Genomic DNA, 57671 nt, shown 5'->3' with positions numbered 1-57671 from the left:
AGCTGGTACCACGACTATGATGGCGGACGCGCTTTCTACACAGGTCTTGGTCATACCGAAGAATCCTATTCTGATAGCCTGTTCCTGAAACATATTGCCGGCGGTATTAAATATGCGATCGGTAAGAACCTGGTGCTGGATTACAGCAAAGCAACTACGCTGCGCGTTCCGGACGAAGACCGTTTCACCAAAACCCAGCTGGTATCGGGCGAGTTCTTCGAACCAACGGAAATGGCTATACTCCCGAACCTCGACATCCTCATTGCCCAGCGCCGTGGTGAACTGATGCTCTATAACAATGCAGAGAAAAAACTTTCACAGGTTGGATTCCTGAATGTTTATCATCATACCGATGTGCCGCATGTAAATGCTGAAGAAGGATTCCTGGGACTGGCCGCCGATCCTAAATTCAAGGATAATCACTACATCTACGCGATGTATTCGCCTAAAGACACTTCCGTTAACCGTTTGTCGCGTTTCAAATTCGAAAACAACAAACTGGACATGTCTTCCGAAAAAGTGATCCTGCAATTCTATTCACAACGTGATATCTGCTGCCATACAGGCGGTTCTATCGCTTTTGGTCCCGATGGCCTGTTATATCTTTCTACAGGTGATAATACCACGCCATTCGACGAACCGGGCCAGAAATATGTGAGCAAAGGTTACGGACCAACAGACGACCGTCCTGGTCACCTGCAATACGACGACCTGCGCGGATCTGCCAACACCAACGATCTGCGTGGTAAGATCCTTCGTATTAAAGTGAATGAAGATGGCTCCTACAGCATTCCTAAAGGTAACCTCTTCCCAGAGGGTACCGCCAAAACACGCCCTGAGATCTACGCTATGGGTACGCGTAACCCTTACCGTATGTCGGTAGACCAGAAAACCGGGTATGTGTATTGGGGAGAGGTAGGTCCGGATGCCAATAACGATGATTCCCTGCGCGGACCACGCGGATACGATGAGATCAACCAGGCCAAAAAACCTGGCTTCTTTGGTTATCCTATGTTCATCGCCAATAACAAACCTTACAGGGTGTATAATTACGAGACTGGCGAAAGCGGACCATATTACGATCCGTTAAAACCAATCAACCATTCCCGTAACAACACGGGGTTAAAAGAATTACCTCCAGCTACTCCTGCCTTCATCTGGTACCCTTATGCAAAATCAGAAGAGTTCCCGATCGTAGGTTCCGGAGGCCGTAATGCGGAAGCAGGCCCTGTATACTACAGCGAATTCTATCCAAAAGAAACCCGTTTCCCTGATTACTACAATGGTAAACTGTTCATCTACGACTGGATCCGCGGATGGATCATGGCTGTAACCATGGACAAAAACGGCAACTTCTCCAAAATGGAAAAGTTCATGCCTCATACCAAATTTGTAGCGCCTATCGATATGGAAATGGGTCCTGATGGCCGTTTGTATGTACTGGAATACGGAAACGGCTGGTTCAGCAAAAACCCGGATGCAGGTTTGGCCCGTATAGACTACAACGGCGGCAACCGCGCTCCGAAAGCTGAGATCTCTGTAAACCATCAGACCGGCGGCCTGCCATTTAAAGTGAAGATCAGTGCAGAAGGATCTAAAGATCCGGATGGCGATAAACTCACTTATATGTGGAACCTGGGCAACGGCACCAAGAAAGAAACGACAGAACCATTTGTTGAATATACCTACACTACAGCCGGTGAATACCAGGTATCAGTGGAAGTAGCAGACGACAAAGGCGCTAAAACTAAGAGCAAGAACATTGAACTCTATGCAGGTAACGAAACTCCTGAAGTGAAGATCGACATTACAGGCAACAAGATGTTCTACTTCCCTGGCAAACAGGTTCACTATGCTGTTAGCGTAAGTGATAAGGAAGATGGCAGCTCGGCAGATGGCAAACTGGATGTGAACAACATCTTTGTGAAGGCAGATTATATCGATGGTAAAGATAAAGCCGCATCTCCTCAGGGCCACCAGATCATCAGCGGCGCCATTGCCGGCAAGAATATCATGGAAGTTTCTGATTGTAAGACCTGTCATAAGGTTGATGAGAAATCAATTGGTCCAAGCTTTAAACAGGTAGCTGAAAAATACAAGAACGATCCTGAAGCTCCGGAAAAACTGGCGAAGAAGATCATCAACGGCGGTGGCGGCGTTTGGGGCGAAACAGCTATGTCGGCTCACCCTGGCCTGTCTATGGGCGAAGCAAAACAGCTGGTAGAATACATCTACTCTGTAGGCGGCAATACGCCTAAAGTTGCTTCCCTGCCGGTATCTGGCGCGATCAACCCAACTATGGGCGGCGAAGTAAAAGAAAACGGAACGCTGTACCTGTTCGCAAGCTATACAGATAAAGGCGGCGCAGGTATTAAACCAATCACCGGAACAGCATCCGTTGAATTACGCAACCCAACTATCCCGGCAGCGGATTACGACAAGAGCAACGGTATTTCTGCATTCTCTGTAGATAACCGCAAGTTCCTGATCCCTTCAAACGGCGGTTGGGCAAGCTACAAGCAACTCGACCTGACAGAAGTCAGCGGACTTGAATTCACTTACATGGTTCAGGAAACACCGCAACAGGGCTATGTTGTTGAAGCATTCCTGGACGACGAAAATGGCGCCCGCCTCGGCGAAGTGACCATCGGTCCCGGCGCTGCTGCAAAAGCTCCTAACAAAGCTGCCATCAGGTTCACCCCGATCACCGACGGTAAATTACATAACCTGTATATCCGTTTTAAATCGACAGATGCAACTCAGCAGGTGCAGTTAGGCGTTGTTTCAATTGCATTATTGCCATAAGAAAAATATACGCGCAAGCGTTATAAAAGGTCCGTCTCTACGCTGTGGAGACGGACCTTTTTGATTTGTGGCCCATACAGGAGCTTAAACAGCAGAGCCATAAAATAAACAGGGCCGTCTCCACAGCGTAGAGACAGCCCTTTTATACAATTGATAAACAAGCCTACTTTTTCGGTTTGGAACCCATTACAAAGGTAATAACTCCACCTTTCATAATTTCATCGTGCGTAATATACAAACGATTTAAAGGAGCGCCGTTTAACATCACTTTCTGTACATAAACATTCTTATCTCCCTGGTTCTTTACATCTACAACAAATGTTTTCCCGTTCTCCAGCTGCAGGGTAGCTTTATCGATAGCCGGGCTGCCCAGCGAGTATTGATCTGAGCCCGGGCAAACGGGGTAAAAACCAAGCGTGGTGAAAATATACCAGGCGCTCATCTGGCCGCAGTCGTCATTTCCGCCTAAGCCGTCAGGACCCGGATGGTACATCTTTTTCAGGATCATCCTCACCCTTTCCTGGGTTTTCCAGGGGTAGCCGGTCCAGTTATAAAGGTAGGCCACATGGTGAGAAGGTTCATTACCATGCACGTAGTTGCCAATGATACCATCGCGGGTAATATCTTCCGTTTCCGCAAAATATTTATCCGGCAGTTCCATTGTGAATAATGAATCCAGGTGTTGGGTAAACTGCTTTTTACCGCCCATCATGGCGATCATATCGTCGGGGTTATGCGGAACATACAGGCTGTAATTCCAGGCGTTACCTTCAATAAAGCCCTGGTCGTGCGTTTGCAGCGGATCAAAGCTGGTTTTGAAGGTACCGTTGTCCAGGCGCGGGCGCATAAAACCTGTCTGTGAATCGTAAACATTCCTGTAGTTGGCAGAACGTTTCATGAATTCATCATAAATATCCTGCTTGCCCAATTTCTTCGCTACCTGTGCAATACACCAGTCGTCGTATGCATATTCGAGGGTTTTGGAAACAGAGGAACCGTTCCTGTCTTCCGGCACATAGCCTTTGTCTATATAGTATTCCAGGCCATCGTAGGTGCGATGCCGCGCAGTAGTTACACAGGCCTCCAATGCCTTTTCCGCATCAAAAGGCGCATTGCCTTTCATGATAGCATCTGCAATTACAGAAACGCTGTGATAGCCTATCATGCACCAGTTTTCATTGGCGTAATGCGACCATACAGGCAGCATATGCTGTACACTTTGTTCATAGTGTTTCAGCATCGATTGTATCATATCAGCGTTCCGCTTAGGCTGAATAACGTTGAAAAGCGGGTGCAAAGCCCTGTATGTATCCCAGAGGGAGAAAGTAGTATAGTTGGTGAAGCCATCCGCCTGGTGAATATTCATATCCAGCCCCCTGTACGAACCGTCAATATCCATGTAGGTAGTTGGGTTAATGAAAGCATGGTACATGGCCGTATAAAAGTTTTCCTTTTCTTCCCGGCTCCCGGATTCGATATGGATCTTGTTCAGCTCTTTGGCCCACAATGCCTGGCCATCCTGTTTCACTTTATCAAAATCCCATCCCGGGATCTCTGAAAGATTTTTTACAGCGCCGGCAGTACTTACAGGAGAGAGCGCAAATTTGATCTTGATCTTTTCGCCTGCAGATGTTTTGAAATCAAAGTATGCGCGAAGCTGGCGGCCGGCCATTTCAGGAAAATTCTTTGTTTGATCGAATTTTCTCCAGAAACCGCGGTAAACGTCTTTGGAATAATTTTGCTGACCGTATTGTACAAATGGTTTGGAGAACACCATTGCAAAATATTCGATCCTTGTACGCGCCCAGCCGTTGGTTTGCCTGAAGCCCGTGATCAGTGTATCGTTTTCAACGCGGATAAAGGTCCAGACGTTTTTATTCTCGTGGTTGTAAATGCCCGACATCATATCCAGGATGATATGAGCCTGGTCGGTCTGCGGGAAGGTGTATTGGTGGAAACCTACGCGGTTGCTGGTTGTCAGCTCGGCGATGATATTATCATCATCCAGTTTTACTTTGTAGTAGTTTGGTTCCGCCACTTCATTGGCATGAGAGAACCTGCTACGGTAGCCGCTTTCAGGATTATCGGCGGTTCCGGGGTTTAATTGCAGTTTGCCAACTGTTGGCATGATGAGGAAATCGCCAAGGTCGGAGTGGCCGGTACCGCTGAAATGCGTATGACTGAATCCTACAATTGTTTTGTCTTCATATTGATATCCTGCACAATACTTATACACATCAGGATTGTATTTCCCGTTCATGTCGTAAGGAATCGTATCAGTTTCGGGGCTTAACTGCACCATACCGAAAGGTACAGTAGCGCCGGGGTAGGTATGTCCCATCCGTTGTGTGCCGGTGATCGGTTTCACGTACTGCAGCACGTTTTCCTGGGCGAAACCGTGCAGGGAGGATACCAGCAGAATAGATAATATTGTTTTTTTCATGAATTGATTTTGTGTTAGACCTTCTTTTAAAAAATACATCCCGAAGAATCGGGATGAATTAGTCAGTGAACAATGAAATTTGTCTAAAGAAAATATTTCGTTCTATTTCTTGCTGTTGGAATAAGAGTAAGGATAAGCTGATGGATCAGTGCCTCTTGTTTTCTCAGGATTTGCTCCCATTCTGAATTCCAGGGCGCCGCCTTTTTGCAGGTCCTGGTGGCTGATCCAGTTTTTAGCGTATGGTTGCCCGTTTAACGAAGCGCTCTGCACATAGAGATTTTGTTCACTGTTCCCTGGTGCATTTATAACCATTTTCTTACCATCTTCCAATGTCATAGTCAGTTTAGGGAACAATGGCGTTCCGAAAACATACTGGGGAGTACCCGGGCAAACAGGGTAGAAGCCCATTGCAGAGAACACGTACCAGGCGCTGGTTTGACCGTTGTCTTCATCGCCGCAATACCCGTCAGGTGTTGCGTGGTACAATTTGTTCATTACCTGGCGGATCCAGTATTGAGTTTTCCATGGCTGACCAGCATAGTTGTACAGGTAGATCATATGCTGGATAGGCTGGTTGCCGTGCGCATATTGTCCCATGTTCATGATCTGCATTTCGCGGATCTCGTGGATCACGGTACCATAGTAGCTTTCATCGAAGATCGGAGGCATGTTGAATACAGAGTCCAGCATTCCCACGAACGCCTCTCTTCCGCCCATCAGGTCAGACAAGCCTTGAATATCGTGGAATACAGACCAGGTATAGTGCCAGCTGTTACCTTCGGTAAACGCGTCTCCCCATTTAAACGGATTGAATGGAGCCTGGAACTTGCCATCTTTATTTTTACCGCGCATCAGTTTGGTCTCAGGATCAAACAGGTTGCGGTAGTTTTGAGAACGTTTCTCGAACAGCGCGATCTCTTTCTTCGGGCGGTTCAGGGCTTTTGCCAGCTGCAGGATGGTAAAGTCGTCGTATGCATATTCCAGCGTACGGGCGGCATTTTCATTCACATTCACATCGTAAGGCACATAACCCAAGGTATTATAGTATTTAACGCCTAAACGGCCAACAGAACTTAAAGGACCTTCATTTTCGGTGTTCTTTAAGATAGCCTGGTAAAGGGTGTTGATATCGTAACCGCGGATGCCTTTAAGATAAGCGTCGGCGATGAGAGAAGCGGAGTTGGAACCAACCATGCAATCGCGGTGGCCAGGGCTTGCCCATTCAGGCAACCAGCCGCTTTCTTTGTAAGTATTGGCTAACCCTTCCATGATCTTGGCGCTTAAAGAAGGGTACATCAGTGTAAAGAACGGATGTACGGCGCGGAAGGTATCCCAGAAACCGTTGTCGGTGAACATATAGCCAGGTAACACTTCGCCGTTGAAAGGGCTGTAGTGAACCACTTCATTCTTGTTGTTATACTCATAGAACTTCCTTGGGAAAAGGAGTACGCGGTATAAAGAAGAATAAAAAGTACGTACCTGGTCTACGGTTCCGCCTTCAACTGCGAGGCGGCCCAATTCTTTATTCCAGGTGTCTTTTGCTTTCTGGCAGGTAGCGTCGAAGGAGTCCTGACCAATTTCGCGCTGCAGGTTCAGTTCGGCCTGTTCAAAGCTGATAAAGGAAGAAGCAGTTTTGATCCCTACTTTTTCTCCTTTGCTGGTTTTGAAGCCAACAACGGCGCCTGTATGATTTGCCTGTAATTCCAGTTGTCCTTTTACCAGAACGGAATCGTGCCAGGTATCAGCAACGGTGAAAGGCTTATCGAAAGTGATTACAAAATAGTTTTTGAAGTTGGCAGGAACGCCTCCGCTGTTCTTGGTTGTATAACCGATGATCTTCTTCTCAGCAGGAATGATCTTGATATAAGATCCTTTGTCGAAAGCATCTACCACTATAAAAGCGCTGTCGGTTTGCGGGAAGGTGAAGCGAAGTTGGGCGGCCCTTTCCGTTGGCGTGATCTCGGTAGTTACATCCGGGTCGGCAAGATAAACGCTGTAATAGTAAGGTTTTGCAACCTCAGATTTATGAGAGAACCAGCTGGCGCGTTTGTTCTGATCGAACTTTACTGTGCCGGTTACCGGCATAATGGCAAACTGCCCGTAGTCGTTGATCCACGGTGAAGGCTGGTGTGTTTGCTTAAAGCCCCTGATCTTGTCGGCAGTGTATTGATATGCCCAGCCGTTACCCATTGTATTGGTTTGAGGCATCCAGAAATTCATACCCCAGGGAAGGGCGATAGCGGGATAAGTATTACCGTTAGACAGCGAAACTTTGGAATCGGTACCCATCAGGGTATTCACCCAATCTGCCGGCGAGGTTACCTTCTCCACTGTCTGGCTATAGGCGCCCTGCAGGCAAAATAAAGCTGCTGCTAGCAATCCAACTTTTTTCATGCGTTCTTTTTAAATAAAATGAAAATGGTGTTTGTTGACTCAAATACACAATAAACCCTTGAAAAATATACGATCCAGGTCGTTATTCCGGCTTTAAAGGTAATCTGAAAAATCGATTTAGCACAGGCCCCGAAAAAAAAGGGTCCTTATAGTCGATCCTTTTTTCCGTTTAATTGCAATAGCAGCTTTAAAAATAAAAATAATTTCCGAAATCTGCTCTTTTTCAGGTGGAACCTCTCAGGATCAACCGGCCAGGCAATTCTACCGCATACCTTTTCAGTGGCCCCTTGCTTTTATCCAGCTGCTGCATTAACATATCTATAGCCGTCCTGGCTATATTTTCGATCGGCTGTTCGATCACTGAAATACCAGGAGGGTACAGCCTGAAGATATCGTGATCGTCAAAGCACATAACGGCAATATCGTCCGGCATTTTCAGTTTTAGATCCGAAATTGCTTCTAATCCAAGGATTCCAAGGTAATTTGTAGCAAAAAATATAGCCTCCAGGTCGGGGTTCTCTTCCAGGAATGTGCGTATTTCTTTTAAGGAATCGCTATGTTGCCGGTGGTATTTTACTTGTAAGATGTATTTCTTTTTTACAGGGATCTTGTGCTCTTTCAGGGTAGTTACATACCCTCTCTGCCTTTCATCGAGCTGGATGAGGTCCAGGTCTACCGTCACAAAAGCTATTTTTGTCAATCCTTTCTTCACCAGCTGTTTAACGCCCTGGTGTACGCCTTCGAAGTTATTGATCAGCACATAAGGGGCTTTAATCCCCGGGAAATAGCTATCCATCAGCACCAGCGGCCGCTGTTGCTGTACCAGTTGCTGTATTCCTTTTTCCATTCCTGGCGCCGGGGTGATCAGGTAGCCGTCTACCATCTGCCGGCCCAGCATCTTGATCAGCTCTGCGCCTTTCTGCGCATTATTCTCAGTGCTGCAATACACCACGTTATAACCGTTGCGCTCCGCTTCGGTTTCAATGGTTTTTGCCAGGCAGGCAAAAAAACTTCCGGAAATACTTTCGACGATCAGGCCTAAAGTTTTCGACTGCCCTGTCCGCAGGTTTACCGCCATCCGGTGCGGTTCGTATCCTGCTTTCTCGGCAACCTGCATTATCTTTTGTGCCACCTCGTCCCGGATCCTCATTTGCTTTCCTTTTCCATTCAGTACGAAAGATACTGTGGAAGGTGCTACTCCGGCCAGTTTTGCTACGTCTTTAAGGGTCAATCTTTCCATCTATAGGACACTGATTTTGGCATACTCAAATTTTTTCATACCGGGAATTCAATCTTTTTTAATGGTCGTATAGTTACGCTTATGGTAATAACCTGGCGACGGAAATTACAAAAATACTGTTAAATGCAAGGCAGGAAGAAAAAAATGATTTATCTTCCAACAAGACAAGTCAATAATATATACTTATTGCGAACGTTATAACGTTATTGGCTCTATTTTCGAATGCCAACAACTACAACTGTAGACAATCTTCAATTTATTATGAAATATTTCTCTGATAATCTAACTGACCCTGTTTATATCAAGCCGGAAAAAGAAACAGCGCTCGACAGGCTGTTTAAAAGCTGGATAAAAGACGAGCGAGACCTTCCGTTTGTTTACCTTACAGTAAAGATCACGTTTACCTTATGGCCGCTGGCCATCCTGATGTACATCCCGGGTATGAATAACTGGGTATGGTGGGCTGCCGCCATTCTTTACCAATTCTTTAACAATGTTACTTTTAAAGGACCTTTCGGCCTGATGTTGCACTGCACCAGCCACAGGGCTTTCTTTAATAAGAAATACCAGTTTTGGAACAACTACCTCCCATGGGTAATAGGCCCGTTGTTCGGACAAACGCCCGAATCCTATTATTCACACCATATTGGTATGCATCACCCGGAGAATAATATGCCGGACGACGATAGCTGTACCATGTTCTACCAGCGGGATTCGTTCCGCGGTTTCCTGCTCTACCTGTGGAACTTCGTAACCTTCGGGGCTTACGATACAGCCAGGTATCATATCCGTAAGAAAAGGAATAAACTGATGATAAAACTGATCAGGGGCGAAGTATTGTTTGCTGCTGTTTGCGTCGGGTTGTCATTTGTGAACTTCCCTGCTACATTCGTGGTATTTATCCTGCCTTTTATTATTTCAAGGATAATCATGATGGTGGGCAACTGGGCGCAACATGCTTTCATCTGCCCTGCGGATCCTGACAATGCATATAAGAACAGTATCACCTGCATCAATACCAAATACAACCACAAATGCTGGAACGATGGCTACCATATCAGTCATCACCTGAAACCAAGCATGCATTGGACAGAACATCCTGTGTACTTCCGGAAAACGATAAAAGAGTATATCGACAACGATGCTATCGTTTTTGACGGCATACATTTCCTGCATGTCTGGGCATACCTGATGCTGAAACGGTATGATCTTCTTGCCAAAAACTTTGTAAACATAGGAGACCGTTTCCAGACGGATGCAGAAATTATCTCATTCCTTAAACAACGTACCCGGAAAATGGCTGTTCAACCTTATGTGGCCGCCGCAGCGGCTGCCTGAGTTATCCACATTTCGGCCGTTTTAAGTAAATACCCGGCTGTCTCTAACCAGTAGAGACAGCCGTTTTTATGTCGATAATGGTCCAAAAAACCGCTACAGTGGCCCATTTCAATATAAATTAATAAAAGTTATGTTAGATTATCTTAATGAAAATGATTAATCATAACAATAAGTAACTAAATTTGCGCTCTAACTTTTTTTATTAAAGTAAAAAATATGCGTACTGTTACACTGAAAAGGGTTGTGGTTACCGGTCTCGGAGCACTAACACCTATCGGGAATGATGTAAATACATTTTGGAACAATATGAAGGCTGGTGTAAGTGGCGCCGGTCCCATCACAAAATTTGACACCACAGAGTTCAAGACAAAATTTGCCTGTGAAGTCAAAGGTTTTGATGTAGAGAAATACATGGAAAAGAAGGAAGCCAGGAAAATGGACAACTTCACACAGTACGCTATGGCTGCTGCTCATGAAGCAGTATTGGATGCGGGCCTTACTAATGAAGGCGTGGATAAGACCAAAATTGGCGTTATCTGGGCTTCAGGTAACGGCGGTATGCTGACGTTCGAAGAACAGATCGTTGAATTTGCGGAAGCTAATTTCGTTCCTAAATTCAACCCTTTCTTCATTCCTAAATTGATTTCCGACATCGCAGCAGGCCAGATAGCCATGAAATATGGATTTATGGGAGTGAACTTCTGTACTGTTTCTGCCTGCGCATCTTCTTCCAGCGCACTGGTTGATGCATTTAACTATATCCGCCTGGGTAAAGCCAATGCTATCATCGCCGGCGGTTCGGAAGCACCTGTAACCCGTGCAGGCATTGCCGGCTTTAATGCTCTTAAAGCTTTGTCTACCAACAACGAAGACCCTACCCACGCCGCCCGTCCTTTCGATACAGACCGTGATGGTTTTGTAATGGGAGAAGGCGCCGGAGCTATTGTCTTGGAAGAATATGAACACGCGATCGCCAGGGGCGCTACCATCTATGGTGAAATGATCGGCGGCGCAATGACTTGCGACGCTTATCACCTGACCGCTACTCACCCCGAAGGCCTGGGTGCACGTATGGGTATGGAAGAAGCCATCCGCGATGCAGACCTGCAAATGACAGATATCGATTATATCAACGCTCACGCCACTTCCACACCGGTAGGCGACGTCAGCGAACTGAAAGCGATCGTTTCTGCATTCGGCGATCACGCAGAAAAACTGAACATCAGTGCCACCAAATCAATGACAGGTCACCTGCTCGGCGCTGCCGGCGCTATCGAAGCCATCGCTTGTATCAAAGCCACCCAGGAAGATATCGTTCCTCCAACCATCAACACTACCGTGCTGGGAGAAGGAATTCCAACTAACCTGAACCTGACTTTAGGTAAAGCGCAGCAACGTACCATCAACGTAGCCATGAGCAATACCTTCGGTTTCGGCGGCCACAATGCGATCTGCGTATTCAAAAAATACAAAGCGTAGGTTGCAAAGGAGCGAAGTTTCACGCAAAGGAGCAAAGAAGCAAAGAAGCAAAGTTTTTTTGATCGAAGCGAATATTAAGAAGCAAAGGAGTAAAGACTACTTTTCAGTATTCTTTACTCCTTTGCTTTCTTATTTAAAAACTTTGCGTCTTTGCTTCTTTGCTCCTTTGCGCGAAACTTCGCTCCTCTGCGTGAAATTCTCGTAATTATGGCGTAGTTTAGTAGTTTAATATTATGGCAAAGAAAAAAGAGAATGTACCCGCTCAATCCGCCGCGCAAGCCCCGGTAGATGAACAAATAGCCATATTTGGCGCAAGGGAGCATAATTTGAAGAACCTGGACCTCGAGTTGCCCAAAAATAAACTGGTAGTGATCACCGGAATCAGTGGCAGTGGAAAATCATCACTCGCCTTTGATACCGTTTACGCTGAAGGACAACGCAGATATATGGAAAGCTTTTCCGCCTATGCACGTCAGTTCATCGGCGATATGGAGCGCCCGCAGGTCGATAAAATAACAGGCCTTTCTCCCGTTATTTCTATTGAACAAAAAACTACTAACAAAAATCCCCGCTCTACTGTAGGAACCATCACAGAGATCTATGACTTTCTCCGCCTCCTCTATGCAAGAGCCGGAACTGCATACTCCTACATTACGAACAAACCAATGACCCGCTTCTCCGAAGAAGAGATCATTGCACACCTGTTTAAAAATTATAACAATAAAAAATTAGCCGTTCTCGCACCCCTGGTGCGCGGACGTAAAGGCCATTACCGCGAACTCTTCGAACAGGTAAGGAAACAAGGCTACCTCAAAGTAAGGGTAGACGGCGAAATCCAGGACCTGAAAGAAAGAATGCAGGTAGACCGCTATAAAATTCACGACATCGAACTGGTGATAGACCGCATCCAGGTGAAAGAAGATGCCCGCACCCGCATCAGCCAGAGCGTACAAAAAGCGCTCACAATGGGAAAAGGCATCATGATGATCATGGACCATGACAGCGAAAAAGTAAGCCAGTACAGCAAACAACTCATGTGTGAAGACACCGGCCTGTCGTACGATGAGCCAAGTCCCAACACCTTCTCCTTCAACTCCCCTTACGGCGCCTGCCCCCGCTGTAAAGGACTGGGCACCATCTACCAGATAGATATGAACGAAGTGATCCCGGATTACAGCGTTTCAATTGCCGACGGGGGACTAAAACCGTTGGGAGAAGCCCGCGATACCTTCACCTACAAACAGGTACAGCAACTATCAAAGAAATATAAATTCTCCCTCACCGCTCCAATTTCCAATATCCCTCAGAAAGCCCTGAACGTACTGCTGTTCGGCGATGAAAACGGGAAACTGGAGGTAGACCTCGAATTTGGGGATAATGCCGAAGAAAAGGAATACTCTACCGAATATGAAGGTGTTGTTAACATGGTACGCCGGTATTTCAACGATACCTCTTCCGACCATGTAAGAAGCTGGGCAGAAGGTTTTATGAAACTCAGCACCTGCCCTGAATGCAACGGCTCCCGCCTCAAAAAGGAAAGCCTCTACTTTAAAGTGGATGGCAAAAATATTTCCGAACTGGGAAATATGGACCTGGATAAATTACTGGGCTGGTTCGATGGAATTGAAGACAGGCTGGAAAAGAAACAGAATGCAATTGCAAAGGATATCCTGAAAGAGATCAGGGAACGGTTGCAGTTCCTCCTGAACGTAGGACTCACCTACCTGACCCTGAACCGCCCTACCCGTACGCTCAGCGGGGGCGAATCGCAACGTATCCGCCTTGCTACGCAGATAGGCTCCCAACTGATGGGTATCACCTATATACTTGATGAACCGAGCATTGGATTGCACCAACGCGACAACATGCAACTGATCGACGCCCTGCGAAACCTGAAAGAAATGGGCAATACCGTGATCGTTGTAGAACATGATAAAGACATCATGCTACATGCAGATCACCTGGTGGATATTGGCCCGGGAGCAGGAGTACATGGAGGCCAGATCGTAGCACAGGGCACGCCTAAACAGATCTTAAAACTGGGTACGCCTACCGCCAATTACCTGAATGGTAAAGCTATTCCGCCTGTTCCGGAAGCCAGGCGCAAAGGAAATGGCAATTTCCTCGAACTGAAAGGCGCCTCCGGTAACAACCTGAAAAACGTGAACCTGAAATTGCCTTTAGGCACATTCATCTGCGTAACCGGCGTATCAGGCAGCGGCAAATCTACACTGATCAACGAAACATTATATCCAATCCTTTCTCAACATGCTTACGACTCCAAACAGGAGCCTATGCCGTACAAAAGCATCAAAGGGCTGGAAAATATAGACAAGGTGATTGAGATCGACCAATCGCCGATCGGGCGAACTCCCCGGAGTAACCCTGCCACTTACTGCGGTTTCTTTACGGACATCCGTACCCTCTTCGCCTCCGTTCCGGAAGCCAAGATCAGGGGCTATAATGCCGGCCGCTTCTCGTTCAACGTAAAAACCGGCCGCTGTGATGTTTGTGAAGGCGGGGGAATGAGAGTGATAGAAATGAACTTCCTCCCGGATGTATATGTACCTTGCGAGAAATGCAACGGTCGCCGTTATAACCGCGAAACCCTGGAGATCCGCTACAAAGGAAAATCTATTTCCGATGTACTGGATATGACTGTAGACGATGCAGTGGAGTTCTTCCAGCCGGTTCCATGGATCTATCGCAAGATCAAAACCCTGCAGGATGTAGGACTTGGGTATATCACCCTTGGCCAGTCGGCAGTTACCCTCTCCGGCGGTGAAGCCCAAAGGGTAAAACTGGCTACCGAGCTTTCGAAAAAAGATACCGGCAAAACTATCTATATCCTTGATGAGCCAACAACAGGACTGCATTTCCAGGATATCCAGCTGTTGCTGGGAGTATTGAATAAGCTCGTAGACAGGGGAAATACTGTGCTGGTGATAGAACACAACCTGGATGTTATCAAAATGGCCGACTATATTGTAGACCTGGGGCCTGAAGGCGGCGCCGGCGGTGGTACTATCCTCTGCACAGGCACTCCCGAACAGGTTAGTACATGCAAAGAAAGTCATACAGCCGCATTCCTCAAAAAGGAGCTGGGAATTTAATATCTTGCGACCCGGATGCATCACGAATGAAAAGGATATACCAGATACTACTCACATGTTCATTATTCGCCGTCTTCATAGCCTGCGAAAATGAAACAAAAGTCTGCGATCAGACATTAAGGAATGATCTGCATGTTCACTTCCAGCGCGACAGCGCCGGGGTGGTCAGAGATACAGTCATGCCCAAAGTAACCTTGTTTGCCCTGGGCCGTGATTCTATCTATAAAAAACAACCACTGAAAGACCTGTTCATGCCATTGTCGCCATTGGCCGATAGCTCACGGTTCTACCTGAAAGTGGATTCCGCATTGGTAGCAGATACTATTACGTTCCGTTACAAAAGGGTTCAACACTTTGTTTCACCCGGCTGTGGTTTCGGTACCTACTTCACCCTGGATACCGTGATCGCTACCCGGAACACTATTGATTCTGTTCTGATTAATAACAAGTCCGTAACCTCCAGTAATGATACGCATCTTACTTTGTTTTTCTTTAATCAGTAGTCTCCTGCTCTGCGGCGTGGCCAATGCTCAGAATAAAAGCGCACCGGCTAAACCGGTAAAGGATACTACGCATAAAGCAGTAGCGGATACAGCCCGTAAAAAAACAGCTGCCGACACTGCACGTATCGCGTTACCTAAAGACAGCTCCTGGTATATCCCCGGGGGGGTGCGTATAGGACTGGATCTGAGCCGCATTGTTACTGCTATCTATTACCCGTACAGGAAGGAAGTGACCGTGGTGGCCGATGCAAGGATCAATGCCAACTGGTATGCAGCCTTCGAAGCAGGGTATGGCAGCACTCCATACAGCGATAGCAACTATACCTATAAAGGTTCAGGATTCTATACCACGCTGGGAGCCGATTATAATTTCCTGAAACGCCAGTACCCCACAGAGAAGAATATCTTTTATGTGGGCATGCGCTATGGCTTTTCTCATTTCAACTATTCGGTGCCTGAATACAATAACAGGAATAATTACTGGGGAGATAATATCAAGGGAAGCATCCCTAAAACCAACGCCAATGCTCACTGGATCGAGCTGGTTGTGGGACTGAAAGCGGAAGTGCTGAAGAATTTTTTCCTTGGCTGGAATATCAGGGAACGTATCATGATCAACAGCGTTAAATCACCGGATTTTACACCGATCACGGTGCCGGGATTTGGCAGTGGGTCTAAACGTTCGGTGTTTGATGTTCAATACACAGTATCTTACGTTATCCCATTCTACAGGCTCAAAGAACATGCTCCACTGGTAGAATTGAAGAAAAAGAAAATACCAAAGAAATAAGAGGGAAGGGATCAATGATCCCTTTTCATTTTTATATGAGGAATATCGTCTTCCAGGTAGATATCACTGATCTGCCTGAAGCCCAGCGAGGTATAAAACCTGTCTAAATGCGCCTGTGCGCTTATCACGATATCCACATCGCCGAAATATTCCTGTACGGCATCAATAGAACGCTGCATCAATTCGCGCCCTATCCCTTTTCCGCGGCCTTTACCAGGGCTGGTCACCACCCGGCCTATACTGGCCTCGTCATATTGCACACCCGGAGGAAATATCCGTGTATACGCCAGCAAATTCCCGTCATCATCCGTTCCTGTGAGATGCAATGCCCGCTGGTCTGCCCCGTCAGGGTCCTGGTATGCACAATTCTGCTCCACTACAAATACTTCACTGCGCAGGTACAAGATATCATACAGTTCATGCACCGTGAGCTCGTCAAATGCTTTAATCTTCCAATTCATAATATAAATGTATGAACCTTTGAAATTTCCTGCTAAATTTATCTCCGACAGTGAAATTTCTTAGCCCAATAGTTTAAATAATGGAACAACAGCAACCGTTTCTTTCTTTGTCGAACATTACTGTTAGATACTTAGACAAGACGCTTTTTCAATCAATCGACTGGCAGATCAGCAAAGGTACCCACTGGGCAATCGTTGGCCCCAGCGGCTCAGGAAAAACAGCGCTATTAAACACGATACTCGGAAAGTTTAATATTATTAACGGCAGTATACATTACCACTTTTACGATGAATACAAAGCCACCCATACCATCACCGATCCCTGGTTCAATTACCGCAACCTGATCGCATTCGTAGGTCATCATCATACTTTTAAAAATCTTTCCAATACCACTACCGACTTCTATTACCAGCAACGCTTCAACAGCATGGATGCCGATAATTCGCCCACTGTTAAAGAATACCTGGAGATAGAAGAAGTACCCGCCTGGATGAAGGCCCTGCGCCTGGAAAACCTGCTGGAAAAACGGCTGATCAAATTATCGAATGGCGAAACCCGCCGGGTAATGATAGCCCGTTCTTTGTTCCAGCAACCGCAACTGCTCATGCTCGACAATCCTTTTATCGGGCTGGATGTGCAGGCAAGAAAAGAATTTACAGAGATGATCAATAACATTATTGCCGGTGGAACTACGGTAATAATGTCTACCACCCCCACAGAAGTTCCACAGAATATCACTAATGTATTAACGCTGGAAGAAGGAAAAATAACCGGCAAATACACAAGGGAAGAATTTATCAAATTGCCTGTTCCTGTTGCTGCCCCAACATTGCCTGGCATAGAAAGCGAAACTATCGCCTCCCTGACGGCCAATGTTGACATGCCGGTTTTTGATACGATCGTGAAGATGGAAGATATCCACGTCAAGTATGGAGAGAATACCATCCTGAAAGGCATTAACTGGGTAGTAAAGCCAAACGACAAATGGGCGCTGCTCGGACCTAACGGCGCAGGAAAATCAACTCTGCTAAGCCTCATCAACGGCGATAACCCGCAGGCCTACGCCAATAAACTCTGGCTGTTCGACAGGAAACGGGGGTCCGGCGAAAGCATCTGGGATATTAAAAAGAAAATCGGGTTCGTATCTCCCGAACTGCACCAGTACTTCACCTCCCGCGATAACTGCCTGCAGGTAGTATGCTCCGGTTATTCAGATATTATCGGCACTCCTAAACCTGTAAAACCGGAACAGGAAGAAAAAGCCCGTAAATGGATGGAAGTACTGGGTATAAACCAGCACGAAAAAACGCCTTTCAAACAGGTGCCTGAAAGTGCGCAAAGGCTTACATTACTGGCCAGGGCGCTGGTAAAGAACCCGCCGCTCCTCATCTTCGATGAGCCTTGCCAGGGGCTCGACGATCAGCAGAAGCAACATTTCAAACATGTAATAGAACAATTGTCAGAACACCTCAACATCGCCCTGATTTTTGTTACCCACTACGAAGACGAACTTCCTTCCTGCGTCGATAAGTTTATAAGACTGAACAAAGGAGAAATGGTGAAATAACCTGAACTATGGTTGATTTAATTGGTTATTAAATCAACCATAGTTTTATATACGAATTCCGGTTATTTCAAAATTCTTATTTACATTCGTATATATATCGTTAATCACCCTAATATTTTTCCAGATGTTACCAATTAAGCGGTCTACTGTTCCGGTAGTAATCTCTTTTTTGGCCGCCCTTGTACTGATCTGTGGCTGCCGTTCCAGTCGGAAAGAAATGAATCCCCAATTTGCCAGGTATATCGAAGCATATACGGCAGGAGTCATCTCCAAGCAAAGTGCTATCCGTGTTCAGTTAAATGGCCAGGTTAATGTAACCCATACCACGAACGAACCTATAGAAAAGGAGATCTTCGATTTTTCCCCATCCGTGAAAGGAAAAGCTTACTGGGTTGATGCTACAACCATTGAATTCAGACCCGATGAAAACCTGCAGCCAGGGAAAACCTATGACGTAACATTTAAACTGGGCAAGGTTATCGAAGTACCTGCAGACCTGAAAACCTTCAACTTCGGGTTTAAAGTGATCAAACCTTCCTATTCTGTAGAAAGTAATGGACTGAAAGCCAGTTCCAGTACAACCCTGGACAAGATGTCCTATTCCGGCTCTGTTTATACCGCCGACGTGGAAAATCCGCAGGCCATTGAAAAATTACTCACCGTGCAATATGGCGGTCAGGCTTTACCTGTAAGCTGGACGCACAACGCCGCTGATCATACTTCTAAATTTGTAATCAATAATATTTCCCGCGCCAGCACGGCCCGCAACATGGAGCTGAACTGGAACGGCGCCCCGATAAAAGCTGAGTACTCAGATAAAAACACCGTGGAAGTTCCGGCGGTAGGTGATTTCAAAGTACTGGATGTAAAAGTGGTAGCAGAACCTGAACAACACCTGCTGGTGCAGTTCTCTGACCCGGTAAGCCCTGCACAAAGCCTGGAAGGTTTGATAGGTATCAGCGGGTTCAGCGACCTGCGTTACACGATAGACGGAAGTGAAGTAAGCGTATACGCCCCCCAAAAAATGGAAGGCAATTACAATGTAGTGGTGAACGAAGGGGTGATCAACATTACAGACAAACGGCTGGGCAAATCTTACAGTTCCAATATCAATGTAGCCAATAGCTCCCCGTCTGTCAGCATTCCCGGTAAAGGCGTTATCCTTCCGCAAAGCGACAAACTGGTGATGCCTTTTGATGCCGTTAACCTGAAAGCGGTTGATGTTACCATCATCAAAATATATGAAAACAATGTTCCTCAATATCTGCAACGGAATGATCTCAACGGCTCCGAAGAACTTCGCCGTGTAGCCAAGCCCGTTGTACAGCAAACTATCCGGCTGGATAACGATAAGTCGCTGAACCTGCATAAACAGAACCGCTTCTTTATAGACCTGGATAAAATGCTGCGTACAGAACCCGGCGCCATCTACCGCATCACGATCGGCTTCCGTAAAGCATATGCTATTACAGCCTGCACAGCTGCCGATAGTACCGGCAACGGGCAGGCTGATCAATCTTCAGAAGAAGATTATGACTATTATGGTTATGGAGAGAAGATTGATGAAGATGATGATTTCTGGGAAACCTACAACAGCTATTATCCATATGGTTACAACTGGGAAGCCCGCAACGACGCCTGCTCCCCGTCTTACTACAACAAAGACAGATGGGCATCCCGCAATATCATTGCTTCCAACATTGGCCTGATCGCCAAACGCGGAAATGACAACAGCATGCTGGTTGCCGTAACCGACATCCGCGACACCAAACCAATGATCGGTGTAGAACTGGAACTGCTCGACTACCAGCAACAAGTGATCTTCAAAACAAAAAGCGATGGGGAAGGCATGGCCAAGTTCGATCTCAAACGCAAACCTTACCTGCTGATCGCGAAAAAAGATAATGAAAGAGGATACCTGAAACTGGACGATGGAAGCTCGCTTCCACTGAGCAGGTTTGATGTACAGGGAGAAGAGATCCAGAACGGGATCAAAGGATTTTTGTATGGAGAAAGAGGAGTATGGAGGCCGGGAGATTCTCTCTATCTCACATTCATACTGGAAGATAAAGATGCAAAGCTGCCGCCTGATCACCCGGTAACCCTGGAGATCTATAACCCTAAAGGACAGTTGTATAAACGCCTGAACCAAACCCAGGGCCTGAATGGCTTCTATAACTTCAATACAGCAACCAACCCTGAAGATCCTACCGGTTCCTGGGTGGCTAAAGTGAAAGTTGGCGGCGCCACTTTCACGAAGAACCTGCGTATTGAAACGGTTAAACCTAACCGTCTTAAGATCAAAATGGACTTCGGAAGCTATACCAGCCTGCAGAAAGGAAGTACGCCAGGAACGCTTTCAGCTATGTGGCTGTTTGGCGCTACTGCGCAAAACCTCAAAGCCAAAGTGGATGTTTCCCTGGTTGAACAGAAAACAACATTTAAAAACTTCCCTGACTTTACCTTCGATGATCCTGTAACGAAGTTTGAAGCAGAGAACAAAACCATATTCGAAGGCCCGCTGAACGAAAACGGCAATGCGCCCGTCAACGCAAATATCCAGTTGGGTAAAATAGCGCCGGGACAGTTGAAAGCAAACTTTGAAGTAAAAGTATTTGAACCGGGAGGCGATTTCAGCATCGATCATTTCTCCATGCCTTACAATCCTTTCACGTCTTATGTGGGCGTGCAATTGCCGGCCGGAGACCGCAATACAGGCATGATCTTTACAGACAAGGACCATACCGTAAACATCGTGGATGTAGATGGCAACGGTAATCTTACCAGCGGTGATAAACAGGTGCGTGTAGAACTCTATAAAATTAAATGGAGATGGTGGTGGGAAGAAGGAGAAGATGACGACTACAGCAACTTCACCCAGGGTACATACAACCAGTTGTTAAGCACAGAAGAGATCACCGTGCACAATGGTAAAGCCAAATGGAACCTCCGTGTGAACAGTCCTGACTGGGGCAGGTACCTGGTAAGGGTTAAAGACCTGGAAAGCGGCCATACATCCGGTAAAGCGGTGTATATCGACTGGCCGGGATGGGCGCAGCGCCTGCAGCAGGATAACCCTGCGGAAGCAGCCATGTTGTCTTTCACCTCAGATAAGAAACAGTATAAAGTAGGCGAGGATATCGTGCTTACCATTCCTAGTAATGCAGGCGGCAGGGGCCTTGTAAGCATAGAATCAGGAAGTAAGGTGATTAAATCTTACTGGATCAATACAGAAAAAGGACAGACAGTGTATCGTCTCAAAGCAGAGAAGAACATGTCGCCTAATATTTATGTCAATATCAGCCTACTGCAGCCGCACGCGCAAACGATGAACGATCTTCCTATCAGGATGTATGGTACCATCCCTGTTAAAGTGGAAGATCCGACCACTATCCTGAAACCGGTTATCAGCATGCCTGAAAAACTAAGGCCTGAAACGGAAGGAAGCATCACGGTAAGCGAATCCAATGGCAAACCAATGACCTATACCATTGCGTTGGTTGATGAAGGGTTGCTGGACCTTACACGGTTCAAAACTCCTGACCCGCACAGTTCTTTCTATGCAAGGGAAGCCCTGGGCGTAAAAACCTGGGACCTGTTCGACTATGTACTGGGAGCATGGAGCGTGAATATGGATCGCATCCTCACCATCGGGGGCGACGAAGGATTAAACAGGAACGCCGGTGCAGCAAAGGCCAACAGGTTCAAGCCTGTGGTGAAATACATGGGACCATTCTACCTGCGATCAGGACAGAAACAAACGCATAAATTCAAACTGCCTCCGTACATCGGTTCACTCAAAGCCATGGTAGTAGCAGGGCAGGACGGCGCTTACGGGTCTGCTGAAAAAACTGTTGCTATTAAGAAACCGTTGATGTTATTAACATCCGCGCCAAGAGTATTAGGTCCTTCAGAAACCATCCAGTTGCCGGTTACCGTATTCGGCCTGGAACCAAATGTACGCAGCGCTACGGTTACACTCAATACCAGCCCGTTGCTGGAAGTAGTAGGCGAGCGTTCTAAAACAGTTACCTTCCCTCAACCGGGCGAACAGATCGTATACTTCGACGTGAAAGTTAAATCGCAGACCGGTATTGCCAGGATTAAAGCAACAGCTGCCAGCGGGGCGGAAAAGGCAGAAGAAGAAGTGGAGCTGGATGTGCGTAATCCGAACCCGGTTATCACCAATATCATTGAAAGCACCCTGGAAGCAGGCCAGAACTGGCAAACGCCGTTCACAGGCGTAGGTATGGCCGGCAGCAATAAAGGTACGCTGGAAGTATCTACCATCCCGGCGCTTAACCTGGGCAAGCGCCTCAGGTTCCTGATAGAATATCCGCACGGCTGCATAGAACAAACTACTTCAGGCGTATTCCCTCAACTGGTGCTGAACCAACTGATGGACCTGAAAGAAAGTGAACTGGCAAATATTGACAGGAACATAAAAGCAGGAATTGTCAGATTGAAAAACTTCCAGACTTCCGACGGAGGGTTCAGCTACTGGCCGGGCGGCGGACAATCAGATGAATGGGGCACCAACTATGCAGGCAACTTCCTCATAGAAGCGCAGGCCCGCGGCTATACGCTCACCCCTGGCATCCTCGATCAGTGGAAGAAATACCAGCGCAATAAAGCCAGCACCTGGGCGCCGAATACCCAGAACTTCTACGGCGGCGATCTCACACAGGCCTACAGGTTATACCTCCTCGCGCTTGCAAAAGTACCGGAACTGGGAGCGATGAACAGGCTGAAAGAATTCAGGTATATTTCCGCTCCTGCAAAATGGAGACTGGCGGCGGCATACAAACTGGCCGGACAGCCTGAAGTAGCGAATTCGCTGATCCAGGGACTGAACACTGATGTAAAACCATACAACCAATTGGGCGGCACCTTTGGGTCCGACCTGCGCGATAAAGCCATGATCCTGGAAACGCTGACGATATTAGGTCAGCGTACAAAGGCAAACGAACTGCTGAAGCAAGTAGCAGCGCAGCTTTCGCAGGCCGATCAATGGTACAGTACTCAGACTACCGCTTACTCGCTCATTGCAATAGCCAAGTTCTGCGGCGCTAATAAAGGCGGCAGCAAGATGAACTTCACGTATAACCTTAACGGTACTTCCGGCACTGTAAACGGCGCATCCTATGTTGTTCAGCTGCCTGTGAACTTTAATACCGGCGCCAGCGGTAACCTGAGTATCAAAAACAACGGCAGCAATGTGTTGTATACGAGGTTGATATTGCAGGGGCAACCTGAATCAGGCCAGGAGCCTGTTGCGGCAAATAATCCCGACGTTCTGGGCATGCAGGTAACCTACCATACCCGCGACGGCAAAGCCTTAGACCCGGCTACCCTCAAACAGGGCGCCGACTTTATGGCAACGATCACCATCACCAACCCGGGTAAACGCGGTTATTATGAACAAATGGCGCTCTCGCAGATCTTCCCTTCAGGCTGGGAGATCATCAATACCCGCCTGATGGAAAATGACAGTGCATTCCAGGCGTCGCCATTCACCTACCAGGATATACGCGACGACAGGGTTTATACTTACTTCAATATCGAAGAAAACAAGAAACGTACATACAATGTACTGCTGAATGCAGCCTATTTAGGCAGGTTCTATTTACCTGCTACCTCCTGCGAAGCAATGTATGATAACAGCATACACGCTTACCAGGCAGGTAAATGGGTTGAAGTAGTAAGATAAAGATATGTTGATAAACCAGTTCCGGGAAGGCTTCCCGGAACTGGCAACAAAGAGCAAACACCCGGCAATGATGCAGTTGGAGTCTATAAAACAATGGTGTAAAAAAAGAAAATGGTTACTTGCTATTTTAGCCATCCTTCTTGTTGCCTATTATTTCTGTTTACCCAAAAAGCTATTCAATACTCCTACCTCCTACGTGCTGGAAGACGCCAACGGCGACCTGCTGAACGCCGGCATAGCCAGTGATGGCCAATGGAGATTTCCCTTTAATGAACATGTGCCTGAAAAATTTGAGAAGTGCATAATTGCCTACGAGGATAAACGTTTCAGGTATCACTGGGGCCTTGACCCTATTGCTATTGTAAGAGCGCTTAAACAGAATATCCAGGGTAAAAAAGTGATGAGCGGCGGCAGTACTATTACCATGCAGGTGATACGTTTATCGCGCAATCAACCCCGGAATATCTGGCAAAAGATCATAGAAGGCGTATTGGCAACCAGGCTGGAATTTGCTGCATCCAAGAAAAAGATACTGGCGCTATATGCCTCCAATGCCCCGTTCGGCGGGAATGTAATCGGCCTGGAAGCAGCGGCATGGCGTTATTACGGCCGCAAGGCCGACCTGCTTTCCTGGGGCGAAATGGCAGCGCTGGCCGTTCTTCCCAACAACCCTGCTATGGTTCACCCGGGTAGGAACAGGCAAACGTTGCTGGCTAAACGAAACCGGCTGCTCGATAAACTTTGCAGCCAGAAAACCATAGACTCGCTCACCTGCCAGTTGTCGAAGCTGGAACCCTTACCCGACCAGCCTTTGGCGCTTCCCCAGGATGCGCCTCACCTGATGGACCTGTTCCACAAACAGATCAGGAAAGGCGAGCCTACCAGGTTGCGCAGCACCGTTATTGCCAGCCTGCAACGCAGCGCCTCCGCTATTGTCGAAAGATTTCACAGCAGCTATAAAGCCAACGGCATCAACAACGCCGCCGTACTGGTGCTGGATGTTGAAACCGGGAACACCCTGGCCTATGTGGGAAATATTTATCACCCCGCCGATTCGGAACTGGAAAGCCATGTAGATATCATCCAGTCGCGGCGCAGCCCCGGCAGTACTTTAAAGCCTGTTCTGTACGCCGCCATGCTGAACGACGGTCTTATACTGCCGCATACCCTGATCCCCGATATTCCTACGCAGATCGCGGGTTACGCCCCCCAGAACTTCGACCTGGGTTTCGACGGCGCCGTGCCGGCATCAAGAGCGCTGGCCAGGTCGTTGAATATACCGGCAGTAAGGATGCTGCAGCAATACAGGTACGAACGCTTTTATACCCTGCTTAAGAAATTAGGCATCACTACCCTGGATAAACCAGCGGATCATTATGGTTTGTCGCTGATCCTCGGAGGCGCGGAAACAACGCTATGGGAAATGTGCGGCATGTACGCCAGCATGGCCCGGACCCTGGTTCATATACAACAATACAACGGCAAGTACGACCTCGATGATATTCATCCGCCTAACTACCGCCATGATGCCGAACAGCCCGACGAGCATGAACTCAGTAATGCAGGAGTACTGGATGCGGGTTCCCTCTGGTATGCCTTCGAAGCAATGACAGAAGGAATGCGGCCGGGAGAAGAATTGCTCTGGCAACAGTTTTCCTCTTCGCAGCGCATTGCCTGGAAAACCGGTACCAGTTTTGGGTTCCGCGATGGATGGGCCATTGGCGTAACGCCGCAATATGTAGTTGGCGTTTGGGTAGGAAATGCAGACGGAGAAGGAAGGCCGGGACTTATAGGCGTTTCCACCGCCGCCCCGATCCTGTTCGATGTTTTCAGGCAACTGAAAACAGGCAGCTGGTTTGTGCCGCCATATGCACAGCTCAGGAAAGTGGAAGTCTGCGCCCAAAGCGGCTACAGGGCCAGCGAACTATGCGACGATGTGGATACCCTGATGGTGCCCGCAGCAGGGATCAGGGCAGGCGTTTGTCCTTTTCACCAGTTAGTGCATCTCGACAGAACGGGCCATTACAGGGTAACAGAAGCCTGCGAATCGCCGCAGTTCATGCAACATAAATCCTGGTTCATACTGCCACCCTCGCAGGAATTCTATTATCGAAACAAAAACACTTACCTGCCATTACCGCCTTATAAGCCCGAATGCCTGCCCTATGTGGGTTTGGACAAAGCCCCGATGGAACTGATCTATCCGCGGCCCAACGCGAGGATCTATATTCCTATAGAAATAGACGGGCAACCAGGCCAAACCATCTTTACGGCTACGCACAGGAACACCAGCATGAAAATCTTCTGGCACCTCGATAACAAGTTTATGGGCGCTACTACCGAGTTTCATCAAATGGCTTTCCATCCGTTACCAGGCCGGCATATTATTACGCTGGTAGATGAGAACGGGGAAAGAATAGAGCAGAGTTTTGAAATTCTGAATAAAGAAAAGGATTGATCAGTAATTGTATTTTTCCTTCCACAGGTTTTTCAGGTAACGCCGCAGTTCTTCTTCCCTCGGGTTTTTACCGGGGTCGTAGAACTTTGTGCCTTTGATGGCATCCGGTAAAAACTCCTGTACCACGAAGTTATTCTCATAATCGTGCGCATAGGCGTAACCTTTACTATAGCCCATTTCTTTCATGAGCTTAGTTGGCGCGTTCCGGATATGCATAGGCACAGGCAGATCGCCTGTTTTTGCCACTACCGACTGGGCGTTGTTGATGGCCATATAAGCGGCATTGCTTTTCGGAGAAGCAGCCAGGTAGGTGACGCATTGAGAAAGAATGATCCTGGATTCAGGATATCCTATCATATTCACTGCCTGGAAACAGCTGGTAGCAAGCAACTGGGCATTAGGGTTGGCATTTCCTATATCTTCAGACGCCAGGATCACCAAACGACGGGCTATGAATTTAACATCTTCTCCTCCGTCTATCATCCTTGCCAGCCAATATACGGCGGCATTCGGGTCGCTCCCCCTGATAGATTTGATAAAGGCGGAGATGATATCGTAATGTTGTTCCCCGCTTTTATCGTAGATGGCTACTCTTTGCTGGGCAATGTCCATTACTTTCTGATCTGTGATCACTATAGGGCTTTCCTGTATGGTATTTACAACCAGCTCGAACAGGTTCAGCAACTTGCGGGCGTCGCCGCCGGAGATATTGAAAAGCGCGGAGGTTTCTTTAAGCTCTATGTCTTTTGTTTGCAGCCACGAGTCCCTTTCCATGGCCTGTTTCAGCAGCTGCATCAGTTGTTCGTTGCCCAGGGGGCGTAAAACATATACCTGGCAACGGGATAGTACCGCCGCGTTTACCTCGAAAGAAGGATTCTCGGTAGTAGCGCCTATCAGGGTGATGATCCCTTTTTCAACAGCTCCGAGCAGCGCATCCTGCTGTGACTTATTAAAACGGTGGATCTCATCTATGAATAAAACAGCGTGTTGCTGTTTCTTGGCCATTTCAATAACTTCCCTTACTTCCTTTACCCCGGCCGAAATAGCGCTTAAAGTATAAAAAGGCACCTGCAGGGTATGTGCAATGATATTGGCTATAGTAGTTTTACCAACGCCCGGCGGTCCCCATAATATCATTGAAGGAATAACGCCCTGTTCGATGGCTTTGCGAAGAATGCTGTCAGGCCCCGTGAGGTGTTCCTGGCCTACCAGTTCTCCTAATGTTTCCGGTCTTAATCTTTCCGCTAATGGTTTCATAAACTATCCTTTGCTTTCGTTGCCCGGGTTAACGAGCGGAATTTTAGAATTATCTTTTGGGGGATGATTGACAAGATTGATCTTGAATTCCATGATCTCTTTGATGGAGCGGGCCCTGTAAATGGCCAGTTCCGCTTTCTCCCCTGTAAAGAGGGAATGGACGGTATCTTCAAAGATGGCCAGCCACCTGTTGAAGTGTTGCTCTTCCAACGGGATCAGTTTATTTAACCTGAAGTGAGGTTGCATGACATTGCCGGAGAAACTGCCATCCAGGAGGAGGCTGTCCCAGAAATCATACATTTTGGGAAGATGGAGGTCCCAGTCGACCTTTGCTATGTCATTGAAGATATGACCAAGCAATTCATCTGCCTGTACACGTGAATAGAAACTATCTACCAATTGTTGGATATCCGCTCTGCTCTCAATTTCTTTCAACGGCATAATATAAAGATTTATTCAGGCTACTCCTGTTCCTTATGGAACTCCTGCTCCTGCCGGCGTACTACCTTTTTGAGCAGCCTGAGTGATAGAATTACGTTTAAAGCATACAAAATACCTATAAAAAGGGTATAACCTGCCAATTGTTTCAGGTAACCAGGCGTCAGTACATTAGAGGTTCGCTGTTGTTCCGGCAACTGGTCAAAAGCCTGTTTCAGCAGGTCGTTTGGCATTAAAAGAATGAAGAAGCCTATAAAAATACAGAAGAAGGCAAAGATCAGTTCTATCCCTCCCATGATCCGGATACCTCCGGGAGTGCTTTCTTTCAATGGAACGTCCGGAATAACCCATGTTCGTTGCAGGGACATGGATAGTATGCTATGTATAAAACAGGCGCCAAATGCTAATACCGACACGATGATCTCCAGGCTCATTCCTGCTGCCGAAAGCGCAAATAAGGAAAGAACTGCAGACATACCAGAAAGGGTTAATGCTAATGCATTGCTGATCCTGAAAACTTTGAACTCAAAATTCATTTAATACCTTGTTTTACAACTACAAACCTACCTAATTATTCATTAATTCCCTTGAAATCGTTGCCGGATTACCGTTTATAAAAAACCTTTTAGACAAGTTGAACCGATTTCCATAACTTTAAAAACTAAACCTGTTTGTAATATGAATAAATCCAATGCGGTAAAGCTACCGTTAATGGCCGCCATGGTTGCCATGGTTGCCTGCAACTCCGGCAATTCCACACACCAGGAATCGGCCGACAGCACCACAGCCAAAGTGCCTGCTTTTAACATGTCGGATATTGATACTGCCTACAAAGCCTGCGACGATTTTGACAACTATGCTAATGGAAACTGGAAGAAAAATAACCCTATTCCTTCCACGGAGAGCCGCTGGGGCGCATTCAATGTACTCGACAAAGAAAACAAAGAAGTACGTCTGAAAAGCATTATTGCAGACCTGAGCAGCAAAACCGACCTCAAGAAAGGAACTGAAGAACAACAGATCGCTGATTATTACGCCTCTTTCCTGGATACTGCCACAGTAGATAAACTGGGTATCTCTCCCTTACAGCCATACCTTGATAAAATTGACGCTGTAAAATCACTGGCCGATTGGGCCAGCGTAACCGGCGAACTGCAAAAGATCGGGGTTTCCTCTTTCACCGGCTTCGGTGCGGAAGCAGACGCCAAGAACAGTAAAGTGAATGTACTGTACCAGGGACAAAGCGGTTTGAGCCTCGGCGAAAAAAGCTACTACGAAAGACAGGACTCTGCTACCAGGAATGTGCGCAGCGAGTTTGTTGGCCACGTAGACAAGATGTTCAGCCTGGCCGGCTTCAAAGAAGCAAATCCGGGTAAAACCATCCTCGATTTCGAAACCAAACTGGCGAACGTTCAACTGACAAACGTTGAACTGCGCGACCCTCAGAAAACATATAACAGGGCTGCATTCAGCGAACTGAAGAAATTAGCGCCCGATTTCGACTGGGACAACTTCGCCGGAAAACAGGATATCAAAACAGATACAATTATCATCCAGAATAAACCGTATCTCACCAAAGCAAATGCTATCCTGAAAGCTACACCGATAGAAACGCTTAAAACATATTCCAAATGGCAGTTGCTGACTCATTTTGCCAGCTACCTGCCTGCTGCACTGGATAACGAGAATTTCCGCTTCTACGGAACTATCATGACAGGCAGAAAAGCTCAGAAAACACGCCCTGAACGCGCAATCCGTTCTACCGATGCACAACTGGGCATGCCTTTGGGTAAATTATTCGCTAAGAAATACTTCCCGGAAAGCAGCAAAAAGAAAGTTTCCGAGATGATCGAAAACGTGCGCAAAGTGTATGGAGAAAGGATCGACAAACTCACCTGGATGAGCGATTCTACCAAACAAATGGCGCATAAGAAACTGGCTTCATTCACTTATAAGATCGGTTATCCTGATAAATGGAAAGACTATTCTTCCATTAACATCGATAAAGGTAAGCTGATCGAAAACGTGATCGCCGCCAGCCTTTACGAGCATAAAGACAATATCGATAAGATTGGCAAGCCGGTGGATAAGTCGAAATGGGAAATGACGCCGCAGACCGTAAACGCATACTACAACCCGTTGAACAACGAAGTAGTATTCCCTGCCGGTATACTGCAGCCGCCATTCTACAACCCGGATGCTGACGATGCTATCAACTACGGCGGTATCATTGCAGTGATCGGGCATGAGTTCACTCACGGCTTCGACGACCAGGGTTCTCAGTTCGATGCAGATGGCAACCTGAAAAACTGGTGGACCAATGCAGACCGTGCCAACTTCGATAAGCTTACCCAGAAATATATCAAGTATTTCAGTGGCCTGGAAGCGTTGCCTGGCTTTAAGATCAATGGTGCGCTGACCATCGGCGAAAACGTAGCTGACCTGGGTGGCCTGACCCTGGCCTATCATGCCCTGGAAAAATCGTTCGAAGGCAAAGGCGAGCCTAAGCCGATCGATGGATTAACCTGGCAACAACGCTTCTTCCTCGGATGGGCGCAGGTATGGCATGGCAACATTACAGATGCAGCCCTGCGTCAGCAGATCCAGACAGATCCGCACTCGCCGGCCCGCTTCCGTATCAATGGCCCGCTGCCTCACCTGGCTGAATTTGAAAAAGCCTGGGGTTGCACTCCCGGCAGTAAAATGGTATTGCCGGAAGCAGAAAGGGTAGTGATCTGGTAAGATTATTTTCCTCATTATATTGAATTGTCCTGAAGTTCTTCTTACCTTCAGGACAATTTTATTTTAACCAATCCTGTGAAGCATCGTATAGCTATTAATTATCAATTCATCATCTGCTTATACCTTACTTCATGGTCCAGCTTCCGAAAAAGCGGTTCGAGACACTAGACAGTTTCAGAGGTATCTGTGCGTTGCTGGTTGTCTGCTTTCACGCCAGGATACAGCAATGTGTCACTGAAACAACTTTCTTTCGCAACGGGAACTATTTCGTTGAGTTCTTTTTTGTACTCAGCGGCTTTGTTATATTTCATACCTACGGCAAGAAAACCTTTACAGGCAACAGCTTTAAAAGCTATACGATCAGCCGTTTTTTCAGGATATTCCCGCTGCACCTGGTAACCCTGGCGGTGTTCATCACTATTGAGCTGGCGAAATTAATTGCTGAAAAGAACGGGCTCGCATTTAATAATCCTGCCTTTGTCGGTAATTCAGCACCTTCAGAAATATTGCCTAATGCGCTGCTGTTGCAATCATGGCTTCCGAATGCCAACACGCTTTCCTTCAATATCGTAGCGTGGAGCATCAGTGTTGAATTCTATATCTACCTCATTTTCGGGTTACTGTTATTCGGCAATAACAGCATTAAAACAACAGGTATAATCCTGCTGGCGGCAACAGGCTTATTATGCTTGTATTTTGAAGTTGATTTCGTGAAATCGGCTGTTGCCAGGGGGTTATTGTGTTTTTTTATGGGTTGCCTTATCTACATGATCTATGAAAAGATACATACCCTCAGTATGGGGAAAGGGGTAAGCAGCGTAATTGAATCCCTGTTGCTGATAGCTATTGTTGCCATCCTGGTACTGATGCCGGCTGGGAATATCAAGAATATACTGGCAACCTTCCTGTTTGCGCTTACAGTGCTGGTTTTTGCGCTGGAAGCGGGGTTAATCTCTTCCTTTTTTAAAACAGGTTTCCTCAGATACCTGGGGAAGCTATCCTATTCCATTTACATTGTTCATTATGTTATCTGGCAGATACTTTTGTCGGTAGCGATCATTGTTTCCAAACTGTTCAAAAAGGAACTGACCTTTGCAGACGGCAATGTGCGGGTAATCGCAACGGGTAATGTTATCACGGATTATTTTTTATTAGGGACCTTCCTCGTAGCAGTGATCCTGGTTTCTCATTTTACCTATAACCGGGTAGAGCTGAAATGGATGGCCTTCGGGAAAAAATATAATGCCACGGCCAAAGAAGCGTTGGTAAAAAATTAGATACCTTTGGGGCAAAAAGATATGAAGCAACTTATTATCGGCTGTAGCGCCCTATTCCTGTTTGCCTGTGCCGGGCAACCTAAATCCGCCAGCCAGGAAGCTGCACAACAACAAACCCCTGCTGCAGATCAAAAACCCGCTGAACAACTGGCTGCAGTGAATGGGAAATTACCTGATCCTGTTTGTGAAATGCCTTATGATACCAGCTACAAGGAATGGACGGTTTATAAATCTGATACTATCCACTTCTGTTCTCCGACCTGTAAAGGAGTTTTCGAGAAAAACCCGGAGAAATTCATGGCGAAGTTAGGCAAGTAACTTAGTTAGTTTTTACCAGATATTTTGTTGGGGGAATTGCCTGTTGTTGAAAGCATTCAGCATCTCAGGAGGGATGTCCTGGAACTCTTTTTTATCACAGGTAGCGGAGAGCTGGAACAGGTGCTGACTTTTATTTCTGAAAGGTTTATTGTCTTTACTGCATAGTTCCAGGGAAAAATTAAACCGTTCTTCCATCTCTTCTTCGAACTCGCGTAAACTGAGGGTTTCATCGATAGGGAATTCCACCAGCGTTTCTTCTTCAAACCCTGCATCTCTGAGGGTGTCGAAGTTATTAGCCAGCGAATGGCGCACGTATACCGCAACGTTACAAGACAATAACCGCTCAATTTGCATTTGCAACAAGGAGATTGTCATCAAAGGATGTAACTTCAATACTTTCATCTGCTTTCTTCATTTTTCATACGCGCAACGCGCCTATTTACTTATATTACTGGCAAACTTAGGAGCTTACCTTTAATTTAATATTAAGCGGTTGTTATGGTTTTGTGAAAATTATATTTAAATATAAATATATACATTTATATTTAAATATAACAAAATTTAGAGCTTAGGAAATGTGATGGTACGGGTAATATCCCAATCGGTGAGTCCTTCTTCTTCATCATCTGCCAGCACAACTTTGGATTTAGTCACAGGATACTGGTATAGGTTCCATTGCTTATTCGAATATTCCAGCGCGGTAAGGCTTTCTACCCAGTCGCCGGAATTCAGGTAAACAACTGATTTGTCGCCCGCTTTCATCTCCTTGATAAGGGGTTGGTGAATATGACCGCAGCACACCACATCAAATTCTTTGTCTACTGCTATTTCAGCTACCGTCTGTTCAAAATCGGAGATAAATTTTACGGCTGACTTCACGCCCTGTTTTACTTTTTTGGAGAAGGACATCTTTTCCCTTCCCATTTTTTCCAGGGCATGGTTAACAAACCTGTTCAGGATAATGAGCAGATCATATCCTTTTCCTCCCAGTTTAGCCAGCCATTTGGAGTTTTTCATGGTCACATCGTACACATCGCCGTGAAAGAACCAGTGTTTTTTACCGTCTACTTCCAGTACCAGCTTATTATCGATAGTGAAGTTGCTCAGCTCAAAACCAGCGTATTTACGGAGGGCTTCATCGTGGTTGCCGGTAAGATAGTAGACTTCCGTTCCATTACCTATCATCTTGAGTATCTTACGGATCACTTTGGTATGGGACTTAGGAAAATATCGTTTACTGAACTGCCAGATATCGATAATGTCACCGTTTAAGATCAAGATCTTGGGAGAGATACTGTCGAGGTACTGAACCAGTTCCTTAGCATGACACCCGTAAATTCCCAGATGTACATCTGAGATTACTGCTATATCTAATGGGCGCTTTTCTGACATTTGCGATTGTAGGTTCTAAATGGCTTGTGGCCGCTGCTATTAGGATTATTTTCAATACAAAGGAAAAATCGCTATATTACTTTTATATTAATCCAGTGTTAAGGAATTATTAATTCGAGTAATTTACTGGCTGGGATAGATTCTGAAAGCTATTTTTGCGGCAAATTTTTAAACTCAAACGTATGGGAGGCTTCAATTCTTTTGTAAAATTATTCATGCCGAAAGACCGGGTATTTTATTCATTGTTTGAGGATGTAGCTTCCAATCTGGTAGAAATGGCAACTGTGCTGAACGAACTGGTAGCAACGTCTGATCTGTCGGTGAGGAAAGATAAAGTACACCTGATCGAGAGACTGGAACATAAGAACGACGATTACACTCACCGCATATTTGTAGAGTTAGGCCAAAACTTCATTACGCCGTTTGACCGGGAAGACATCCACTACCTGGCTGCCACGCTGGATGATGTGGCGGATTACATCCATGGTTCCGCCAAAAGAATGGATCTCTATAAAGTTCACAGCGCCAATGAAAGCATCCGCAAACTGACTGAACTGATCCACCTGGGTGTGTTGGAACTCGCCAAAGCAATCCCTGAACTCCGCTACATGCAGAACATGCGCGTTATTACCGATGCCTGTGTAAAGATCAACAGCCTCGAAAACCATGCTGATGATATCTACGATATGGCAATCGCCGACCTGTTCGATACAGAGCAAAACGCTGCTGAGCTGATCAAGATGCGGGAGATCTACCAGGCGTTGGAAATCGCTACAGACAAGTGCGAAGACTGCGCCAACGTTATCGAAACCATCATTATCAAATACTCCTGATTAGGGGAGAAGATTAGGTTAAAATACAAATTCTCCTTGAGTCATGGTCTTATTAGTAATTATTATAATACTGGCATTCATATTCGATTATATTAACGGATTTCATGATGCCGCCAACTCGATTGCCACGATAGTATCCACCAAGGTGCTAACTCCGTTCCAGGCCGTACTTTGGGCTGCAGTCTTCAACTTTGCTGCATTCTTCATTGCGAAATACATAATAGGCGAATTTAAAGTAGCCAATTCCGTTGCCAGCTCAGTATTTGAGCAATTTATCACACTGAAGGTGATCCTTTGCGGCCTTATTGCCGCCATCACCTGGAACCTTTTCACCTGGTGGTTAGGTATTCCTTCCAGCTCCTCCCATACCCTCATTGGGGGTTTTATTGGGGCGGCTGTAACGGCTTCCGGTTCAATGGAAGTGATCAACTATCACAAAGTATTGCCAACCGTTTACTTTATCGTACTGGCGCCGCTGATAGGTATGTTTGTATCTTTTGTACTTACATTGATCATCGTGAACGTTTGCCGTAAAGCCAATCCATACCGGGCGGAAAGCTGGTTCAAACGTCTTCAGTTGGCGTCATCCGCTGCATTGAGCCTGGGTCATGGAAGTAACGATGCCCAAAAGGTAATGGGTATTATTGCAGCAGCTATGGTATCTGCAGGCCAGATAGATAATCTCAAGGCCATCCCCGACTGGGTTCCGTTGGCTTGTTTTACCTGTATTGCACTGGGTACAATGAGCGGCGGATGGAAAATCGTGAAAACAATGGGTACCCGTATCACCAAAGTAACCCCGCTCGAAGGCGTGGCTGCTGAAAGCGCCGGCGCTGTAACCCTGTTCATGACAGAACATATTGGTATCCCTGCCAGTACAACCCACGTAATCACGGGTGCGATCATGGGAGTTGGAGCTACCAAAAGGTTATCAGCTGTTCGTTGGGGGGTAACCGTATCCCTCCTCTGGGCATGGGTACTGACTATTCCTATCAGTGGTTTATTAGCTGCGTTTACTTATTTTATTATAAACCTGTTTATATAAACTATTCTTGATATAAAAATATCGGAAAAAGCTCTCCTGGTACCAACCCGGGGAGCTTTTTTTATAAAAATAGTGTGCATTTAAAAGCAAGCACCTATTTTTGTGCGGTTTTCTTATTACGCTAACTAAATAGTTAAGTTAGTTACCATTCAAAAATTGATCACCCGATGAAAGGAATCATTCTTGCCGGAGGCTCCGGTACCAGGTTGCACCCCATTACGTATGCGATCAGCAAACAGATAATGCCCGTTTATGATAAACCAATGATCTATTACCCATTATCTACCTTAATGCTGGCTGGCATAAAAGAGATCCTGATCATTTCAACTCCCCACGATCTGCCTTCTTTTCAGCGCCTGTTCGGTAATGGAGAACAATTGGGCCTGAAGCTATCGTATGCAGAACAACCTACGCCTAATGGACTTGCCCAGGCATTTGTCATAGGAGAACAATTCATTGGTGGCGACAGTGTAGCGCTGGTATTAGGCGACAATATCTTTTACGGCGCCGGCTTAGGTACCCAACTTGCCAATAACACCAACCCTGACGGCGGTATCGTATATGCGTATCAGGTTTCTGATCCTGAGCGATATGGAGTAGTTGAGTTTGCCGATAACATGTCAGTACTTTCTATCGAAGAAAAACCAGCCAAACCAAAATCAAATTATGCGGTACCAGGCTTGTATTTCTACGATAACAACGTGGTGGAGATAGCCAAAAACCTGGCTCCAAGCGCCAGGGGAGAATATGAAATTACAGATGTTAATAAAGAATATTTGAAGCGCGGAAAGTTAAAAGTTTCTATCTTACCGCGCGGAACTGCATGGCTGGATACAGGAACATTTGATTCCCTTATGCAGGCTTCACAATTTGTACAGGTAATCGAACAACGCCAGGGTATAAAGATCGCCTGCATCGAAGAAATAGCTTATAGAAAAGGCTTCATCAGTGCAGACCAGTTAAAAGACCTTGCAAAACCGTTGCTGAAAAGCGGTTACGGTGCATACCTCGAAACGGTGCTCTCTCAAAAAGGGTTCTGAGTATATAAAAATTTGTAAATCTCAAGTATCATGAAGGTTCTTGTTACGGGCGGTTGTGGCTACATTGGCGCCCATACTATTGTAGATCTTATTAATAATGGTTTTGACGTAGTTTCTGTAGACAGTAATATCAGAAGTACCACTCAACTGTTAGATGGCATCGAAAAAATTACAGGTAAAAAAGTTCGTAATTACAAAGTAGACCTCTGTAACCTGGAAGATACCAACGCCGTTTTCCATGAAAACAGGGACATCGTAGGAGTGATACATTTTGCAGCGCTGAAAGCCGTTGGAGAATCTGTACATGAACCTCTGCTGTATTTCCAGAATAACCTGACCTCTCTCATTAACGTACTGAAATGCGTTAAAGAATATAATGTTCCCAACCTGGTGTTCTCTTCTTCCTGCTCTGTATACGGCAATACTACCGCCCTGCCTGTAGTGGAAGAAACCCCGCTGGCAGAAGCGCAATCGCCTTACGCCCGCACCAAGCAAATGGGCGAAAAGATCATCGAAGACTATAGCAGGGTAAACGACACCCAGTCAATCCTGTTGCGATATTTCAACCCGGTTGGCGCACACCCGTCTGCACTGATCGGCGAACTTCCGTTAGGCAAGCCGGATAACCTGGTTCCTGTAATTACACAGACAGCCATCGGCAAGATCCCTAAACTCACTGTATTTGGCGACGATTACAATACCAAAGACGGTTCCTGCGTACGCGATTACATCCATGTAATGGATATCGCCAATGCACATACCAAAGCTTTGCAATACCTGATAGAACACCGCAACGAAAGCAATTGCGAGGTGTTTAACCTCGGAACCGGCAACGGTGTAACCGTTCTTGAAGCCATTAAGGCATTCGAAAAAATTTCAGGCGTAAAACTGAACTATACCATAGGTCCACGCAGGGAAGGCGACGTTATCGCCATCTATGCCAACAACACTAAAGCTAAAGAAAAGCTGCAGTGGGAACCTAAAATTGGCATTGAAGACAGTATGCGCACCGCCTGGCAGTGGGAAGTGAGCCTTCGGAATAAAGTGCTCAGCAACTAGGATCAGTTCTTTTTAATTTTTACTTTTACGCCTCAATCTTAATACGTCACGATGGTAAAAGATATTCAACCTCTTAATGAAAAAGAAACCCGTGGAGGGTTTGGAGAGGGCATACTGGAAGTGGGTCGCAAAAATCCCAACGTCGTAGCCCTGACAGCCGATTTGCTTGGTTCAATGAAGCTGAACGCCTTTATTAAAGAATTCCCTGACCGCTTTGTTCAGGTAGGTATTGCAGAAGCCAATATGATTGGCATCGCTGCCGGCATGACCCTGGGCGGCAAAATTCCATATACCACTACTTTCGCAAACTTCTCTACAGGACGCGTATATGACCAGATCCGCCAGTCTGTAGCCTATTCTAACAAGAACGTTAAGATCTGCGCGTCACACGCCGGGCTTACCCTGGGCGAAGATGGCGCTACTCACCAGATCCTGGAAGATATCGGGATGATGAAAATGTTGCCTGGCATGACCGTGATCGTACCTTGCGACTTTAATCAGACCAAAGCCGCTACTATCGCGATCGCCGACTACGAAGGCCCGGTTTACCTCCGCTTCGGCCGTCCGAAATGGCCAAACTTCACCCCTGAAGACCAGAAATTCGAGATCGGTAAAGCACAGATCCTCCATGAAGGTACTGATGTTACCCTCTTCGCCTGCGGCCACCTGGTGTGGATCGCTATCGAAGCCGGCAAGATCCTCGAAGAAAAAGGATACAGCGTTGAAATCATCAACATACACACTATTAAACCTTTAGACGAAGCCGCTATCATCACTTCCCTGAAGAAAACAGGTTGCGCTGTTACAGCCGAAGAACATAACATCATCGGCGGATTAGGCGACAGCGTTGCACATGTTGCTTCCCGCAATATTCCCGTACCTATCGAATTCGTAGGTACCAACGATACTTTCGGGGAAAGCGGCAAACCGGTTGACCTGTTGAAGAAATACGGCCTGGATGCTGACCACATCGTTGCTGCTGCTGAAAAAGCAATGCAAAGAAAAAAACAACAGCAATAATTCCCGGCTTCCTATAACATTCAAAGCTGCCTTTGTTACTGAAGGCAGCTTTTTTATTTCTGTCAAAACCCTCTCCCAATTAAACTTTTAGCCTGCAAACCCGTCTCACTACGCAGGTTTTTATTAAATTCATGGAATTAACACCTGTATAGAACCATTTAACCTATGGCCGTTTCACAGGACGATAAAACATTACTGGCAATCTACCGCCATTCCGAAACCAAAGAGAAGGGCTTCACGCTTATTATCCGTAAGTACCAGGAACGGCTATACTGGCATATCAGGAGAATGGTGGTCGACCACGACGACGCCAACGATGTTTTACAGAATGTATTCATTAAAGTGTGGAAAAACCTGGAAAACTTCAGGGAAGATGCACAGCTGTATACCTGGCTATACAAAATTGCAACCAACGAAAGCCTCACTTTCCTGGAACAGCAAAAACGTAAAACATCTGTTTCCCTTTCGGAGGTCGAATCAGGATTAAGTAATAAACTTAAAGCCGATCCGCAATTCGATCCCAATAAGCTGGAATGGAAGCTCCAGAGGGCCATTTTAAGCCTGCCGGACAAGCAAAGACTGGTCTTTAACCTGCGGTATTACGATGAAATGCCTTACGAGGAAATGAGCCGTATACTGGATACTTCCGAAGGCGCATTGAAGGCATCTTATCATCATGCTGTTAAAAAGATCGAAGAATACATTAAGAATGGATAACACAAAAATTATAAATATCTTTTTTAATTAATTTTTAAAGAAATTTCCCAAAAGATTAAAATCGCATTAAACTATCAGGAGTGAGGGATGTCTAAAAACGTGGATATGAATAAGGAGATAACCATAGCAGAAGAATTAAAGCAAATCGCGCCGGAAGCACAATGGCCTTCCCAGGTTCCGTTTGCTGTACCGGCCGGGTACTTCGACTCCCTGGCTGATGCTATCCTGTTTCAGATCCGGATCGGGGACTTAAAAGCCCCTGCTTACACTGTTCCGGAAGGATATTTCGAGCAGCTTCCCAACCTCATACTGCAAAAAGTGAAGGAAGAAGAGACTGATCCGGCCCTTGAACTGGCCGAACTTTCTCCTTTCCTCGCCGGCATCCCTAAAAATCAAACATTTACCGTTCCTGCAGGATATTTCGATTCGCTGCCAACAACTACCCCTGTACGCCCCTTATTTAAACGTACCTGGGTTAAACTGGCTGTTGCGGCGTCGCTAACCCTGCTTGCCGGTAGTCCCTTTCTTATTAAAACCCTGAATAACACACATCCTCCTATTGAAAGGCAACTGGAAAAATTTGATGAGCAGGACCTTTTATCCTACCTGCAGAATCATATAGACCCGCTTGAGAACGAATCCTTTATGGCTACGTCTACCGTGCCGCATGAAGAGGCTTCTTTTGTTCAGGAACAATTAGACAACGAAATTGCTCCGGAAGCATTGGAGCAATACCTGCAACAAACCGGATTATCTAAAGATGTGTTACCCGATAATAAATGATGAAGCGTATTAAATTAATATGGTTTACCGTACTCATGTTGTTTGCTGGTCCTTCTGTTGTAACAGCACAACAAACCGCGTCTGATGAGGCCGCTGAAAAGATCAAGGCCATACAGATACAATACCTGACGAAAAAACTTGAACTTACCCCGGAAGAAGCCCAGAAATTTCTTCCTGTCTATAATAATTACACCAAAGAAGTAGAACAGCTGATTGCCGAACACCGCGACAAGAAAGACCAGGATCACCTCACCCCTGATGAAGCGGGCAAAAAGAATATGGATAAGGAATTGAACTACCAGAAACGAATGCTCGACATCCGTTCCAGGTATTCCACTGAATTCCAGAAAGTATTGCCTGGCAGAAAAGCCGGGATGGTATTTAAAAGTGAGAGAGAATTCAGGAATATTATGGTCATTCACCTGAATAACCAACGCATGAACAGGATGGGCCAGGGCGGCGGTCCTAACAAGCGAAGACCTTAATTATGCGGAATAGTGCGCCCGTACTTCTGTAACTAATCCCTGGTCATTCAACACCATCATCTCAGCACTCATTTTGTTATTTACACTTTTATAATACAGTACCACTGAGCGGACGCCAGACAGTACCTGGTGCAGTTCAAAATGCAGATCAGGGTATGCTGCCAGACCCTTGGCAAAATAAGCCCTCAATGCTTCTTTTCCTTCCAGCCGACCTGCGGGATCGTTGTTCAGTTGCTGAACGATAGCGAATAGAAGACAATAGACTCGTCGTAATGCTCCATAATTGCATCCAGGTCATGGGAATTCCAGGCTTCCAGCCATGCAGATGCGAAACTCTCCGTGTGCGCCATAGCGATAAAGATTAAGAATAGTATTTAGAATTTGGCAAAAGGTTCTTTCGTATCATGATAGAACAGGAAAGTCCAGCCTTCGGCCTTTCCTCGCTCCATGAACTCCTGGCGCAGCTCCATACTGCGTTTTCCATCATAATCGTATTTGGCGGCAAAACGGCTTTTCATCTGCGAGATCTGCGGGGCTACATCTCCGCCAAAAAACACTTTATCCTCCCCATCGTCTATCAAAAACACCTGGTGATAAGGGCAATGGCCTCCTGTCACTTCATAAGAGATATAATCATCTATCTTCCCGTTACCGGTAGTGAATACAATGTTATCCCTTTGCTGAAGCAGGGCTATATCTTCAGCGAAATATGATTTGCCTGAATGCTCCAATGCATATTGCATTTCTTCGTTATTCACGTAATAGGTCGCCTGTGGAAAATTTAAAGTACGCTCGCCGGTTACGGGGTCAGTGGCCGAAATTCCGCCTGCATGATCCTTGTGCAGGTGACTCATGAGCACCTTCGTGATCTCCATAGGATTGATCCCATGATCTATCAGGTGCTGATGTATCTGTAACACGCCATCAGGGTTCCTGAAACCGAGGCCGGTATCCAGCAAAATATAATCCCTGTCTGTGATTACGAGGAATGGTTGTATCTCAACCAGTAACGAACCATGAGGGCGATCCTGCATAGCATCCTTGCCCAGGATAAATGGTACAAACTTCTTGGTCCCGTCTACGGTAAAAGACCCTTCTGATAGTGGTATAATACGTGCCATGTCACAAAGATACGACAATCCGGCCTAGCGCAACACCATCTGGCGGTCGGCATCCAGGCGCAATAATATAAATATGAGCATGGTAAAGGTCATCAGCGATGATCCTCCATAACTCACCAAAGGCAGCGGAATACCGATTACAGGGGCCAAACCTATGGTCATGGAAATATTGATAGCAAGGTGGAAGAATATAATACTCGCTACCCCGTACGCATATACTCTGGTGAATGTCGATCGCTGTCGTTCCGCTACAAAAATGATCCGGAACAGTAATGCCACATAAATTGCCAGGAAGATGATGCTGCCGGCAAATCCAAAATCTTCCCCTATAGTACAAAAAATGAAGTCGGTACTTTGTTCAGGCACAAAATCGTACCTGGTTTGGGTTCCTTTCAGGTATCCCTTGCCCCAGACGCCGCCCGAACCAATAGCGATCATACTCTGCCTGGTATTATAGGTAGCTTTCGGATCATTCTCTTTACCCAGCATTACTTCGATACGCCGTACCTGGTAGTCTTTCAGCACCTTCGTAAATGCAAAAGGCACTACAAACATCACGAAGAAACTGCAAAAGGCATAAACGCCCAGGATAATCGCCAGCCTCGATCGCTTTCGCTTTATTTCCCGCCGGCTGAAGTAGATGACCAGCGCCGTGATAACGGTAAATATGGCAAACAGGACGATCTTGTCTACGAGCAGTGCCGAGAGTACCAGCACTATTCCTGAGAATGCGATCACCAGCAATATGCCGGGCAGCCCTTCCCTGTACATAACAAGGAAGAAGGAGAAATATACCAGCGCCAGACCCGTTTCGTCCTGCAGGATAATAATAGCAGAAGGGATCAGGGCTATGGCGGCGGCGATCAATCGCGATCGTAGTTTGGTGAAGTCCGTTTCCTGCGACGACAGGTATTTCGCCAAAGCCAGGTTGGTACAAAGCTTCGTCAACTCGGCCGGCTGGAACTGGAACCCGCCTATCACAAGCCAGGAATGCGACCCTTTCACATCTTTTCCTATTCCCAACACCAGTAATAACAGCAATAGGCCTCCTGCATAGGCCAGGTTGGCTGTAGCTGTAAAGAATTTGCTGTCGGTAAGCCAGATAATGGCCGCAAGCACCAACGAAACGCCAAACCATATGACCTGCCGGGAGTAGTTCTTCGTCGGGTGAATAATATCCCCCAGGATATTCCCTTCGCCGCGGTATTCCGCAGCAAAGATCGAAAGGATACCGATGGTCACCAAAGCCAAATAGAGGCCTACTATAGGCCAGTCTATTCCCTGTGTCAGTTTGGTTTGAGCGCGGTTCATGTTAGGTTCTTCTGTTTATGCTTGTTTGATTAAGGTGTTGGTTTTTTGATAACTGCATGCTCATTCAGTGAATCAAGTTTGGATTTCGCCAACATAGCCGGATCGATGGTCACTGTTTCCATTACTGATTTCAGCAATGGCTGACGTTTGGTTGAAATACTGTCTTTCAGGTATTTCTCCATCATCAAACTGGCGATCGGTGCGGCGTACTTGGCGCCAAATCCTGAGTTTTCAACAATTACCGCGATAGCGATACGTGCTTTTTCTGCGGGTGCAAAGGCTACGAACACGGCGTGGTTCTTCAGTTTCGTTCTGACTCCGTTCACTATACCGTAGTTTTCAGCTGTACCCGTTTTACCGCCGATGGTGATCCCTTCGATCTGCGCAATACGCCCCGTTCCGCTTTCCACCACATCGGTCATCCCGTGGATTACCGCGCTATAGGCAGTATCCGAGATATGCGCCACTTCGTGCTTCACTTTATATTTATCCAGTAAATGGGTATTATCGTTATCGATGCTGGATACAAAATGCGGGATATAATAAGATCCCCTGTTAGCTACTATACACATTGCATTAGCCATTTGCAACGGGGTCAGGAGCAGCTCTCCCTGCCCGATACCGAGGAATACGGAAGTACAGGAGTTCCAGCTGCCTTTATACCTCGCATCATAGTATTTCTTATCAGGCACCAGGCCTCTTCCCTCGCTCGGGATATCGATACCGATCCGGTGACCAAAACCGAAGCTGTTCATATAGTCGGCCCATTTCTGTAAACCACCTACCCGGATGCCCCCGAATTTCGCCGCGTCTACGCTCAGGCGGAAAACGTGCGAGAAGTAGGAGTTGCAGGAGTGCGACAACGCCAGTCGCAGGTTCGCAGCGTGACCGGCATCATGGTGTTCGCATTTAATAGGCCTGCTGCACCCGTAATAAGCGCCCCCGCACGGATACCCGAAGCTGGGCGTGATCACTCCTTCATCCAGGCCCACCAGCGCGATCATTGGCTTAAATGTAGAACCCGGGGGATACATTGCCTGGATAGCGCGGTTGAACAAAGGTTTGGTTGTATCGAGATAGAGTTTATTAAAATTGGCGCTCCTGTAAGGGCCTGTCAACAGGTTCGGATCGAAGCTCGGACCGCTTACCATGGCGAGTATGCCTCCTGTTTGCGGGTCTATTGCTACGATGCTTCCTGATTTTCCTTTCATCAGTTTTTCACCCAGCATCTGCAGTTCTATGTCCAGTGATAAACGAAGGTTCTTACCGGCAACGGCGGCGCTGTCAAATTCGCCGTTTTCGTACGGTCCCTGGGGCCTGTTCAGGTTATCTTTGATCAGGTAAGATATTCCCCTTTGGCCCATGAGCACAGATTCGTATGTTTTTTCCAGTCCTGTAAATCCTATATAATCGCCGGAGTTGTAAGACCCGTAGTTGGCGGTATCTTTTAACATGGCAGGCGATATTTCGGCGATATAACCGAGGATATTGGCGGCTGCAGGATAAGGATAGGAGCGGATCTGCCTTGGCACCAGTTCAAATCCCGGCTGGAACAGGTACATACTTTCCTGCAATTGGCCGAAGATCTCGGGGGCCAGCAAGGGAGCGAACACAGATTGCCTTACCCGTCCATTTTTCACAATGGCGGTTACGATCCGCTTTTTGAACTCCTCCTTGTCTATCCGGAGGATGTTGCACAGGTAAGCGGTATCGATGTTCTTTACGCTTGCGGGTGTGACAACCAGGTCGTACAGTACGTCGTTGCTCAGGATACTGCGGTTCTTCCTGTCGAATATGATACCACGGCTCGGGTATACAACTTTACGCAATACAGCATTGGCATCCGCCAGTTTCGCGTACTTCTTTTCGACTATCTGCAGGTAGAATAGCCTGGTAACGATCAGTGTTACCATTCCCAGAATGATCAACTGTATTACCCGTCGCCTGGACTGATTAAATACTGACATGCTAATTAAAGTTACAAACCTACATTAAAAACGATAAAGCATGAACTGACAGCAATCGCTATTAGCATTGAATTTATCATTTTTTAACAGTCTTGACCCCGGATGTATGTTTACTTCTTGGAGAAGAAGAGCAATTCATACAGCACGATGAGGAAAAGGCTGGCTAATGTAGAAAATACAATCTTCATGATAAGGTATAATGGGTTTCCTAAACCAAAGACTTCCAGCAGAAAGTAAACAGTATGGTGCAGGAATACCAGGATAGCGGCATAGATAAGGAATTGGGACACCCCCATGCTGGTCATGGAAGGGGTTTTCTGAGTGGTTTCGAATCCACCCTGCGGAGATAATATATTTATAACAAACGGGCGCAGATAGGCAATGAATACGCAGGCAGCGGCATGCATGCCGTCGGTGTTCATAAACATATCCAGGGCTAATCCCATCAGCAGGCCTAAGAACATTAAAGCCGGGCGGGGGAGGTTAAAAGGAAGCGCCAGAATGAACAGCATATAAAGATATGGGCTCACAAGCTGGTGCAACAGTATCTCGTTGAGCACAAACACCTGTATGAGTAACAGGAGTATAAACCGGATTATATTTTTTAACAGTATACTCATTTAATCAACTTATAAGTTGAATCTTCCAATCGTTGTTGTTCGTCTTTCAGCAGGTTTTCTATGACATACACATATTGCAGGTTATAGAAATTGGTAGCTAATCTGATGCGGATGGTATAAGCCGTACTGGCTTTATCTCCGATGGTGATATTTTCTACGTAGCCGATAGGAATGTTTTCAGGAAAGAGGGCGGAATAACCGCTGGTTACAACGGTATCGCCTTTGTGTATCCGGGCGCTTTTAGGCACGTCTTTCAAGGTTGCAAAACCGGCGTCATCTCCGTCCCAGTGTACGGACCCCATTTCTTTACCCTGACCAACGCGGGCGCTGATGGATACGGAATTGGATTTGGAGAGTAAAGAAAGAATAACTGAATAGTTTTCGCTTACGCTTCTGACTACGCCTACCACCCCGCTGCTGCTGATAACACCCATGTTAGGGCGTATGCCCTGGGCGCTGCCGCGGTGAATGGTAATATAGTTGATGGGCTTATTAATGGAGTTGTTGATCACTTTAGCCGCAAAGTACTGGTATCGGCGGATCTGGGTGCCGATGACACGGCGGAGGGTATCGTCGCTGTATTGGCGGATGGTATCTATTTTAACCCCATTGGTGGTAACCATGCTGTCGAAGCTGCTGCGCAGGGCGTTATGCAGCCTTACATTCTCATTGACGAGGCTATCATTGGTAGACTTGAGGTGGAAGTAATACTGAACGTTGCTGTATTTGTCGTACAGCTTACCGCTGATATCATTGGCCGAGCTGAGGTAGGCGGCACGTTGAAAATTGTTACGCTGGAATACCAGCACTAAACAAATCACTTCCAGCAGCAGAAATAGAAAGAAGTTAAAGTATCGCCTAAAGAAAATGATTAGATTCCGCACAAGCGAGCCGTGATTTATAGATTTAGAGATTTACGGGCCTGCCGGCAAAAAATAGGGTAAGCTATTGGTAGCAGCAGGTCCGTAGATCTCAAATGAGTTTATTGCATCAGGAATGGATATTTGCCAACATGTTTCAGGGCTATACCAGTACCTCTAACTACGGCGCGCAGCGGGTCATCTGCTACATGAACCGGTAGTTTGATCTTTTGGGCAAGACGTTTATCCAGACCTCTCAGCAAGGCGCCTCCACCTGTCAGATATAAACCCCGGCGGTAGATATCGGATGCAAGTTCCGGAGGTGTTGTTTCCAGTGCCTTAAGGATTGCTTCTTCGATCTTAAAGATAGATTTATCCAATGCTTCAGCGATCTCCTGGTAAGAAACCATGATCTGTTTAGGAATACCTGTTACAAGGTCACGACCGTTCACCGGGATATCATCTGGCGGGTTATCCAGTTCTTTGAGGGCTGATCCGATGTGGATCTTGATCTGTTCTGCGGTTCTTTCACCAATGAGCAAGCTATGATAGCGACGGAGGGCTTCCATGATATCGGCAGTGAATTCGTCGCCGGCGATACGGATACTCTGGTCACAAACAATACCTGCCAGTGCGATCACAGAGATACCAGTGGTACCGCCACCTATATCAATGATCATGTTACCAACCGGTTCTTCAACATCGATCCCGATACCCAGGGCAGCAGCCATTGGTTCATGGATCAGGTATACCTCTTTGGCGCCTGCCTGTTCCGCAGAGTCGCGAACTGCTCTTTTTTCCACCTCAGTGATACTGGAAGGAATGCAGATCACCATTCTCCAACTCGGAGCAAACAAAGGCTTTTTAGGATAAATCATTTTTATGAGTTCCCTGATCATACCCTCTGCGGCATTAAAATCCGCGATCACGCCGTCTTTCAGGGGACGTATAGTACGAAGATATTCGTGTGTTTTTTCGTGCATCATCATGGCCTTCTTTCCCACAGCCACAATTTTGCCGCTAGCCCGTTCTATCGCTACAATGGAAGGCTCGTCCACTACTACCTGGTCATTGTGAATTATCAGCGTATTAGCTGTACCAAGATCAATCGCGATTTCCTGCGTTAAAAAATTAAAAAATCCCATTGTTGATACGGTCAAAAATTAGAATGCAAAAATGAATAATTCCAACGAATATACGATGCAAAAAATGGATATTCTTGCAATATTACAGTAAATATTAAAAAAAGTTATTTGTTGTCCAAAACGGCATAGTAACTCTCTCTTCCTGCTCCCGGTCTGATTAACGGAGTTGCCCCGTTATTTATAATTCCTGCTTTCCGAAAAAATCCTTTTTACCTCCCCGTTTTCCAGTAGCTACAGCCCCCTCCCTGTAAGTTGGAATATTGATACCTGCGCAGGATAATTGCGCAGGCATCAGATGATCTGTTTAAATGAATTCATAACCAATATCCCTACGATACACCTTACCATCAAACTGGATCTTTTCAGCCGTCTGAACGGAGTGGGAAAGGGCCTGCGATAAACTGCCGGCCAGGGAAGTGATCGCCAATACGCGTCCCCCGTTTGTCAGCACATTTCCGCCTTCCGCCTTAGTACCTGCATGAAACACAACCTGGTCGGCAGTTGGCGCAGGAATACCAGTAATTACTTTATTCTTTTCGTAAGCTTCGGGGTACCCTTTGGATACCAGCATCACTGTTGATGCCGCCCGCTCGTCGACATAGATAGTTTGCTCTTTCAGTTTGCCTGAGATGGTTGCCTGGAATAATTCAAGCAGGTCGTTCTTCAAACGAGGCATCACTACTTCTGTTTCCGGGTCGCCCATCCTGCAGTTATACTCAATTACAAGCGGCTCCCCATCTACATTAATCAGGCCAAAAAACACGAAACCGTTATATACAATGCCTTCTTTCGACAATCCATCTATCGTAGGCTTTATCACCTTGTCTTCTACCTTCTTCATAAATACAGCATCGGCAAACGGAACAGGAGATACTGCTCCCATACCGCCGGTGTTCAGACCTTTATCGCCCTCCCCGATACGTTTATAATCTTTTGCCTCCGGCAAGATCTGGTAGCTATGCCCGTCTGTCAGCACAAATACCGATAACTCAATACCTGTCAGGAACTGTTCTATTACTACCTTCTTGCTGGCATCTCCGAATTTGGAAGCTTTGATCATCTGCTCAAACTCGGTCAGCGCTTCTTCCTGCGAAAATGCGATCACCACGCCTTTACCGGCTGCCAGGCCATCCGCTTTCAATACGATTGGTAAGGAATGCTGTTGAATATAGGCAACCCCTTCTTCGTAATTCTGTTCATTGAACTCGCGGTACGCCGCTGTCGGGATCCGGTGACGCTCCATGAACAGCTTGGCGTATGCCTTGCTTCCTTCCAGCTGCGCGCCTTCCCTGGAAGGCCCCATTACCGGGATGTGTTGCAGCGAAACATCTTCCTTAAAAAAGTCATATATCCCATTTACCAACGCTTCTTCCGAACCCGGAACAACCAGGTCTATAGCATTTTCCAGGCAAAAAGTCTTAATCTGTTGAAAATCACTTACCCCCATATTTATATTCTGGCCGCATTGCGCAGTACCAGCATTTCCGGGAGCTATGAATAATTGTTTGCACAATGGGCTTTGCGACATCTTTAAGGCCAATGCATGTTCTCGGCCACCACTTCCTAGTAATAGTATGTTCATATGAATTACCTAAATAATGCAGGTTGGAAAGAAAGTGCAAAGAAAGTTCAAAAAACCTCAAAAAATGAGCATTTATCCCATTTTTTTACAGAGATAACCGATTTTAATTAACTTGCCGCATTTAGAGGTTCTCTAAATCTAAACAAACTACTGCTAAAAACTAACCAATTTATGACGCAAACTGCTGATGTAGAGTCTATCCCTGTACAGGAAAAAGGGCATCCTAAAGGACTCGCAGTTCTATTTGCCACGGAAATGTGGGAAAGATTTAACTTTTATGGAATGCGCGCGTTATTAACGCTCTTCCTGGTAAATGCACTGAACTATTCTGAAGCTGATTCCTCATACGTTTATGGAGGCTTTTTAGGACTCTGCTACCTTACTCCTATGCTGGGCGGGTATATTTCCGACCGTTACCTCGGTAACAGGAGCTGTATCATTTTAGGCGGCGCTGTAATGGGTATAGGCCAACTGCTGATGGTGCTAAGCGCCTCTCTTTATGCCACCAATATCCAGCTGGCGAATACAGTGGTACTGATCGCCCTCCTGGTCATCATCTTTGGAAACGGGTTCTTCAAACCCAACATCTCTTCCATGGTAGGCAGCCTTTATCCGAAAGGCGACAGCCGCCTGGATTCTGCCTTTACCGTTTTCTACATGGGCATTAACGTAGGCGCCTTCCTGGGTATGTCTATCTGTCCTTTCCTGGGCGACAGGACTATCGACGGCGTCAGGGTTGTAAGCGCCTTCAAATGGGGCTTCCTCGCTGCAGCCATTGCCATGTTCCTGGGCACCATCGCTTTCGCTATCCTGAAAGATAAATGGGTAGTAACGCCGGATGGCCAGCCTATCGGCGCAAAGCCGGACTTCAGCAAAAAAGAAGTGAACCCTTCAGGCGAAGCCGATAAAGCTAAATTCACCCCCGGCGCTATACTGGGCGTAGCTGTTTTAGCGGTTGCCCTGTTCCTGGGAATTCACTATCTATCACTGGATCCCAACCCGATCAAATCCTGGCTGTATCCTTTTATATATGCCGTTGGTATCAGCCTGGCGGTACTGATCCTCACTGATAAATCCATCAAAAAAGAAGAAAGGCAACGTATCATCGTTTTATACTTCGTCGCATTCTTCGTGATCTTCTTCTGGGCATGTTTCGAGCAGGCTGGTAGCTCTCTTACCTTCATCGCCGATTACCAGACAGATCGCCACTTCCTCGGTTTCGACCTGCCTCCGAGCTTTATCCAGAACGCCAACTCTATCTTCATCATCATATTTGCCATCCCGATGAGTATCGTTTGGATGCAATTGCAAAAACGCAAACTGGAGCCTATATCTCCTGTTAAACAATCAATTGGCCTGGCTTTGCTGGCACTGGGCTTCTTTATCATTGCCCTGCAGATGAAAAGCCTTGGCCCTAACGAAAAATTAGGAGTTAGCTGGCTGATCCTGATGTACCTGTTCCATACTATCGGAGAATTATGCCTGTCGCCGATCGGCCTGTCGCTGGTTTCCAAGCTGGCGCCAAAACGCTTCGCCTCCTTGCTGATGGGCGTTTGGTTCCTGGCTAACGCCGCAGGCTACGCGCTTGCCGGCACCCTGGGCGCTTTGCTGCCTCCAACAATGGACAAATACCAGATTGCCGAGAAAAATGGGCTTGACCTCAAAGCCATTATGGACGGCACCGTTCAGGCTACAGCCCAACAACTGGAAAAACTCCACGAGTTGAAGCTGCCAACCACATACCCGACTTTTGCAGGTTTTACTATCCACAACCTCTATGAATTCTTCATGGTGTTTGTGATCCTGCCAGGAGCAGCCGCAGTATTGCTGTTCCTCTCTTCAGGCTTCCTGAAGAAATGGATGCACGGCGTTAAATAAACCGCTCTTTCAATATAAAGGGAACTGATCAGAGATCCTGAGACACAGCATGAACGGAAAGATCATAGCTCTTCGTCTTACAACTCCGGTCAGTTCCCTTTTTTAATTCCCGTTTACATCAATTCCATAATATGGCTGATAACAATTTCAAACCTTTTGTTGCGCCCGAAGTCCGGATGAAGGAATTCACCCTCAAATCCATCCTGCTGGGCTGCATTTTCGGTATCATCTTCGGCGCTGCCACCACCTATTTAGCGCTCAAAGCCGGTCTTACCGTTTCGGCTTCCATCCCCATCGCGGTAATAGCCATTACCCTGGGACGTAAATTCTTCAAAACCACCATCCTCGAAAACAACATTATTCAAACCACCGGCTCCGCCGGCGAATCTATTGCCGCAGGAGTAGTGTTTACCCTGCCCGGCTTCCTCTTCCTCAGCGACGGGATAGGAAAAGAATACTTTAATTACCTCACTATCCTTACCCTGGCCATTTTTGGGGGAATACTGGGTACCCTGATGATGATCCCGCTGCGTAAGTCGCTTATCGTAAAAGAACATGGCGTATTGCCTTATCCGGAAGGAACCGCCTGCGGAGATGTACTGATCGCGGGCGAGAAAGGAGGCGATTTTGCCAAAACAGCGTTCTATGGACTAGGCTTTGCCTTCGCTTACGCTATCCTGCAGAAAGTACTGCGTATCATCGCCGAAACTCCCGAGTACATGACCAGGCAAGCCAATAAATTCTTTCCTTCAGCCAAGTTCAGTGCAGATATCACTCCCGAATATATGGGCGTAGGCTATATTATAGGCCCGCGCATTGCAGGAGTGCTGGTAGCAGGCGGCGTACTTTCCTGGCTGGCGCTTATTCCTTTGCTTTCCTCGCTGATACCTGCCGAAACAATTGCTACCCAGTTGGTGAAACTGGGATACCTGGCCGATTTGAATACAGCAGGCGGACAAGGGAACTGGAATCCGTCGCTGCGGACCTTCGACGATTTTTCTGCCGCCATCTATTATGCCTACGTAAGGCAGATAGGGGCAGGTGCAGTAGCTGCAGGCGGTTTCATTACCCTGCTGAAGACCATTCCTACCATCATCGCTTCTTTTAAAGGTAGCCTGAGCTCTATTAAAACAGCCGGGGAACAATCAGGAAGTAATGCAGGCGTACCAAGAACAGAAAGGGATCTTAGCCTGAAAGTAGTGGCGCTGGGAAGCCTTGCCCTGATCCTGTTAATGGCATTCCTCCCTCAACTGCCTGGCGAATCTGTTATGCAGAAATTACTGGTAGGCTTGTTGGTAGTGATCTTCGGCGCGTTCTTCGTAACTGTTTCCAGCAGGATAGTGGGGCTGATAGGCTCTTCAAACAATCCAATTTCCGGTATGACCATCGCAACGCTGATGGGCACCTGCCTGGTATTCATTGCCGTTGGCTGGACAGGCAGGGTATACGAACCAATGGCATTAGTAGTGGGCGGAATGATCTGTATAGCTGCCGCCAATGCAGGCGGCACATCACAGGACCTGAAATCGGGATATATCGTAGGAGCTACTCCCAGATACCAGCAGATCGCGCTCTTTATCGGCGCCATCGTATCGTCGGTCGTGATAGGGCTCACGGTCAAATTCCTGGACAACCCAACAGCCGAAATGGTAGCGCACGGGGTAAAAGACCATGCTATAGGAAGTATTTACTTCCCTGCCCCCCAGGGAACCCTGATGGCAACATTGGATATAGGCATCCTGTCGGGGAAACTGGATTGGCAGTTTGTGATCGCCGGCGCTTTCCTGGCAATAACCATGGAGCTTTGCGGAATTAACTCGCTTTCTTTTGCTGTGGGAGCTTACCTGCCATTATCTACTACCTTGCCTATATTCGTTGGAGGTGCGATCCGCGGGTTAGTGGATTATAAGCAGAAGAAAACCAATAAACAGCTGAAACCGGAGGAAGAAGAACTGGGTAAAGGCAACCTGTTTGCAACCGGACTGGTTGCCGGCGGCGCTGTAGCAGGGGTAGTTATTGCCGTTCTGGCGGGATTTGACAGCACCGCAACGGTATTGAATAAACTGCACATGGAAGATGGATTGATCACTTTCCTGGGAACCGGTGGTTATTATATAATAGGATGTGCATTTTTTGCGTTTATGGGCTGGTGTCTGTATCGCATTGCCCGTAAAGCTTAGTAGATAAGTTTACAAAAAACTAACGCCTGGCAATATGGAAGATGCCAGGCGTTTTATTGTAACATAACTATACCAGCATCCGTTTTTACATTTTAATGATTAATTTTAAACCCAATTTCTTAAGCCCGTTTATAATTGCACCTATGCGCAAATCAGTGTTCGCTATACTAAGTGTGTTTGTTTTTCTGACTGTTTCCTGCTCGAAAACCAAAGAAGATAGCCGTCTTCGCCGCTTTGTATCTATGAAATTAGACAATCGTATAGTCCTCTCCGAAAATCCGACCGGCGTTATTTATATGCCTAATCCTGCGGATCCAAACCCGGGAAATGATTACCCGCGCATGGAGATCACTGCTAAAAGCTATAATGGAGACGTTATTACTTTTACCCTGGCAAAAGCTGAACTTCCGTTCACTCCCGGAGTATACGTCGCTACAGAGAAAGGCAATGGCATGACGGTGGCTACAAACACTACCTCTCCAACTACTTATAGCTCTGTAGGCAGCACTACATTTTATATCACCATTACGCAGATCGACAATGTTGCTGTTGAAGGAAGTTTTTCCGGTATGCTGAAAGATGTAATGGGAGCGGGCAGCGATGCAGCGGTCAGGGACGGCGCTTTCAGGGCGCTTATCAGTAAAGTGCAGCAATAACTGTTGTTAAAATATATTCAGAAGCCCGTCCAGGTAACACCCGGACGGGCTTCTGTCTTAAACAAACGACAACAGTGGATATTGCTGTTTGAGTATCTCCTTGTCATTGGCGTTCAACCAGTTGGATAACAGGGTCGCATACACGCTTTTGAAATCTACTTTATATCGCAGATCCCCATCCTGCAACTCGGAAAGGTTAGGTCCGTCATTCAATATCCCGGCCTGTTTCAATCCTCCGCCTATTATAAACATATTATTGGCGGTACCATGATCTGTTCCACCGCTGGCATTCTGGCTCACCCGCCTTCCGAATTCTGAGAATGTGACCACTACCACGTCTTCAAACCGATGATGCTGTTTCAGGTCATTGGAGAAGGCCGTAACGGCGTCGCTTAACTGGTTAAACAATCTTCCCTGCTGGTCCTGCTGGTTCACATGGGTATCGAAACTGCCGTGAGACACATAAAATACTTTGGTATTGATATCGGAAAGAATAAGGCTGGCGATGGTTTTCATATCCCTGCCCAATTCAGTGTTCGGGTAGGCGGCGGTGGTCTGGAATGCCTTGAACTGCTGCTGTATGTAAGAAGCAGAAGACACTGTTTCCCTCATGGTCTTATAAAGGTAGTCGGCATTGCTGTGTTCATGCTCATCAGCAGACCGTTGCTGCAGTATATCCCTGAAATATTTCTCGTTGCTTGTACCGTATAACCTGGCAGGGTCAGTAAGCGCCAAAGCTTTATTATTGCTGCCTTTCATAGCAAGACTTAAGGTATCATCTATTTCCAGGGCCTGCGTAGGTTTATCGCAACCTTTGCACTGAGCGTCCAGGTACCGGCCAATCCACCCGTCTGTCCATATTTCGGTAGCGGGAGATGCCGAATGCCAGATATCCATAGACCGGAAGTGAGAACGGTCAGGATTCGGATAGCCAACGTTATTCAGTATACCCAGCGCGCCATCGTCGTATAATGCTTTAAAGCCTTTCAGGTTCTGGTGTATAGCCAGTTCGTCGTTCAGGGTAAGTACTGCGTTCTGCTTCAAAGCCAATGTGGGCCTCTCCCTGTAATAGATGTCGTTCCTGTAAGGAACGATGGTATTCAATCCATCATTGCCCCCGGAGAGTTGTATGATCACTAAAACTTTATTGCCGGCGGGTACCAACGGGCGCATCTCCATTGCTTTTAAGAACTTCGGCAACATAAGCGATGCGGAGGCCAGGGAACCTACCTGCAAAAAACGTCTTCTGTTCAGGATCAACATAGCATATCGTTTATTGATGAAAGATCAGCACAACTGGTATTCCGGTGTGCTCATTACATCGATGGTCACTGTTTTAATATAATTCTCCCTGCTGCTGGCGTCTGCATACTTTTCCAGCAACGCCGTGTCTATATTCCTGTTCTGCAACAAAGAATTGGCAATAGCTTTGGAGAGGTCCGACCTTGATATATCTTCGTATCCTTTCAGGTAGGATTCCCAACTGATCTTCGCATTTACTTTTTTCGCATACTGGCGCTTAAGAAATTCGTTGATCTCCAGGGTCATTTTATAATTATTGCCTTCTCCCATTTCCGGAGTAATTTCTTTAGGACGGATGTTCAGGTTATCTGAATAGAAGATCACCTGCGGCACGCGCAACCTGAACATAAGGCTGCTGCTGTCGATCCAGCTTCTTCCTCCCGGCCAGCCGGCAACATTTGGCGGATAAAAGAGCAATTGTCCAAGCACCCGCTGAAACACGAGCATCACTTCTTCCTTTTCAAAATTCATCGGCACAGTTCTCCTGATCCCTACCAGCAATTCAACAGGCGATTTGATCTTATTGCCTACCAGTGATCCGTCATAAAACCAGTCTGCCATGAATATCTCCTTCATAAGCGAACGTATGTCGTAGCCCGATTGGTAGAATTTCTTCGAAAGCTGCGCTACTTTCTCTTCATCTGCATCATCTGCAACAAAGAACCTGTATAGTTTCCGGGTAATGAAAGTGGCGGTCTGCGGTTGTTCCAGCAGGATTTTCAGCACATCGTCGCCATTCCAGTTTCCGCGTTTGCCAAGGAATATCTTTTCTCCATCGTCATGTTGTTTCTCCCTGAACACAAAGGCGCCATCACCATCAAAGCCCCATCCTGTAAACGCCCTGGCGGCTTCTTTCACATCCTGTTCTGTATAATTTCCCCTTCCGAGAGTGAATAACTCCATTACTTCCCGGGCGAAGTTTTCATTCGGATGTTGTTTCCTGTTCTGTTGGTTATTCAGGAACTGCAGCATGGCCGGGCTTTTGGAAACAGCGGTAAGCAGGTCTCCGAACTTTCCGAGAGCATTTTCCCGGATCACGCCCAGCAGTTGCTGGTTGAAAAGCACATTTTGCGTACGGCAGGCAAAATGACCATGCCAGAAAAGGCTGATCTTTTCCCTCAGCGGGTGTTCGCTTCGGATCATGGCATTGACCCATGCAACATTCAGGTCTTTAATTCCATCGTTATTCATTTGCTGCAACTTCTTCCGTTCATCGGCAGTCATATCTTTCTTTGGACGGAAGCCCGGCAAATCGTCGGCCGAGACTACTGAAACATCTTCAACAGCTTTACGGGTTTTCCCTATCAATACTTTGTTCACGATTTCTTTTCGCCGTTTATGTTCCCACGCAGAGATAGTGGGAAGGGTTTCTCCGAAGCCAGCGCGCCAGGCAAGATGTTGCAGCTGTAATTGATGATCCACTACAGCCATAAAGAAACAGTTTAGATAGTAAGACTAAAAATCAAGCCATAAGTTTAACGGAATTTCCATACAGCAAAAACATGTCCTTCCTCAAAAACACTTTCTGCAGCAGGCAATACCAGGAAACCGTCTGCTTTCAGCAAACTGGCCAGATCGCCTGATCCCTGGTAGGGTTGAGGTATTGCGGTCACTATTCCCGTTGGTTTAGCGACCAGTTTTACGGGTAAAAAATATTCGAGGTTCGTTTCAAAAACTACTTTCTCTGCCAGTACTGCATAGGAGAGTTCAGGTATCTGTGCCTGCATGGCGCCAAGTATCCAGTGTTGTACATAACGGTAAAAACACATAAAACCTGAAACGGGGTTGCCAGGCAATGCAAATACTACGGGGCCGTCTTTAAACTGCCCGAATAGCAAGGGTTTCCCCGGGCGTTGCTGTACTTTATGAAAAAGCTGCTGCATGCCCAGCTGCTTCAATACTGCAGGCAGGTGATCGTACTTCCCTGCGCTTACGGCTCCTGAGCTGATCCAGATATCCGACTCCCTGATCAGGGGTGTCAGTGCAGCCAGCATGCTCTCCTGGTCGTCGGACAGGTGAATATAACGGGCTTCAATACCCATTGTTTCCAGGCAGGCCTGCAAACTAAACGCATTCGACATACGTATCTGGTGTACATCTGGCGTTTCATGCACCGGCACCAGTTCATCGCCGGTTGCGAGTATCAGTACCCGTGGTTTCCTGCTCACTTCAACAGTTGTTTGTCCAACGGTTGCCAGTACGCCGATCTCCGCAGGACCTATCTGTACCCCTGGTTCTATCAGCGTTGCGCCCGACGATACGTCTGATCCCAATACGTGAATATGCTGCCCTTTCTTTACGGGCATATTAACCGTAAATCTTTTGAAGCCTTCATGTTCAC

44 protein-coding genes (2 of these 44 cut by a window edge) are annotated in these 57671 nt (G+C 46.7%); 23 read left to right on the top strand and 21 right to left on the bottom strand.

Annotated features, from left to right (window positions below; all coding sequences use genetic code 11):
- Nucleotides 1-2805, top strand: partial view of a ThuA domain-containing protein gene (locus BLV62_RS13915; RefSeq protein ID WP_089762565.1) — the 3' portion only. 600 nt of this gene lie to the left of the window's left edge; 2805 of the gene's 3405 nt are visible here — the last part of the coding sequence; its start codon lies beyond the left edge, outside the window; it ends in the stop codon at nucleotides 2803-2805.
- A 163-nt stretch (nucleotides 2806-2968) separates the two neighbouring features.
- On the opposite strand, the gene BLV62_RS13910 is transcribed toward BLV62_RS13915, so the two are convergent.
- The 3 genes from BLV62_RS13910 to BLV62_RS13900 form a co-directional block, all read right to left on the bottom strand.
- Nucleotides 2969-5248 carry a GH92 family glycosyl hydrolase gene (locus BLV62_RS13910; protein ID WP_089762564.1) on the bottom strand — a complete coding sequence of 760 codons (2280 nt, stop codon included), beginning with the start codon at nucleotides 5246-5248 and terminating at the stop codon, nucleotides 2969-2971.
- A 102-nt stretch (nucleotides 5249-5350) separates the two neighbouring features.
- Entirely contained in the window at nucleotides 5351-7642 is a 2292-nt protein-coding gene (locus BLV62_RS13905; protein ID WP_089762563.1) for a GH92 family glycosyl hydrolase, read from the bottom strand.
- A 223-nt stretch (nucleotides 7643-7865) separates the two neighbouring features.
- Nucleotides 7866-8882, bottom strand: coding sequence for a LacI family DNA-binding transcriptional regulator (locus BLV62_RS13900; RefSeq protein WP_089762562.1), 1017 nt, complete (start codon nucleotides 8880-8882; stop codon nucleotides 7866-7868).
- Nucleotides 8883-9143: 261 nt separating this feature from the next.
- Between BLV62_RS13900 and BLV62_RS13895 the strand changes: the two genes are divergently transcribed.
- From BLV62_RS13895 to BLV62_RS13875, 5 genes are all read left to right on the top strand, one after another.
- Nucleotides 9144-10220, top strand: a complete 1077-nt coding sequence (locus BLV62_RS13895; RefSeq protein WP_089762561.1) for a fatty acid desaturase family protein — start codon at nucleotides 9144-9146, stop codon at nucleotides 10218-10220.
- Between the two features lie 216 nt (nucleotides 10221-10436).
- Nucleotides 10437-11699, top strand: coding sequence for a beta-ketoacyl-ACP synthase II (gene fabF / locus BLV62_RS13890; protein ID WP_089762560.1), 1263 nt, complete (start codon nucleotides 10437-10439; stop codon nucleotides 11697-11699).
- 233 nt (nucleotides 11700-11932) lie between these two features.
- On the top strand, nucleotides 11933-14812 hold the full coding sequence (gene uvrA / locus BLV62_RS13885; RefSeq protein WP_089762559.1) for an excinuclease ABC subunit UvrA: 2880 nt from the start codon (nucleotides 11933-11935) through the stop codon (nucleotides 14810-14812).
- Between the two features lie 26 nt (nucleotides 14813-14838).
- A complete protein-coding gene (locus tag BLV62_RS13880; RefSeq protein ID WP_089762558.1) occupies nucleotides 14839-15315 on the top strand; it encodes a DUF6452 family protein in 477 nt (158 codons plus the stop codon).
- A complete protein-coding gene (locus BLV62_RS13875; RefSeq protein WP_139170162.1) occupies nucleotides 15278-16105 on the top strand; it encodes a DUF6048 family protein in 828 nt (275 codons plus the stop codon). The genes BLV62_RS13880 and BLV62_RS13875 overlap by 38 nt, the downstream gene beginning before the upstream one ends.
- An 11-nt stretch (nucleotides 16106-16116) precedes the next feature.
- Here the strand turns inward: BLV62_RS13875 and BLV62_RS13870 are convergent, their stop codons facing one another.
- Nucleotides 16117-16566, bottom strand: a complete 450-nt coding sequence (locus BLV62_RS13870; RefSeq protein ID WP_089762556.1) for a GNAT family N-acetyltransferase — start codon at nucleotides 16564-16566, stop codon at nucleotides 16117-16119.
- A gap of 80 nt (nucleotides 16567-16646) precedes the next feature.
- Here BLV62_RS13870 and BLV62_RS13865 point away from each other — a divergent pair, with 80 nt between their 5' ends.
- The 3 genes from BLV62_RS13865 (at nucleotide 16647) to pbpC (ending at nucleotide 26302) form a co-directional block, all read left to right on the top strand.
- On the top strand, nucleotides 16647-18134 hold the full coding sequence (locus BLV62_RS13865; RefSeq protein WP_089762555.1) for an ATP-binding cassette domain-containing protein: 1488 nt from the start codon (nucleotides 16647-16649) through the stop codon (nucleotides 18132-18134).
- Between the two features lie 217 nt (nucleotides 18135-18351).
- The gene (locus BLV62_RS13860) at nucleotides 18352-23844 is read left to right on the top strand and encodes an alpha-2-macroglobulin family protein (protein ID WP_225889583.1); all 5493 of its coding nucleotides are present in this window, start codon (nucleotides 18352-18354) and stop codon (nucleotides 23842-23844) included.
- 4 nt (nucleotides 23845-23848) lie between these two features.
- Nucleotides 23849-26302, top strand: coding sequence for a penicillin-binding protein 1C (gene pbpC / locus BLV62_RS13855; RefSeq protein WP_225889582.1), 2454 nt, complete (start codon nucleotides 23849-23851; stop codon nucleotides 26300-26302).
- On the opposite strand, the gene BLV62_RS13850 is transcribed toward pbpC, so the two are convergent.
- Genes BLV62_RS13850 through BLV62_RS13840 form a run of 3 tightly spaced genes read right to left on the bottom strand, consistent with a single transcriptional unit; the run spans nucleotide 26303 to nucleotide 28533 of the window.
- Nucleotides 26303-27559 (bottom strand): replication-associated recombination protein A, encoded by a 1257-nt coding sequence (locus BLV62_RS13850; RefSeq protein ID WP_089762553.1) that lies wholly within the window; start codon nucleotides 27557-27559, stop codon nucleotides 26303-26305. It abuts the gene before it with no gap.
- Between the two features lie 3 nt (nucleotides 27560-27562).
- A complete protein-coding gene (locus BLV62_RS13845; protein ID WP_211117755.1) occupies nucleotides 27563-28000 on the bottom strand; it encodes a group III truncated hemoglobin in 438 nt (145 codons plus the stop codon).
- A 20-nt stretch (nucleotides 28001-28020) separates the two neighbouring features.
- On the bottom strand, nucleotides 28021-28533 hold the full coding sequence (locus BLV62_RS13840) for a hypothetical protein (RefSeq protein WP_139170160.1): 513 nt from the start codon (nucleotides 28531-28533) through the stop codon (nucleotides 28021-28023).
- A 142-nt stretch (nucleotides 28534-28675) separates the two neighbouring features.
- On the opposite strand from BLV62_RS13840, the gene BLV62_RS13835 reads away from it, so the two are divergent.
- The 3 genes from BLV62_RS13835 to BLV62_RS28590 all read left to right on the top strand — a co-directional run bounded on the left by BLV62_RS13835 (nucleotide 28676) and on the right by BLV62_RS28590 (nucleotide 32334).
- Entirely contained in the window at nucleotides 28676-30739 is a 2064-nt protein-coding gene (locus BLV62_RS13835; protein WP_089762551.1) for a M13 family metallopeptidase, read from the top strand.
- 131 nt (nucleotides 30740-30870) lie between these two features.
- Nucleotides 30871-32016, top strand: coding sequence for an acyltransferase family protein (locus BLV62_RS13830; protein WP_089762550.1), 1146 nt, complete (start codon nucleotides 30871-30873; stop codon nucleotides 32014-32016).
- A 21-nt stretch (nucleotides 32017-32037) separates the two neighbouring features.
- Nucleotides 32038-32334 carry a YHS domain-containing protein gene (locus BLV62_RS28590; RefSeq protein ID WP_211117753.1) on the top strand — a complete coding sequence of 99 codons (297 nt, stop codon included), beginning with the start codon at nucleotides 32038-32040 and terminating at the stop codon, nucleotides 32332-32334.
- A 12-nt stretch (nucleotides 32335-32346) separates the two neighbouring features.
- Here BLV62_RS28590 and BLV62_RS13820 read toward each other — a convergent pair whose 3' ends face one another.
- Both BLV62_RS13820 and BLV62_RS13815 read right to left on the bottom strand, forming a co-directional pair.
- Nucleotides 32347-32736, bottom strand: coding sequence for a hypothetical protein (locus BLV62_RS13820; protein ID WP_089762549.1), 390 nt, complete (start codon nucleotides 32734-32736; stop codon nucleotides 32347-32349).
- 159 nt (nucleotides 32737-32895) lie between these two features.
- Entirely contained in the window at nucleotides 32896-33726 is an 831-nt protein-coding gene (locus tag BLV62_RS13815) for a UDP-2,3-diacylglucosamine diphosphatase (protein ID WP_089762548.1), read from the bottom strand.
- Nucleotides 33727-33908: 182 nt separating this feature from the next.
- On the opposite strand from BLV62_RS13815, the gene BLV62_RS13810 reads away from it, so the two are divergent.
- The 8 genes from BLV62_RS13810 (at nucleotide 33909) to BLV62_RS13775 (ending at nucleotide 40708) form a co-directional block, all read left to right on the top strand.
- On the top strand, nucleotides 33909-34559 hold the full coding sequence (locus tag BLV62_RS13810; RefSeq protein WP_089762547.1) for a DUF47 domain-containing protein: 651 nt from the start codon (nucleotides 33909-33911) through the stop codon (nucleotides 34557-34559).
- 43 nt (nucleotides 34560-34602) lie between these two features.
- Nucleotides 34603-35604 carry an inorganic phosphate transporter gene (locus BLV62_RS13805; protein ID WP_089762546.1) on the top strand — a complete coding sequence of 334 codons (1002 nt, stop codon included), beginning with the start codon at nucleotides 34603-34605 and terminating at the stop codon, nucleotides 35602-35604.
- A 167-nt stretch (nucleotides 35605-35771) separates the two neighbouring features.
- The gene (gene rfbA / locus BLV62_RS13800; protein WP_089762545.1) at nucleotides 35772-36644 is read left to right on the top strand and encodes a glucose-1-phosphate thymidylyltransferase RfbA; all 873 of its coding nucleotides are present in this window, start codon (nucleotides 35772-35774) and stop codon (nucleotides 36642-36644) included.
- Nucleotides 36645-36674: 30 nt separating this feature from the next.
- Nucleotides 36675-37703, top strand: coding sequence for a UDP-glucose 4-epimerase GalE (galE, locus tag BLV62_RS13795; protein WP_089762544.1), 1029 nt, complete (start codon nucleotides 36675-36677; stop codon nucleotides 37701-37703).
- A gap of 51 nt (nucleotides 37704-37754) precedes the next feature.
- Nucleotides 37755-38723, top strand: coding sequence for a transketolase family protein (locus tag BLV62_RS13790; protein ID WP_089762543.1), 969 nt, complete (start codon nucleotides 37755-37757; stop codon nucleotides 38721-38723).
- 165 nt (nucleotides 38724-38888) lie between these two features.
- Complete coding sequence (locus BLV62_RS13785; protein WP_089762542.1) at nucleotides 38889-39440, top strand: RNA polymerase sigma factor; 552 nt, start codon at nucleotides 38889-38891, stop codon at nucleotides 39438-39440.
- Between the two features lie 105 nt (nucleotides 39441-39545).
- Nucleotides 39546-40223, top strand: a complete 678-nt coding sequence (locus BLV62_RS13780; protein ID WP_139170158.1) for a hypothetical protein — start codon at nucleotides 39546-39548, stop codon at nucleotides 40221-40223.
- Nucleotides 40220-40708, top strand: a complete 489-nt coding sequence (locus BLV62_RS13775; RefSeq protein ID WP_089762540.1) for a hypothetical protein — start codon at nucleotides 40220-40222, stop codon at nucleotides 40706-40708. The genes BLV62_RS13780 and BLV62_RS13775 overlap by 4 nt, the downstream gene beginning before the upstream one ends.
- Here BLV62_RS13775 and BLV62_RS28980 read toward each other — a convergent pair whose 3' ends face one another.
- The 9 genes from BLV62_RS28980 to purD all read right to left on the bottom strand — a co-directional run bounded on the left by BLV62_RS28980 (nucleotide 40709) and on the right by purD (nucleotide 49314).
- A complete protein-coding gene (locus tag BLV62_RS28980; protein WP_225889584.1) occupies nucleotides 40709-40939 on the bottom strand; it encodes a nuclear transport factor 2 family protein in 231 nt (76 codons plus the stop codon).
- A complete protein-coding gene (locus tag BLV62_RS28580) occupies nucleotides 40936-41058 on the bottom strand; it encodes a nuclear transport factor 2 family protein (protein ID WP_211117749.1) in 123 nt (40 codons plus the stop codon). The genes BLV62_RS28980 and BLV62_RS28580 overlap by 4 nt, the downstream gene beginning before the upstream one ends.
- Before the next feature lie 24 nt (nucleotides 41059-41082).
- Nucleotides 41083-41829, bottom strand: a complete 747-nt coding sequence (locus BLV62_RS13765) for an MBL fold metallo-hydrolase (protein WP_225889581.1) — start codon at nucleotides 41827-41829, stop codon at nucleotides 41083-41085.
- Nucleotides 41830-41853: 24 nt separating this feature from the next.
- A complete protein-coding gene (gene rodA, locus BLV62_RS13760; RefSeq protein WP_089762539.1) occupies nucleotides 41854-43140 on the bottom strand; it encodes a rod shape-determining protein RodA in 1287 nt (428 codons plus the stop codon).
- Nucleotides 43141-43169: 29 nt separating this feature from the next.
- Nucleotides 43170-45107: a penicillin-binding protein 2 gene (gene mrdA, locus BLV62_RS13755; RefSeq protein WP_089762538.1), complete on the bottom strand. Its 1938-nt coding sequence runs from the start codon at nucleotides 45105-45107 to the stop codon at nucleotides 43170-43172.
- Between the two features lie 110 nt (nucleotides 45108-45217).
- The gene (locus BLV62_RS13750) at nucleotides 45218-45727 is read right to left on the bottom strand and encodes a hypothetical protein (RefSeq protein ID WP_089762537.1); all 510 of its coding nucleotides are present in this window, start codon (nucleotides 45725-45727) and stop codon (nucleotides 45218-45220) included.
- Complete coding sequence (gene mreC, locus BLV62_RS13745; protein WP_168927845.1) at nucleotides 45724-46611, bottom strand: rod shape-determining protein MreC; 888 nt, start codon at nucleotides 46609-46611, stop codon at nucleotides 45724-45726. The genes BLV62_RS13750 and mreC overlap by 4 nt, the downstream gene beginning before the upstream one ends.
- A 98-nt stretch (nucleotides 46612-46709) precedes the next feature.
- A complete protein-coding gene (locus BLV62_RS13740; RefSeq protein ID WP_073078293.1) occupies nucleotides 46710-47732 on the bottom strand; it encodes a rod shape-determining protein in 1023 nt (340 codons plus the stop codon).
- 304 nt (nucleotides 47733-48036) lie between these two features.
- Nucleotides 48037-49314 (bottom strand): phosphoribosylamine--glycine ligase, encoded by a 1278-nt coding sequence (gene purD, locus BLV62_RS13735; protein ID WP_089762535.1) that lies wholly within the window; start codon nucleotides 49312-49314, stop codon nucleotides 48037-48039.
- A 171-nt stretch (nucleotides 49315-49485) separates the two neighbouring features.
- On the opposite strand from purD, the gene BLV62_RS13730 reads away from it, so the two are divergent.
- The 3 genes from BLV62_RS13730 (at nucleotide 49486) to BLV62_RS13720 (ending at nucleotide 54028) form a co-directional block, all read left to right on the top strand.
- Entirely contained in the window at nucleotides 49486-51192 is a 1707-nt protein-coding gene (locus BLV62_RS13730) for a peptide MFS transporter (RefSeq protein WP_089762534.1), read from the top strand.
- A gap of 131 nt (nucleotides 51193-51323) precedes the next feature.
- Complete coding sequence (locus tag BLV62_RS13725) at nucleotides 51324-53372, top strand: OPT family oligopeptide transporter (RefSeq protein ID WP_089762533.1); 2049 nt, start codon at nucleotides 51324-51326, stop codon at nucleotides 53370-53372.
- Nucleotides 53373-53515: 143 nt separating this feature from the next.
- A complete protein-coding gene (locus BLV62_RS13720; protein ID WP_139170156.1) occupies nucleotides 53516-54028 on the top strand; it encodes a hypothetical protein in 513 nt (170 codons plus the stop codon).
- A gap of 57 nt (nucleotides 54029-54085) precedes the next feature.
- Here BLV62_RS13720 and BLV62_RS13715 read toward each other — a convergent pair whose 3' ends face one another.
- The 3 genes in view from BLV62_RS13715 to BLV62_RS13705 are tightly spaced (at most 44 nt apart) and all read right to left on the bottom strand, a layout consistent with a single transcriptional unit that may run on beyond the window.
- Entirely contained in the window at nucleotides 54086-55291 is a 1206-nt protein-coding gene (locus BLV62_RS13715; protein ID WP_089762531.1) for a DUF1501 domain-containing protein, read from the bottom strand.
- Nucleotides 55292-55315: 24 nt separating this feature from the next.
- Nucleotides 55316-56761: a DUF1800 domain-containing protein gene (locus BLV62_RS13710; protein WP_168927844.1), complete on the bottom strand. Its 1446-nt coding sequence runs from the start codon at nucleotides 56759-56761 to the stop codon at nucleotides 55316-55318.
- A gap of 44 nt (nucleotides 56762-56805) precedes the next feature.
- Nucleotides 56806-57671: the 3' portion of a molybdopterin molybdotransferase MoeA gene (locus tag BLV62_RS13705; RefSeq protein ID WP_089762530.1), read on the bottom strand. 340 nt of this gene lie beyond the right edge of the window; the window shows 866 of its 1206 coding nt (coding positions 341-1206); its start codon lies off the right edge, out of view; the stop codon is at nucleotides 56806-56808.

Source organism: Chitinophaga terrae (ex Kim and Jung 2007), from assembly GCF_900107795.1.
GTDB classification, from domain to species: Bacteria; Bacteroidota; Bacteroidia; order Chitinophagales; family Chitinophagaceae; genus Chitinophaga; species Chitinophaga terrae.
The sequence above is the reverse complement of the archived record's forward strand: the minus strand, read 5'-3'. Positions and strand labels throughout refer to the sequence as shown.

Bases quoted from the DNA above. Each gene is read 5' to 3' on its own strand.
- BLV62_RS13910 (WP_089762564.1), bottom strand. From the start codon at position 5,248: ATGAAAAAAACAATATTATCTATTCTGCTGGTATCCTCCCTGCACGGT.
- BLV62_RS13905 (WP_089762563.1), bottom strand. From the start codon at position 7,642: ATGAAAAAAGTTGGATTGCTAGCAGCAGCTTTATTTTGCCTGCAGGGC.
- BLV62_RS13900 (WP_089762562.1), bottom strand. From the start codon at position 8,882: ATGGAAAGATTGACCCTTAAAGACGTAGCAAAACTGGCCGGAGTAGCA.
- BLV62_RS13895 (WP_089762561.1), top strand. From the start codon at position 9,144: ATGAAATATTTCTCTGATAATCTAACTGACCCTGTTTATATCAAGCCG.
- fabF (WP_089762560.1), top strand. From the start codon at position 10,437: ATGCGTACTGTTACACTGAAAAGGGTTGTGGTTACCGGTCTCGGAGCA.
- uvrA (WP_089762559.1), top strand. From the start codon at position 11,933: ATGGCAAAGAAAAAAGAGAATGTACCCGCTCAATCCGCCGCGCAAGCC.
- BLV62_RS13880 (WP_089762558.1), top strand. From the start codon at position 14,839: ATGAAAAGGATATACCAGATACTACTCACATGTTCATTATTCGCCGTC.
- BLV62_RS13875 (WP_139170162.1), top strand. From the start codon at position 15,278: ATGATACGCATCTTACTTTGTTTTTCTTTAATCAGTAGTCTCCTGCTC.
- BLV62_RS13870 (WP_089762556.1), bottom strand. From the start codon at position 16,566: ATGAATTGGAAGATTAAAGCATTTGACGAGCTCACGGTGCATGAACTG.
- BLV62_RS13865 (WP_089762555.1), top strand. From the start codon at position 16,647: ATGGAACAACAGCAACCGTTTCTTTCTTTGTCGAACATTACTGTTAGA.
- BLV62_RS13860 (WP_225889583.1), top strand. From the start codon at position 18,352: ATGAATCCCCAATTTGCCAGGTATATCGAAGCATATACGGCAGGAGTC.
- pbpC (WP_225889582.1), top strand. From the start codon at position 23,849: ATGTTGATAAACCAGTTCCGGGAAGGCTTCCCGGAACTGGCAACAAAG.
- BLV62_RS13850 (WP_089762553.1), bottom strand. From the start codon at position 27,559: ATGAAACCATTAGCGGAAAGATTAAGACCGGAAACATTAGGAGAACTG.
- BLV62_RS13845 (WP_211117755.1), bottom strand. From the start codon at position 28,000: ATGCCGTTGAAAGAAATTGAGAGCAGAGCGGATATCCAACAATTGGTA.
- BLV62_RS13840 (WP_139170160.1), bottom strand. From the start codon at position 28,533: ATGAATTTTGAGTTCAAAGTTTTCAGGATCAGCAATGCATTAGCATTA.
- BLV62_RS13835 (WP_089762551.1), top strand. From the start codon at position 28,676: ATGAATAAATCCAATGCGGTAAAGCTACCGTTAATGGCCGCCATGGTT.
- BLV62_RS13830 (WP_089762550.1), top strand. From the start codon at position 30,871: ATGGTCCAGCTTCCGAAAAAGCGGTTCGAGACACTAGACAGTTTCAGA.
- BLV62_RS28590 (WP_211117753.1), top strand. From the start codon at position 32,038: ATGAAGCAACTTATTATCGGCTGTAGCGCCCTATTCCTGTTTGCCTGT.
- BLV62_RS13820 (WP_089762549.1), bottom strand. From the start codon at position 32,736: ATGAAAGTATTGAAGTTACATCCTTTGATGACAATCTCCTTGTTGCAA.
- BLV62_RS13815 (WP_089762548.1), bottom strand. From the start codon at position 33,726: ATGTCAGAAAAGCGCCCATTAGATATAGCAGTAATCTCAGATGTACAT.
- BLV62_RS13810 (WP_089762547.1), top strand. From the start codon at position 33,909: ATGGGAGGCTTCAATTCTTTTGTAAAATTATTCATGCCGAAAGACCGG.
- BLV62_RS13805 (WP_089762546.1), top strand. From the start codon at position 34,603: ATGGTCTTATTAGTAATTATTATAATACTGGCATTCATATTCGATTAT.
- rfbA (WP_089762545.1), top strand. From the start codon at position 35,772: ATGAAAGGAATCATTCTTGCCGGAGGCTCCGGTACCAGGTTGCACCCC.
- galE (WP_089762544.1), top strand. From the start codon at position 36,675: ATGAAGGTTCTTGTTACGGGCGGTTGTGGCTACATTGGCGCCCATACT.
- BLV62_RS13790 (WP_089762543.1), top strand. From the start codon at position 37,755: ATGGTAAAAGATATTCAACCTCTTAATGAAAAAGAAACCCGTGGAGGG.
- BLV62_RS13785 (WP_089762542.1), top strand. From the start codon at position 38,889: ATGGCCGTTTCACAGGACGATAAAACATTACTGGCAATCTACCGCCAT.
- BLV62_RS13780 (WP_139170158.1), top strand. From the start codon at position 39,546: ATGAATAAGGAGATAACCATAGCAGAAGAATTAAAGCAAATCGCGCCG.
- BLV62_RS13775 (WP_089762540.1), top strand. From the start codon at position 40,220: ATGATGAAGCGTATTAAATTAATATGGTTTACCGTACTCATGTTGTTT.
- BLV62_RS28580 (WP_211117749.1), bottom strand. From the start codon at position 41,058: ATGGCGCACACGGAGAGTTTCGCATCTGCATGGCTGGAAGCCTGGAAT.
- BLV62_RS13765 (WP_225889581.1), bottom strand. From the start codon at position 41,829: ATGGCACGTATTATACCACTATCAGAAGGGTCTTTTACCGTAGACGGG.
- rodA (WP_089762539.1), bottom strand. From the start codon at position 43,140: ATGAACCGCGCTCAAACCAAACTGACACAGGGAATAGACTGGCCTATA.
- mrdA (WP_089762538.1), bottom strand. From the start codon at position 45,107: ATGTCAGTATTTAATCAGTCCAGGCGACGGGTAATACAGTTGATCATT.
- BLV62_RS13750 (WP_089762537.1), bottom strand. From the start codon at position 45,727: ATGAGTATACTGTTAAAAAATATAATCCGGTTTATACTCCTGTTACTC.
- BLV62_RS13740 (WP_073078293.1), bottom strand. From the start codon at position 47,732: ATGGGATTTTTTAATTTTTTAACGCAGGAAATCGCGATTGATCTTGGT.
- purD (WP_089762535.1), bottom strand. From the start codon at position 49,314: ATGAACATACTATTACTAGGAAGTGGTGGCCGAGAACATGCATTGGCC.
- BLV62_RS13730 (WP_089762534.1), top strand. From the start codon at position 49,486: ATGACGCAAACTGCTGATGTAGAGTCTATCCCTGTACAGGAAAAAGGG.
- BLV62_RS13725 (WP_089762533.1), top strand. From the start codon at position 51,324: ATGGCTGATAACAATTTCAAACCTTTTGTTGCGCCCGAAGTCCGGATG.
- BLV62_RS13720 (WP_139170156.1), top strand. From the start codon at position 53,516: ATGCGCAAATCAGTGTTCGCTATACTAAGTGTGTTTGTTTTTCTGACT.
- BLV62_RS13715 (WP_089762531.1), bottom strand. From the start codon at position 55,291: ATGTTGATCCTGAACAGAAGACGTTTTTTGCAGGTAGGTTCCCTGGCC.
- BLV62_RS13710 (WP_168927844.1), bottom strand. From the start codon at position 56,761: ATGGCTGTAGTGGATCATCAATTACAGCTGCAACATCTTGCCTGGCGC.